This is a genomic window from Sulfurihydrogenibium sp. YO3AOP1 (assembly GCF_000020325.1).
Taxonomy (GTDB): domain Bacteria; phylum Aquificota; class Aquificia; order Aquificales; family Hydrogenothermaceae; genus Sulfurihydrogenibium.
This window is the reverse complement of the sequence record NC_010730.1, coordinates 57,672-115,342: the sequence shown is the minus strand read 5'-3', so window position 1 is coordinate 115,342 and position 57,671 is coordinate 57,672. Positions and strand designations below refer to the sequence as shown.

Sequence of the window (57,671 nt, the reverse complement as noted above, 5' to 3'; positions counted from 1 at the left end):
GGAAACATCCTGCGATACCTTTTTCTATCAAGTTGGGTTAAAGCTTGGGGTAGAGAATATTGTAAAATATTCAAAGCTATTTGGATTAGGAGAAAAATTGAACCCGGACTTAGAGGTTAAAGTTGCAACAATTCCAAGCAAAGAATGGAAGAGAAAAGTTTTAAAGCAAAACTGGTTTCACGGAGATACAGTAAACCTCAGCATCGGACAAGGATATATTACAATAACACCTTTTGATGCAACAAAGATAGTTGTGCCAATTGCAAATGGTGGATATGTATTAAAACCACATATATTGAAGGCTTACTTTGACAACAAATCTCAAAGATTAGTTCATACAAATCCAGAAGTAATAAGAAAAATAGACATAAAAAAACGGAATTTAGATGCGGTAAGATATGGCATGTATCTTGTTGTTTATGGACCAAGCGGAACAGCAAAAGCATTGAAAAGGGTTCCTGTACTAAATGCCGGAAAAACAGGAACAGCGCAAGTGTATTCTTATGATACAAGAAAAAAACGTCATCATGCGTGGGATTTTAGAGACCATGCTTGGTTTATAGATTATGCACCATATAATAAACCTAAAATAGCCGGCGTGGTATTTATTGAACACGGTGAAAGTGGTGGAAAAGTGGCTGCTCCGTTAATGGCATACATATTAAAAAGAATTTTTAAAGAAAAAATCATCGAGACTGAGTAATGTTTAATTTATTCAAAAAAATTAAGCAAACAGACCTAATTGTTTATTTACTTACAGCTTTTTTACTGATTTGGAGTGTAATTAACATTTATAGTGCATCTTATCATGAGTATTCAAATTTATACATAAAGCAAATTGTCTTCGTTTCTATTGCTTTCTTTATAATTACTTTTTTGCCTTTTTTGATAGAATACAGGAAGTTTGGATATATATCTTTTTATTTATACTTAGTAAGCGTTATTCTTCTTATCTTTGTCAAATTTTTTGGTGTTTCTATTCTTGGAGCTAAAAGATGGATAAATTTAGGCTTTTTCCAACTTCAACCGTCAGAAGTAGCAAAATTTTCAATGATCATCTTTTCAGCGTATTTTATATCTAACACAAAACTTCCTCTATCTTTTAAAGACTTTCTAAAAATAATGGGATTATCGGCTATCCCCTTCATACTAATTTATTCTCAACCAGACCTTGGAAGCGCAATTCTTGTTGTTTTGCCAGTTTTGGTTATGGTATTTTTAGCAAAGTTTAACATTAAATATATAATTGGATTTGTGTTGACAGGAATAATTTTAAGTCCTTTTATATGGACACACTTAAAAGATTATCAAAAAAATAGAATTATAGCTTTTTTAAATCCGGAAAGCGACCCAAAAGGAACAGCCTATCATATTATTCAGTCTAAAATTGCAATTGGTTCTGGAATGCTAACCGGAAAAGGATACCTTCAAGGCTCCCAGTCTAAATATTACTTCTTACCAGAACAGCATACAGACTTTATCTACGCAACTATTGGAGAAGAATGGGGCTTTGTAGTTTCATTTTTAATTTTAACAGTCTACTTTATTTTAAGTTTAAGAATTTTTTACATTGGAATGAAGACTAATGAATTATTTGGAAAGTTTTTGTGCTATGGAATTGCTTCAATCATCGGATTTCAAGCATTTATAAATATCGCGATGAATGTAGGAATGGCACCTGTTGTTGGCGTTCCATTGCCGTTTTTAAGCTACGGTGGAACCGCTTTAATAATGTTTAGCCTGATGATAATGATGGTTTTAAATATCGAATATATAAACAAAAAAGAAGGTTTTAGATTTCACAGTCAAGACGCTTTAAATTATTAAAAGAAAGTGAATGCTTTGGGTGAGAAATTAGTGGTTTTTATAGAATTTAAAAGGAGATCCTTCGGACTAAAGCCTCAGAATGTTCTATGTTAAATGTCAAGTGCAAAAATTTTCATCAAATGGTCTTTTATTCTTTAATACACCATATGCCTGCCTTAATAACTTATGTGCTACAGCCACTAATGCTAATTTTTTAGCCTTACCTTTACTTACTAATCTTTCGTATAATTCTCTGCAGTATTTGTTAAACCTTATTGCTGATAATGCTGCCATGTATAATATTTTCCTTGCATATGGATTTCCCATCTTTTTTATTGAACCACTTTTCTTTACACTCGTTCCACTTTCATGTATACCCGGACTGATTCCTATAAAACTCGATATATCTTTTACACTCTTAAATCTTTCAAAATTTCCATATACTGATATTATCATTCCTATAGTCCTATCACTTATACCAGGTATGCTTTTTAAAAGTTTGTATTCCTCTTGATAATTCTTCTTAGACAATTCTTTTATCTCTTTCTCAAGTTCTTTTATGTTTTTTTCTATTTTTCTGATTATCTCATCGTAATATTCTAAATTCTATTTCAATTTTTTCATTGGCACATGACTTAATGATTCTCTTTTGTTTCTTAGCATTGTAAGCTGCTGTTGTAAGTCTTCCAATATCTTTAGTTTTACTTCTATTTCTTTTTCTACATCTGATTTTGGTTTATAAAGCTCTCCATCGAAAAACGTTCTTCCATATTCTGCAATAAAGAATGAATCAGCTTTATCTGTTTTAACTCTTGTCATTTTAGCTTCCATAAATTTCTTTATTGAAAATGGATTTACTACTGCTACTTTATAACCATTTTCATACAGATAATTAGCAAGCTTTAAATGGTAAACTCCCGTATGTTCCATTATGATAAGCATATCTGACTTTTTAAACTTCTTAAGGTAAGGCTTTACTTTCATTTCAAACTCAACTGGGTCAGATTTAACTTCAAAAGTTTCTTTCTTGTTATCATACAAAACTGTAGCAGTGAATGAGTTTTTAGATACATCAACCCCTATAACAATTTTGTAGCCATTCATAAGAATACCTCCTTTCATAAAATACTTGACATGAAAGAAACTTCCTGATAACCTATCATCGTAGTTAAATACAGGCTTAAAAGCCTAATGTTCTGATTCAGGTTTTAGGAAGTAGAGGAAGGACAGTCTAAAACATTCTACAGCGGTCTTAAAAGACAAATGACAGTCACTTGATCTGTCCTTCCTTTTTTCTCTCATGTCTATAATTATTATAAAACTTATTCTCTTATAGTTTAAAAAATTTTTAGTATATTTAATATACAATGACATTCAAAGGTTAAATGATAAGTATTGGAAAAAGGGTAGTCTAATTTGTCATTCTGAAGCCGGCGAAGAATCTCCTACTTTTATTAAATTTATCATCACAACGTATTTTAATTATTAAAAGAAAATGGACAAGTTTAAGTACTTTATGGAGTTAAAAATGGAGATAGATTTAGAAAGCCTGAAAAAACAACAAATAGAGTTATCTAAAAAATTAAGTTTAAAAGATAGGATAAATACAGATGAAATAAGATATATTGCAGGGATAGATACAACGTTTTTGAATCCTTATCAAAATCCAACTTTAGCCATTTCTTCGATTGTGGTAATAGATATAAAATCATTTGAGATTGTAGAAAAAGTTTTGGCAGAGAAAGAGATAGATTTTCCTTACGTTCCTACTTTCTTAGCCTTTAGAGAACTGCCGATTATTTTAGAAGCTTATAAAAAACTTAAGACAAAGGCTAACGTTTTTATCCTTGATGGACAGGGGATATTACATCCAAGGAGAATGGGCATTGCATCACATTTTGGAGTTATTACTGATACAGTTTCTATTGGGTGCGGCAAAACACCTCTATATGGAAAGTATCAAGATCCACCAAATCAAGATTTAGCATATAATTTTATATATGACCCAAAAACTAATGAAAAAATAGGTTATGCTTTAAGAACTAAGAAAAACACTAAACCAATATTTATATCACCGGGAAATAACATTTCAATAGAAAATTCTCTTTATGTTATAATAAAGTCATTGAATGGATATAAACTTCCTGAGCCAGTCAGATTAGCACACAATTTTTTATCTGATTACAGAAAGAAGTTAATCGGAGGTTAAAATGGCAGAAGAAAAAAAGGCAATAGTAGAACTAACAGATAAAGGTTTCTTAGGAAAAATGGAAAATAAAGATTTTGTTTTAAATTTATCAAATACTACCTTCAACGCAACAGATTTAATGCTAATATCCATCGGCTACTGCTTTGGTATAACAGTTGATGCTTATGCAAAACACAAGGAACTTAATATATCAAAATTAAAAATAAACGTTCATGGTAAAAAGCACGAAACAGAGAATAGATATGAACATATAACGTTAGAAGTATCGTTTGATGGAGATTTAACACCAGAACAAAGAGAGAGGGTTATTGTTATTGGAAAAAGAGGTTGTACGGTTAGCAACTCAATGTTAAAAGCACCAGAGATAGAAGTTAAATTAGTATAGAGGTTTTTAAGATGGAGGCTGTATTTTTAGGAATAATTGCAATTTCAATGGTATTCATGGCAATTTTCGCCTTAATAAGAACTATAGCTTGGATACTTGTTTTGATGAAATTAATGACTTTGATTAATGATATAAGAAATGATTATAAAACCATTTCTCCAAAAATAATAGGATTTATTCAAGGCTTTCAGGGCATGGGTAGATTTTTGGGATTTATGAGAATATTTAGGAGAAGGAAATGAAAAACAAAAACCTTCTATTAGCGTTAATAGCGTTTATTTTAGGAGCTTTATTTGGATATGTTGTTGCTGATAGAAAAAAAGAAATTTTAGAAAAAATAGAAAATCTTGAAAAGAAAATAAAAGATAATGATTTAGCCAATGAAATCAAAGACAAGGCAAAAGATGTAATAGAATCAGTAAAGTCGTTTTTGGATAAATCTGAAAAGGTTGCAAAAGAGGAAGAAGAGGATATACTTAATATTGTAGAAGAAAAAATAAAAAAATTAGAAAAAATATTACAATCTTAGGAGGTAAGTAAAATGAAAAAATCAACACTATTAATCGCGGTAGGTTCTGTTCTTGGAGCAGTAGGAGCATATTTTGCATACAAAAGAAAGGATGAAATCTTAGCAAAATTATCAGAAATCCAAGAAAGCCTAAAAGAAGCCGAGCTTACAGAAAAAGCAAAAACAGCGGTTAATGATTTAATTGAAAGATTAACTTCTTTAATCAAAAAAGAAGAAACTTTAACAAAAGAAGAAAAAGAAAAAACTTTAGCTGAAATTGAAGAGAAAGTTAAAAAATTAGAAGAAGTTGTTAAAGCAGAAAGTTAATAACAAGGTAGGGGTTGTAAAAACCCCTTTTAAAATTCTGTATCTATCACTAAAAGACTATATAGCAAATAATTACGCTTACCATTCTTCAGCCTTGACATTCTATTTCTTAATGACAATTTTTCCTTTATTATTTTTCATAATATCTGTAATTTCTTTAATTGCAATTATCAATATTTCTGAAATTTATTTCATACTTTATAAAATCTTCCCTAATTCTGCAGAAAGTTTTTTGAATACTGTTTTAAAACTCTCACAATCTCAAGTTGCTCAAAAGTCTATCGTTATAACTATTCTTCTTTCTATATTTTTTTCAAAAGACCTGTTTGTAGCTATATCTCAAGCTTTTAGTTATATATACGAGGCAAAGGTTGCCGAAGGTAAAGTAATTTTAATTATATCCATGTTAGCCTTACCTTTTTTGGTTACATTAATTCTTATCTTCTATGTTTTTTTATTCATTGTAAAATTTTTATTTTCTAATATAGAAAAAATTTCTTCTGGTGTAAGTAAAGACATTCTTTTTATCGAAAGAATTAAAAATTTCCTTGAATTCATCAATAATAAATTAGGTTTGCTTCAGATAATTTTAAATCTTTCTGAAATATTGATTTTCGCTCTTATAATATGGCTTATTTACTACTTTTTTACGCCTGTCCAAGAAAAAAGCAAGAGTTTTGTTAAACATGTTTTAACAATTTCAATTTTTATAAGCATAATCATGTTTCTTTTAAAAATTGCATTTACTTTTTTAATTTTAAACTTTCTTTCAACCAATCCTCTTTATTTAACCATGGGTTCTATCTTTACATTTATTATATGGGTAAAGTTATGTTTCGATATTTTATTGATTGGAGAGAGAATGATTTATTACTTAGAGAAAGTTTAGATCTGTATAAATGATTAGTAGATTACTTTAAGTGAGAAATTAGGATTTTTATAAAATTTAGATAATGAGATCCTTCGGACTCACGTCCTCAGGATGACAAAACCGCCTAATGCTGTCATTCTGAGCGAAGCGAAGAATCTCCTAATTTTACTAAATTTATAATCCGACGTATTTATAAACTAAGCTATTATTTCTTACTCCTAACTCTTTCGTGGCTGCCTACAAAATTCAACATCGTCATTCCGCAGTTGTGCGAAAAATCTCTTTCCTTTTACCTCTCACTTACTCATTGTATGGGCAATTCTTACTTACCTACCTACTTTCTTTAAAAGAGTAGATCATTCGGACTCACGTCCTCAGGATGACAACAAAAGTGAAAGCAATTCATGAATTGCCCGTACACATCATACGTTAACGGTTGCTTTTTTGTCATTATGCAGCGACGATTAATCTTCTACTTTTACTAAATTTCCCGCCCGATGTATCCATCATTTTTAGCACATTCTATCATAAAAGAGGGCAGCAACTTAAGTCAATATAAAATAAAAAACCCCCCTCGCTACATTTTAACACAATAGCGAGAGGTTATCTTGAAATCTTAAAATTAATACAATCTAAAATGTCTATTTAAGAATTTTTGCCATGTAGAAGGAAGTTTATCCAATTCTTCTTGTGCAATTTTCATTACTTTTTCTTTTATTTTATTTAAATCGCCATTTACTCTTAATTTAACATCACAAACTTGTGGTTCAGTGATTGGTTTACCAATTTGGCTAACTAAATAACAGTAAGCCTCTTCAACTTCTTCAATCTCTGCAACGATTCTTTCTGCCATATCCATTGCTGCAGTATTGTATATTTTTCCTATATGAGATACCGGGTTCTTACCAGCAGCAGCTTCTAAGCTCATTGGTCTGTAAGGAGTGATTAAGCCATTAACTCTATTACCCCTTCCAACCTGACCATCATCACCAGCTTCTGCAGATGTTCCGGTAACAGTTATATAAACAGACTCATTATCTATATCATCCGCTGTATTTATAAATATATCAACATGTTTGGTTGTTAATCTTTGAGCTATTGAGTAAGCATAATTGGTAACAATTTCCTTTTTCTCAACATAATCTTTAACATCATTAACATACTTATCAACGAAAGCCATAGCTATTGTTATTCTGATGTTATCATGGTTTCTAACACCCATAATTTTAATATCTTCACCAACATATGGATGTTCTTTTTTAAACTCCTTGCTGTTTAAAGCTCTCTCAAGCTCATAAACGATTGTTTCTATATCAGAAAACGGAGCAAATCCAACGCCAAAAGATGTATCATTGGCAAGAGGAATTTCACCTTTTAATTGAAATCTTTCAAAGAGTTCAACTAAATCCTTACTACCAGGTTTTAATTTTGGATGAATAATAACATGATTAGTTATGTCTAAGTTAGGAATGTTTTCTTTTAACCATCTGTGAGCTGTCTCTATAGCCAACTCTTTTACCGGTAATTTTTTATTTCCTTTTTCATCAATCGCTCTTCCGGTTAAATATATTTCTATTGGCTCAATAATTTTTCCGCCTTTGAATTGTGGGTCTGCAATTCCACCAATCAGTAAGGCTTTATCAACGTTGTGGTGCATGATTGCTCCAAATTCTTCTCTGTATAGATTAGATAATGCTATTGACAATTCTTCTGCCAATGCATCACATATTGTGTCAGGATGTCCTGTCCCTTTTCTTTCTACAATTTCTACAGGTTGCTGACTTACTTTTTCAAACTCTAAAATTCCGACGTTAATATTTGCCAATCTTTTACCTCCTGAAAAATTTTAAGAATATTAAATTACCATATTTTAAATGTGCTTGCAAATTTTAATTAAACAGGTTAAAATATTTATCTACATTTTTTAAGACGGAGGATTAAATGGCTAAAGCTGTATTATCACCAAAGAAACAGAAGCACAAAAGAAGAGTAAAGAAAAATGTTAGAGTTGCTGAAAGAAGAAGACTTGAAAATAGATATCATATTTCAAGAATGAAAACTGCATTCAAAAAGCTTTATTCAGTTCTTAAAAAAGAAGGTCCGGAGGCAGCATCTAAGTACTTGCCATTATGTCAAAAACTTGCATACAGGGCTGCAGCTAAAGGAGCTATTCATAAAAATGAAGCTGCAAGAAGAGTTTCAAGAGCAGCTAAAAGAATAAAAGCAGCTTTAGAAAAAACACAACAGGTTGCATAATTTTAAATCTTAAATAAAATATTATATAAAAAAAACTGGCGGTATAGCTCAGTTGGTTAGAGCACACGGCTCATATCCGTGGTGTCCGGGGTTCGAATCCCTGTACCGCCATTATGACTATGCTTGAAAGCAAATTTCTAAAAGCTGTTAGAAAATTTAATCTTATTGAAAACCAAGATAAAATTCTTATAGCATTCTCAGGTGGTCCTGATTCATTAGTTTTGACCAATCTACTGCTAAAATTCCAAAAAACTTTGAATATAGCAAAAATTCAGCTTGCACATCTAAATCATACTCTAAGAAAAGAGTCAGACCAAGACCAAGAATTTTGCGAAAAGTTTGCCAGTAGCCTTGGTTTAAAAATTCATGTTAAGAAAGCCGATGTTAAAAAGGTTGCTAGAGAGCAAAAAATTTCTGTAGAAGAAGCAGGAAGGTTAGAGAGATATAAATTTTTCAATGAAATTCTTCAAAAAGAAAATCTAAATAAAATAGCAACAGGACATCATCTTTCAGATTTAACAGAGTCTATAGTTCTTTGGTTCATCCAAGGAAATAAACGAGGACTAAAGGGTTTTCGTCCAAAAGAAAACAATATAATAAGACCATTATATCTAATCACAAAAGAAGAGATTGAAGAATATTGCCAAAAAAACGGATTGGAATATTTAATAGACCAGTCAAACTTTTCAAGGAAGTATTTAAGAAATCAAGTTCGTTTAGATGTTATACCAATTTTGAAAAAAATCAATCCAGATTTAGAAAATTCAATGTTAAATTTATCTCAATTATCATATTTTGATGAATTCTATTTAGACAAGTTAACGGAGGAATATTATTCCCAACTTGATAATAAAAATTTATTAGACTTATCTTTTATTAATAAGCTTCCAAACGCTTTGAAATATAGACTTTTAATTAAATGGATATATGAAAACACTGATACTTACCCATCTTACAAGCAAATTTTAAACCTAATGGAAATTTTAGATAAACAAGGACAAAAAGAGATAAAAATTTCAAGAGATATTAAAGTTGTAAAAACATACGATAAACTTGAAATTTCAACATCTGAAAATATGGAAAATTTACAAATAGAATATAAATTAAAAGTTGGTCAGAAAATTTTCTTAAAAGAGTTTTGTATGGAATTAGAAAGCTATGTAATCGACGCTAAAGACTTTAAAAAAGATAATAATACAGAATGTTTTGATTTGCCAGAGGATAGTATTTTGGAAATTAGAACAAGAAAAGAAGGAGATAGATTTTTACCTTTTAATAGAAAGACGGAAAAAAAAATAAAAGATGTTTTTATTGATTTAAAAATTCCAAAATATGTGAGAGATAGCATACCCCTTTTGGTGTATAATAATAAAATACTATGGATAATTGGATACAAAAGGTCTGGATATTATCCAGTTTCAGAAAATTCAACGAAAGTTATTTGTTTTAGATATAAGGAGGTTCACAACAATTGCTATTTTCTGTAAAAAAGTATAAAAAGATGTATAACAAAAATACAAAAACAAAAAGTGTAAGTTGTAAATAATAAAAAAGAGAGAGATTGAGAAATGATAACTCTGCAATGCTTACTTGAATTCCAAAATATGCAAGATAAAGAGATTGTATTAGATTTAATGTGTAGATTTTCATCTGCCATGAGATATGCATACCAAAGATTATTAGAAGGCGAAAAAAGAAAAGATTTAAAAAAGCAATTATCAAGACTATTTAACATAAACACAAGATACTCAGATGATGCTATATTTTTAGCACAGTCAATAATTACGTCATGCAAAGAAAGAGAACAAAATCCAAAAAAGCTTATATTTGGTTCAAGGAAATCATTTGAACAACTAAAGAAAAACCATTTAACAGGAAAAAGAAGAAAGGAATTAAAAACAAAATGGAAAGAAAGCAGGCAAGGAAATTTATACTCAACAGGAGATAAGTCTAAACAAGGAAATCTGAATTTAAGATTTCAGTGGATTAATAATGAGTTATACTTGAGAATAAACACAGGAGATAGGCAATATATTTACGCAAAAGTAGTTAGAGACGTTAAAAGAGAAAAAGATAAATGGATAGAGTTTATGTTTATGCTTGAAAATGCATATAAATACGGAGAGTGGTTTCCATACCCAGTCAGACTAAAAGTAAAAAACGGTAATGTATACGCCTTTATATCCATCGATGAAAAACTACCACCTATCACGATTAAAAGAGATAATGGAATAATAGGCATAGATGTAAACGCATATCCATTTCATTTAGCATTAGCTTTTGCAAGTAAAGATGGAAATTTAGAGAAATATCAAAGTATTAGTTTAAACGAATTATTAGAAGTAAACTCAGAAAAAAGACAGTATTTAGAATGGCAAATAGCACATAAGATAATAGAGATAGCAAAGGAAGAGAATAAAGCTATTACTATTGAAAACTTAAAGAAACTACCAAAAGGCAAAAGAGGGGACGGATTTGCCAAATTAAGAGGAAGACTACAAAAATGGAGCTATAAAAGATTATTAGACAAAATAGAAATACTGGCAAAGAGAAACGGGATAGAAATAAGAAAAGTTAATCCTGCATATACATCAGTAATTGGAAAGCTAAAATATGCACCACAATACAACATAGACAAAGACATAGCAGGAGCTTATGTAATAGCAAGAAGAGGATTAGGATATAAAGAGAAATTACCTAAAAATTACAAAGAACTATTAAATGATGCTGACTTTCTATCATACACTATAGCAAAAATTGAAGACGATATTAAAAGACTAAAAGAAGATCTAAAAGAAGAGAAGAATGAGTATAAGAGAAATGGATTAAAAAGTAAATTAGCAAAACTCAGAAAGAGTTTAAAAACATTGCAGAAATATTTAGAAAGTGGAAAGAGTGAGTCATCTTCCCGACAACCTGTCAACCGACGGAAGGAACAGGTGAGGGGTCTGCCTACAAGCAGACATAAAAGCTGGCAAGTTCTCTCCATAGCCTTAGCCTTCTGCTGTCTTGAAAAGTCTTACAGAGATTTTTCTCCTTTGAAGCGTGTAATCGTTTCAAAGGATTGGACAGTAGTGGCTAATAGGTTAGCTCCTGTACTTGGGACAGGGACTATGACACTTCCAAAATACCGCCTGTTGGGGACGGAAGTGTCTGAAAAGGCGGAATACAAATACCCCAACCCAAGCTGTGCAAGATTTGCATAGTTTGGTTGACCAGGTACAAAGTTGCAACTAACAAGAAGTTTATTGATATGGTTTTTAATCGGTGCTATGATGATTTTGGCTTTCAATATGTTTGGTTCAAAACAGCTTGTTGATAACAAGGTTCCTTTTACTGAATTCATCAATATGGTAAATGAGAAAAATATTAAAGAAGCCACAATAAGAGGAGAAGAGCTTATAGCTGTTACAGAAGATGGGAAAAAGGTTGAAACTATAGTTCCATCCGGCTATTCAAGACTTTATGATATTTTATCTGAAAATGGTGTGCAGATAAAAGTATTACCAAGTGAAAGCAGCAATTGGTTTTTAACTTTATTAGTTTCTTGGTTGCCAATACTGCTTTTTATTGGTCTTTGGATTTTTATGATGAGACAGATGTCTGGTGGTCCAAATAGGGCATTTTCATTTGCAAAAAGTAAAGGAAAGCTATATTTAGAAGAAAAGCCTAATGTAAAACTAGATGATGTTGCTGGAATGGATGAAGTAAAAGAGGAAGTAAAAGAGTTAATAGAATATCTTAAAGACCCATCAAGATATCAAAAACTTGGTGGTAGAGCACCAAAAGGAATATTACTCTATGGAGACCCAGGCGTTGGTAAAACATTATTGGCTAAAGCTATAGCCGGGGAAGCTAACGTTCCTTTCATTTCTATATCAGGGTCAGATTTTGTTGAGATGTTTGTTGGTGTTGGTGCTGCAAGAGTTAGAGATTTATTTGAAACTGCAAAAAAACATGCTCCATGTTTAATATTTATAGATGAGATCGATGCAGTAGGTAGAGCAAGATCAGGTGTCGGTTTTGGTGGTGGTCATGATGAAAGAGAGCAAACATTAAACCAGTTACTTGTTGAATTAGATGGATTTGATACAAATGAAGGAATAATAGTAATTGCGGCGACAAACAGACCAGATATTCTTGACCCAGCATTACTTAGACCAGGAAGATTTGACAGACAGATTTCTGTTCCAAAGCCGGACGTAAAAGGAAGATATGAGATACTAAAAGTTCACGTAAATAAAAAGAACATACCACTTGACGAAGATGTGGATTTAATGACAATAGCAAAAGGAACACCCGGATTTTCGGGTGCAGACCTTGCAAACCTTATAAATGAAGCAGCACTTCTTGCAGCAAGAAGAAATAAAGAAAAAGTGGGCATGCAGGAATTAGAAGATGCATTAGATAGAATTATGATGGGATTAGAAAGAAAGGGAATGGCAATAACAGAAAAAGAAAAAGAAAAAATAGCATACCATGAAGTTGGTCATGCAGTAGTTGGAGTAATGTTGGAGGAAGCTGACCCATTGCATAAAGTTTCTATAATTCCAAGAGGTGCTGCTCTCGGTGTAACTGTCAATCTTCCGGAAGAAGACAAGCATCTCTACTCTAAAAAAGATCTGATGGCAAGAATCTTACAGCTTTTTGGAGGAAGAGCAGCAGAAGAGGTATTTTATGGAAAAGATGGAATTACAACAGGTGCTGAAAATGACCTAATGAGAGCAACAGAATTGGCTTATAGGATTGTTGCAGCTTGGGGAATGAGTGATGAAATAGGACCAATACACGTTTCTACAAACAGAAGTGGTGGATTTTTCTTTGGAAACCAAGGACCGGAAATTAGTGAAGAAACTGCAAGAAAAATAGATGAAGAGGTAAACAAAATATTAAGAGAATCTTATCAAAAAGCTAAAAACATAATAGAAAGCTATAAGGATGCCGTTGTGGCGGTGGTTCAGCTTTTACTTGATAAGGAAACGATAACTTGTGAAGAAATGTTTGCGATTTTAAAAGAGTACGGTGTTCCAGTATTAAATAGATGCAGAAAGTTTGAAAGCGTAGTTACAATAACAGATTCTTCAAGTTCGGAAACTCCACCTGCAGAACTTCCAGCGCCAGCATAATAAGATGATAGACACCCATTGTCACTTAGATATGCTTTCCTCAAAAGAGGATGTATTAGAGAGCGTGGGCAGGTTGGACTACCTGCTCACCATTGGCTGTGATAAACGGGAGATTTATGAAGCTATAGAATTTACAAAAAAATTTGACAATGTTTATGCATCGATAGGATACCATCCTTACGACATAGGTGATATATCCGAAAAAGATATAGAAAATTTAGCAAAACTATATAAAAACAACAGTAAAGTTATAGCCATTGGAGAATGTGGATTAGATTTTTATAGAGACAAAACTCCAAAAAATTTACAAGAAAAATTTTTTAGATTACAAATAGAACTTACAAAAGAGTTAAAACTTCCAATAATCATTCATAGCAGAGAAGCGGATGCTGACACTGAAAGAATACTATCTGAATATGCACCATTTGAAAGTGGCGGAATAATGCATTGCTTTGGCGGTAGCTTAAGACTAATGGAAGCAACTTTAGATATGGGCTTTTACATCTCTTTTGCAGGAAATATAACGTATCCAAAAGCTGATAATTTGAGAGAAATAGCTAAAAAAGTTCCTTTAGATAGATTGTTATTAGAAACAGATAGTCCTTTTTTAGCTCCGCAAAAAGTAAGAGGCAAGCCAAATAAACCATCAAATATATTTTACACTTTAGAGTTTGTATCAAATCTTCTTGGAATCTCATCACGTGAGTTAGAAAAAATTACCGATGAAAACGCAAAAAGATTGTTAAAATTTAATAATAAATCAGTTCAATAATTTTTGATATAGCAAATCTTTTTTGTTTTGGTTGAGAATTCGAAAGGTTTGCGATCTTCTTGAATTATATAAATAATATACTTCGGATGAGAAATTGGGTAAAAGGCGGAGATTCTTCGCTAACGCTCAGGATGTTCTATGTTAAATGTCAAGTGCAAAAATTTTCATCAAATGGTCTTCTGCTTTTTAATACACCATATGCTTGCCTTAATAACTTATGTGCTACAACCACTAATGCTAACTTTTTAGCCTTACCTTTACTTACTAATCTTTCGTATAATTCTCTGCAGTATTTGTTAAACCTTATTGCTGATAATGCTGCCATGTATAATATTTTCCTTGCATATGGATTTCCCATCTTTTTTATTGAACCACTTTTCTTTACACTCGTTCCACTTTCATGTATACCCGGACTGATTCCTATAAAACTCGATATATCTTTTGGGAGTTAAAATAATGTTGTGTCTAAATAAAATTATAAGGAGGAGTAGTAATGGATAAGAAAGAATACTTTGAAAAAATATTAGACAGATCTACCGAAGAATTAGTAAAAGAACTTTTCCCAAACGGTATAACAACTCAAGAAGAAAAGATAGGTATAAGAAAGCTTTTAGAATCTGTTGTGGAACTGATTATGAATCAGGAAAGAAATTTCTTCCTTGAAAATGATGAAGACAACAAAGCAAACGGATATTATGAAAGAAGCCTAAATACTGGTTCTTTCAAGCTTAACATAAATGTCCCAAGAGATAGAAAGGGTAAATTTAGACCACAAATATTACCTGACCCTTATAAAAGAGTTAATGAAGATTATATAGACCTTCTTATGAGTTTGGTATCCAATGGATACTCAGAAAGCAAGATAGATTCTACATTAAAAAGCTTGGGCTTAAACTACTCAAAACAACATATGGATGCAATCAAAAAACAGCTTATAGAAAGACTTAATGATTTTAAAACAAGAGAGCTTCCATCGGATGCATTTGTACTGTATATAGACGCATATCACTGTGATATAAAAGAGAAAAACAAAATCAGAAAGGCTTCTGTCTATGTAGTTCTTGGAATAGATTTACAAGGAAATAAAGATATATTTGGATTTTACACATTTTTCAGTAGTGAAAACAAAGCAGACTGGATAAAAGTATTCAATGATTTAATAGATAGAGGACTAAAAAGGGTAATGCTTATAGTAAGTGATGATTTTCCTGGGATAACAAAAGCCATAGAAACACTATTTCCTTATACAGACCATCAGCTATGTTTAGTCCATTTACAAAGAAACGTTAGAAATCAGATGGATAAAGAAGATTCACAAGTATTTAACAAAGAACTGAAAAACATAAAAGAAAACAGCTTAGATTATGAAGATGGATTAGAAAAATTAGATGATTTATGCGGTAGATTTAAGTCTAAATATCCAAGCTTTATAAAACATATTCAATCTAACAAAGAGAGATACTTATGTTTTTTAAAATATCCAGAAAATCTAAGAAAGCACATATACACAACAAATCCAGTTGAAAGTGTTAATAGCATGATAGAAAAGGTAAGAATAAATTTAGGTGGATATTTTCAATCTGTGGACATTCTTGAGATAAATCTGCTTATACAAAGAGACAATTTAAAGAATGGAAAATGGAAAAAGCCTATACCTGCTTTTAAAGGAGTCTCTTATGAAATTTTACAATTGTTTAATAAAAAGTTTTCAATCCAGACACAAAATTATTGACAAGTCTCGTCTAAAACATTCTACAGCGGTCTTAAAAGACCAATGACAAACACTTGATCTGTCCTTCTTTTTTTCTCCCATGTCTATAATTATTATAAAACTTATTCTCTTATAGTTTAAAAAATTTTGGTATATTTAATATACGATGACAGAAAACGCAAAAATAGTATTTCTTATCACAAATGCAAAATGATAGTATATCAAATCTTAAATTTTTTGCAACACCCTTAATGCATCAACTTGACTATTTAAAACCAAATCGTTAAATTATTTATCATGAATAAAAATTTTAATTGGGCGTTAGAGTTTATAAATAAAGCACCAGAAGAGCCAGGTGTTTATCTGTTTAAAGATAGTAAAAAGCAATACGTATACATCGGAAAAGCTGTAAATATAAAAAATCGCCTAAAAAATCATTATCAGCAGTTAAAAGTAGACCCAAAAGAAAGAAAAATTTTTAAAGAAAGCTCAAGTATAGAATGGATAATAACAAAATCAGATTACGAAGCATTCGTCCTTGAAAATGAACTTATCAAACAGTACAAGCCAAAATATAATGTAAGATTAAAATCAGGAAGTAGCTATCCTATGCTTGTTATCACAGATGAGGAGTATCCCACTGTTAAAATCAGCAGAAAGTTTGGAGAGATAAAAGGAGAGTATTTCGGACCTTTTCTTCCTGCAAGAACTGCAAGAGCTATGAAAGAGTTAATTCATAAACTGTTTAAATTAAGAACCTGCGACCCACTGCCAAAAAGAAGCTTAGTATGTTTTGATTACCATCTTGGGCTTTGTTCCGGTCCTTGTGCAGATAAAATATCTATGAAAGAGTACAAGGAAGATGCAAAGGTTGCTAAAGCTTTCTTATCCGGAAATGTTAAAAATGTTATTTATGAACTCTACGACAAAGTAAATGACTATACAAACAAGCTGATGTTTGAGAAAGCAGCAGTCATTAGAGACCAAATCAAAGCTATTGAGATGACAATAAAGAAACAAGAAGTTATAGGTGTTGGCGTTGAAGAGGCTGATATTTTTTACTTTTCAAGAAGTAGAGCTTATCTGATTATCGTAAGAGGAAATAGAATAGTTGGAAAGGATGAGTTGAAGGTTCAAAATGAAGAGTTTGAAGAAGGTAATGAAACAGCCATCATCACTGATTATTACAGTAAAGACACATACATACCAAAAACAATCATCACAAATAAAGATTTAGAAGACTTAGAAAATCTAAAACAATGGCTTTTAAAAGCAAAAAATAAAGAAGTTGAAATACTTACTTTTCTGCCAGAGCAGGTGGAAGGCTTTATAAAAAGAAACATAAACATAGAAAACATAGAAAATCTTAAATCAGAGTTTGAAAAAGTGTTTGGCTTTAGCCTTCCAAACAGGGTAGAATGTTTTGACATTTCCCATCTTGATGGAAAGTTTACCGTTGGTTCTTGCGTTGTTTGGGAAAATGGAAGCATGAATAAAAAAGAGTACAGAAGGTTTAGAGTTAGAACGGTTAATTATATAGATGATTTTGCATCATTAAGAGAAGTTTTAACACGTAGATTTAGAAGATATAAAGAGATGGATAATCCGCCGGAGCTTGTTTTAATAGATGGCGGAAAAGGTCAGCTAAGCCAAGGATTGGCTGTAAGACAAGAGCTTGGGCTTGAAAATCTCCGAGTCTTCTCGATAGCAAAAAAAGAGGAAATTATCTATACAGATGACGGAAAAGAAGTTAGATTGTTTGAAAATCAAGAGCTTTTAAAATTCTTTACAAAAATCAGAGATGAAGCTCATAGATTTGCCATTACTTACAACAGAAAATTAAGAGAAAAGGAAGGTTTAAAAAGCGTTCTTGATAACATTGAAGGTATAGGTGAAAAAAGAAAGGAAATTTTATACAGGACTTATAAAACATTGGACAATATTTTAAAGGCAAGCGACGAAGAGTTAAAAAAGCTTGGAATTCCTACATCTGTAAGTCAAAAGATAAAAGAGTATTTAAAGTTGTAGCTTAGAAAAAATGAGTAAAGACGATTCATTAATTGCCCGTGAGTCTGCCAAAAACCAACATCGTCATTCTGAGCGAAGCGAAGAATCTCATTTTCGTCCTTCTCTTTCTTTCAAATAACAATAAAAGAGGAGATCCTTCAGACAAAAGTCCTCAGGATGACAAGGAAAGAAAACTTATTTTACACATACATTTATACAACCTGCAGGAATTTTAGAACATCCTCTGTAGCGACTTTTTATCTTTCTTTAAAATATGCTATAATACCTTCCAAACTCAAAATCAAAGATTTTAAAGATTTCTCCGGAGCCTTTGTTTGGATACTAAAAAAATAGATTACAATCTCATATTGATAGGCTTATTTTCTTTTTTTCTATTTTCTTTAAACATCGGCGGAGTATCAATTTTCAGTCTTGATGAAGCAAAAAACGCATCCTGTGCAAGAGAGATGTTAGAATCTAAAAACTTCATTGTCCCAACATTCAACTACGAACTTAGAACAGACAAGCCTCCACTACATTATTACTTTATGATGCTTTCTTATCTTATCTTTGGAGTAAGTGAATTTTCAGCAAGATTTTTCTCATCAGTCTTTGGAAGTTTAACGGTAATGATTACATACTTCTTTGCAAAAAAAATATTTAGCACAAAAACAGCCATTTTATCAGCCATTGTTCTGATTTCATCACTGCATTTTGTTTTTCAATTTCATATGGCAGTTCCAGACCCGTATTTGATATTTTTCATAAACTTGGCATTTTTTAATTTTTATCTTTTTTATAAATTCAAAGAAGAAAAATATCTTTGGACTTTATACACAGCCCTTGGCTTTGGGATGTTAGCAAAAGGAATAGTTGCGATTGTTTTACCATTTTTTATAATTTTTGCGTTTTTATTTTCAGTAAAAAAAAGCATATCAGCCATTAAAAGCTTGAAACTTCATAAAGGTTTAATTTTAACAGCTTTAATATCTCTTCCTTGGTATATATTAGTTAGCATAGAAACAAACTTTCAATGGACGAAAGAATTTTTCTTAAAGCACAACATTAGTAGATTTACAGACTCAATGGAAGGACACGGGGGAATATTTCTAATTACAATCATTTTCGTTCTTATCGGAATGCTTCCATTTAGCATTTTTACTTACCAATCGGTCAAAGAGACTATCAAAAACAGACTAAATCCAGATTACCTTTACTTAGGTCTGATAGTATTAATATACACAGGATTTTTTAGCATTTCTAAAACAAAACTGCCAAACTACACAGTGCCCGTATATCCAGCTTTTGCAATACTTCTATCTCTTACGCTTTTAAAGATTAGAAACTATCTATTTTCTTTAATCTTTTATCTTATCTTTACAGCATCACTGCCTTTTGTTTTATACACAACATTAAAGAATGACAAAAATCTATATCTACTTGCAAATTACAGTTTTTACTTTCTTATTTTGGCAGCTGGTGGATTGTTTGCTTTAATCTACTTCAAGGATATTAAAAAGGTTGTTCTTTCTCTTTTTATTTCAAGCGTTGCAATGAGCATTACACTTTACACAGTTATTTTGCCAGAGATTGACAAATACTCATCAGTTAGAATTATACTAAATTACATGGAAAAAGACAGACCCGTAGGCTATTATAAACGATACAATCCAGCTTTTTCTTTTTACTTAAAGAAGAAGATAATTCCTTTAAACTCTAAGCAAGATGTTGAAAATTTTATTAAATCAGGCAGAGTTTATATCCTAACAAGGGATGAGTATTTAGAAGAGTTGAAAGACATTAAAGACTTAAAAGTTATCATTCAAAAAAAAGATTTGTTTGAAAATTCAGTATCGGTTTTGATTTCAAATTGAGGGTGGACCTATGGAAAGGATAAATCAAATTGGCGAATTTGGACTGATAGAGAGATTAAACCAGATACTGCCAATACATGATAAAGATGTGTTAGTTGGTTATGGCGATGATTGTGCATGTGTAAATATAAATGGTAAGTTGATTTTGTTTACTGTTGATATTCAAGTTGAAAACTCACATTTTTTAAAAGGTAAAATCAAACCAGAAGATTTAGGTTGGAAGCTTGCAACGTCAAACGTTAGTGATGTGGTTGCTTGTGGTGGTTTACCAAGATGGGCTTTATTATCCTTGGCACTACCAAAGGATTTAGAATACAGCTTTATTGAAAAAGTTTATCTTGGAATCAAAGAAGCACAGGATTATTACGGTTTTTATACAATCGGCGGCAATTGTTCATCTTCAAATCAAATCATGATAGATATGACAATGGCAGGAGAGACTGAAAAATTTATCTCAAGGTCTGCGGCTAAACCAAATCAAAAAATTTATCTATCCGGCAACCTTGGATGCAGTAAAGCAGGCTTAGAACTTATTCTAATGGATAAACAAGAGTATGAAGACTTTGAAATCGCTTTAATCAACAAACATTACAGACCAAAAGCAAGGATAGACTTGATAGAAAAAATCAAACAAGCTTCAGCATGTATAGACATTAGCGACGGCTTGACTTCAGATTTAAGTCATATCTCTAAAAAAAGCAATGTAAAAATCATTATTGAAAAAGAAAAATTAAAAATAGATGAAAACTTAAAAAAGTTTTGCTTAAAGTATGGAAAAGACCCATTAGATTATATCCTAACAAGTGGTGAGGAGTATGAAGTAGCTTTAATTTCTGAAAAAGATTTAGATTTAATAGAAATTGGTTATACAGAAGAAGGATTTGGAGTATTTCTAAAAGAAGGTGACAAGATAGTGGAATTGAATAAAAAAAGCTTTGACCATTTTAAAAAGTGAGAAGTAAGGGGGGATTGCTCGCAAAATTAGAATGATATTATTATTACTCTTCCTGTCATCCTCCTGAGGACTTTAGACCGAAGGATCTCCTTATCAAAATTTTTATAAAAATCACTAATTTCTCACCCTAAGAAATTACTCACTTTATAGATTTCTTAAATATCTCTATTTAAATTTTAAATTTGATTTTGCCTTACCATTTGTGTAGATTGTTAAGCAATGTTTATTAAGGAGGCTATACATGAACAGACGAGAATTATTGAAAAAAGGACTGCTTATGACAGCAACCGGTTTACTCCTTCCAAAGGAACTGTTTGCTCAAGTTGATAAATCTCTCTTAGGACCTGCGGCAGATTTACTTCTGGATGGAACGATTAAAGAGCAAATTTTAGAAGCTTTACCCGGAAAAAAACCTTTGATAAAAAAGGCCTTCAGAGCTCCAAACTACGAGACTCCATTTAAATACTTTGATGAAATCTTTACTCCAAATGATGTTTTCTTTGTTAGATACCATCTTGCAAATATACCACAAGATATTGATGAAAAAACTTGGAAGCTCAAAATCACTGGAGATGCTGTAGAAAAAACTTTAGAACTTACAATGGAAGACTTAAAAACAAAATTTGAACAAGTTGAGATTGTAGCCCTTAAAGCATGTTCTGGAAATATGAGAGGTTTATTTAATCCTCATGTACCCGGAGTACAATGGGGATACGGAGCTATGGGAAATGCTAAATGGAAAGGTGTAAGATTAAAAGATATCTTAAATAAAGCCGGATTAAAGGCTAACGCTCTTGAAGTTGCCTTTAATGGTGCTGAGTCTGGTCTTATGCCAACAACTCCTGATTTTGTAAAAAGTATTCCTGTTTGGAAAGCTACGCAAGAAGAGGTATTGGTTGCCTATGAGATGAACGATGAGCCGATTCCATATTTAAATGGATATCCTCTCGTGCTTGTAGTTCCTGGCTGGACAGCGACTTATTGGATTAAGCATTTAACCGATATAACGGTAATCTCTACTCCTTTAGATAATTTCTGGATGAAAAACGCTTACAGGGTTTCTGTCGACAAATTTCCAATAAGGGAAAGATTTTTATCTCAGATGAACTCGGAAGATATGCCTATAACAGAGGTAACAATAAACTCCATTATCACAAACATAGAAAAAGGGCAAGTATTCAAATTAGGTCAGCCAATAGAAGTAAAAGGTTTAACATGGGATGGTGGTTATGGAATTAAAATGGTAGAAGTTTCTGTAGATGGTGGAAAAACATGGGTAGAGGCACAATTAGATAAAGATTATGGCAAGTTTTCATGGAGACAGTTTAGTTATGTGTTTAAGCCTAATAAAAAAGGAAACTACACAATCATGGTAAAGGCTACAAACAGCATCGGACAAACACAGCCAATAAAAGCAATATGGGAGCCTCATGGATATGGTTATAACGCTATTCAAAAAATAAATATAAAAGTCATTTAATCAGGAGGTAGTTAAAAATGAAAAAATTTATTACAATTATATTAACAATATTTTCTATATCTTATGCCGGAGAAGAAAATTTGGTATTAAAAGAAGGAAAAAATAAAGAGTTGGCTCAAGCTTACTGCTCTGCGTGCCATAGTGTTGACTATATTATAATGAATTCAATGTTTTTAGACAAAAAAGGTTGGGAAGCAGAATTAGATAAAATGATTAAACTTGGTGCGCCAATAAGCAAAGAAGATTCAAAAAAGATAATTGACTATCTTGTCAAGAACTACGGAATAAACAAATAATTAGGGAGGTTTTTTAATGAACTATATTCCGGGAATACTGATTACTGCTATTTTATCAATAATCGCAATGTTTATATCTAACTTAGAAATTGTAAAATCTACCGTTAATTTTAGTCCATTGATTGTTGCGATTATTATTGGTTTAATTATAGGTAATGCAATTAAAATTCCCGAAGTTTTAAAACCGGGAATTAACTTTTCTTTAAAGAAAATTTTAAGAATTGCTATTATCTTCTTAGGATTTAGGCTAACGTTCCAAAACGTTATCGATGTCGGTCTTGAAGGAATTATAATCGATGCAATCATGCTTATAACAACGTTTTTACTTGGAGTTTATGTATCTAAAAAAGTTTTTGGTCTTGATGAACAAACAAGCTATATGCTTGCGTCCGGTTCTTCAATATGTGGTGCATCTGCAGTATTAGCAACCGCTCCAATAGTAAAGGGACAAATGCATCAAGCAGCTATGGCAGTAGCTACTGTTACAATCTTTGGTACGATTTCTATGTTTTTATATCCTGCTGTTTATAAAGCTGGTTTATTGTTAGGAATGGATGATGCTTTATATGGTATTTATGCTGGTGCAACAGTTCATGAAGTGGCTCAGGCTGTTGCTGCAGGCTTTGCTGTATCTGATGTTGCAGCAAACACAGCGACAATTTCAAAACTAACAAGAGTAATAATGCTTGCTCCACTACTTATAGTTTTAAGCTTTTTCTTTGCAAAAAAACATGCTACGCATGGAGTAAATTTAAGAGAAATCCCAATTCCTTGGTTTGTATTTGGTTTTATTGCAATGATTGGAGTAAATTCAATGTCAGTATTAGACAAAACTTATGTTAATATAATTAACCAAATAGATACGTTTTTATTAACTATGTCTATGGCAGCACTTGGAATTGAGACTAATATTGAAAAAATGAAAAAAGCCGGCATGAAGCCAATCTATGCAGCATCAGTTCTATTTTTATACCTATTTTTCGGCGGATACATAGTTACAAAAGTTATTCATGCAGTATTTAACGGAGGGTAATTTTATGTTTAAAAAAATTGTAGTTGCTTATGATGGGTCTGAAAATTCTTTGAAGGCATTAGATAAAGCCATAGAGTTAGCTAAATGCAATAATGCTGAGTTGCACGTAGTAGGCGTTGTAAGAATGTTCGAATTTGCTACTATAGATTATGTTTCTCCTGAAGAGATTGAAGAGTATGAAAAACGAGAGATTTCTAAGGAAGAGAAATATTTGAAAGAGGCTATCCAAAAAGTAAGCCAAGCAGGACTAAATGGAACTTACAAAGTTATGGAAGGCGATCCGGCGGAAGAGATAATGACTTATGCTGATGAAGTAGGAAGTGATTTAATAGTAGTTGGAAGAAGAGGTGTTGGCGGGTTTAAAAGATTGCTGATAGGAAGTACGTCTTCAAACATAGTTAAGTATGCTAATCAATCAGTTTTAGTTGTTAAGTGAATAGGTGAGTGTGTTCTAAAATTCCTGTAAGTTGTATAAATGTATGTGTAAAATGAACTTATTTTTGTCCGTCATCCTCCTGAGGACTTATTTCGAAGGATCTTCTCTTTTATTGTTATTTGAAAGGAAGAAGGGTAAAAAGAGAGATTCTTCGCTTCGATTAGAATGACGATGTTGATTTTTGCAAGCAGCCTCCAAATGCTCTTGAAATTATTTTAAATTTAAATATATTATTATCAATTGAATATGGGGGCGATACGGGTTCGACGGCAAGCGGCGAGCAAAGGGAAGCATGCCGTAGAAGGTCACTACGTAAAAAACCAAAACAAAACAATTCCCGAACGCGAAATCGCTCTCGCTGCTTAATTAACGCAGCGACGTCCTACCTGGCTTGCCCGTAGGCTGGGATAGGGCGTAAGACATACGGGATAGGGCCTTTCCAACCTCCCCTGAGGGAAGGCTCGAAACCTAACGGGGATAGCTTTAAGCTCCTCTGCCTGTGGAGGAGCTTAGGGCGAAACCTTAATCACAGGCTAAGCATGTAGAAGCCCTTTGGGCTTGGCCTTTGCCGGACGGGGGTTCGATTCCCCCCGCCTCCACTTAACTTATTACTGTTTTTACTAATCTCTTTCCTCTAAATTTTATATATCTAATTTAAAAGGGTTGATCTGAGTAAAGATTTAACTGTTTAAAATATTCTCGATTAGATCTTAGATTATTCAAACATTTTTTTTAATTATGCTTTGAGCGAGAAATTTGGGATTTTTATAAATTTAGATAAGGAGATCCTTCGGACTAAAGCCCTCAGGACGACAAAATCATCTAATGCTGCCATTCTGCAACCGGCGAAGAATCTCTTACTTTTTTGAATTTCTCATCCCGACGTATTTAAATAATATATTATTTTTTTATTTATTTTTTCATAGAATTTCCATTGAAAAATGAGAATTTAGGTTAGATATATTTTGAGATTTCTTCCAATAACTCTAAAAGCACTCTTTTAACATTTTCTTTGTCTGTTGCAATTAGTGGTATTACTTTTATTTCTTCTCCTAAATCCAAAGCTGTTCTAATATCTTCAGGATTCCATGCTTCTTTTAAATCTTGCTTATTTGCACCAACAACAAATGGAGCTGGATACCTTGCTTCAAAAAAATTTATAATTCTTCTTGCCTCATGAAATGTGGCAGGATCCGTACTGTCTACTAATACAACCAATCCAACCATACCTTTACCAAGAATATCCCACATAAAATCAAATCTTGCTTGACCAGGTGTTCCAAATAAATAAAGTGTATGTTCATCATCTATTTTTATCCTTCCAAAATCCATAGCAACTGTAGTGTGATCTTTCTTTTCTTTCTCTCCAACTTTTGTAGTTCTTGCCTCTGTTTTTACAGTTTCTATTTCACTAATTGTATTTATGAATTGTGTTTTTCCTGCAGCGTAAGGTCCTGCAACTACTATTTTTATTTTCTTTTCTGCCATTTTACAACCCTTTAATCTTTGAAATTATTTTGTTGAGTAAATTTTTTGTTAAGTCAAAACCTATTTTTCTCTCTTTTTTCTTTTCCCTTTGTATAATTCCACACGCTAAGAAACCATATAATGTTCTTTTAACTGTAAGGTCGTTAATTTTTGTGTTATAAATTATATCTACAACTTTATTTTTTCCATCTATTAAATGAAGAATTTTCTTTTCATAATCAGTCAAAAAAGCCTTTCTTGCAATATTTTCATAATTAGGAGATTTTTCAAACACTAAGTTTAAATCTGAAATCTTTCTTTCAACTTCCTCTTCAGTTAATTGCCTTGCAAGATACATTATTAATTTTTCAATAGGAATTAAAGATTTTAAATCTGTTGGGTATTTTATAAATCCCGATGTAAAAGAAAATTTACCTTCCTTAATAGACAATAGTTTAGGGAGTCTTGCCACTAAAACATTATATAGTTCTGATTTAGGGATATCTTCTTTTTTCAATACAGTCTCAAAATCCACATCAAGATATATATAGAATACTTTTTTAACCTCTCTTATATATACAATATCACCTTCCTTGAAATAAACGGCGATATTGTTATGATCTTGTTCTATTACAAGAATTCCATCTTTTTTATCTTTTAACAAAATTTGAAATATATCTACAAAATTAAATATCTTTAAATCTCCAGCTATCGCCATTACAAATCTCCAATTTTAACTTTTTAATTATCCCAATTCTTGCTCAAGTTTTTTTATAGTTCTCTGAATTTCCATTAATAAAAGACCTAATTTTGCATTGACCGGAGCGAGAACTCCAAGAACGGCAACATCCTTAATTCCTGTAAATATAACATATCCAGTAGAACCTTTAATGTATAACTGTTCAAGATTTCCTTTATTTAATTCTGATGTCACTCTTTCACCAAGGGATAATATAGCAGCACCCATAGCTGCAACTCTATCTTCATCTGCTGAGCTTGGAAGTACAGATGCAATAGCTAATCCATCAACGCTTACTAATACGGCACCCTCTGCCCCAGAGTCTCTAATAAATTCTTCAAGTATTTCTGTATATTTAACAGCCATATTAATCCTCCATTAAAGATTTAATAAGAAATTTTTTGTATTTTCAATAAATAAATCTCTTTTTTTAATTTCTGGTATTTCTTCAGCCAGAGAATGAATAAATTTTAAAACTGAAAATTTGGTTATGTTGTCTTTTTTAAAAAATTCCTCTTTTCTCTTTTTGAATATATATTTCCCAAACGGTCCTATGATTTTTATAAATTCTTTTTCAATCTCATTTAAAATGTTATCAATATCTGATAAATTATTTTCTTCAGATAGATTTGGTTCCAAGATTTCGTTAATAGATGGTGCAACAGATTCTCTTCCAGCATGAGATTCCATAGATAAAATTTCTTCTAATGATGGAAGTTTATTTTCTATTATATTATTCTCCTTAGGTTCATATGCTTGCGATGTATCTTCTGTAGGCTTTAAAATATCTTCCGGGATGTCTACCTTTTTTTGTATGTTCTCTTCCACTTGGCCTGTTAAGACTTTTTCTAACTCATCTAAATCAGTTTGATAATTTTCTTTTTCTTCTGAGTTAAGCTGTTCTTCTGTTGGCTTTAAATATTCTTCATAATATAGCAATAGATCTTTTTCATATTTTTTTAATTCTCTTGCAAGGTCTTGTGCTGTAATTTTTAGAAGTGAAAAGTTTGGTTTTCCAATATGGATTATACCTATGGCAATTTCAGTTGTTATATAATAAATCATGATTGAGAAATCTTTTCCTTCTGAAAATAAAAACTCTGCATTGAAATTCTTAATAGCAGTGTTTATTTCTAAGGAACGTTCTACCATTCTTGAAAAATAATCTTCCAACTTTTCAGATTTTTTAATATATTTTGAAACTATAACTTTCCCTTTAACAAAAATACTTATATAATAAGGTTTTATATCGTCAAAAGGCTTATTTAAAAGATTTTCTAAGGTTTTTATTTCCATGCGGTTTAAAGCTCACCTTTTTCTAATTTTTCCATAATTGTTTTTAAGCTAATCCTCATTCTTTCAAAGGATTCAGCTAACTCTTCTAATTCGTCTCCGGTTTTTTCTACCTTTATCTCATAATCAAGATTTCCCATACTAACTTCTTGCATAGCTTGAGATACTACACTTAGTTTTTTAATTATTGTATCATCAATAATTTTTCTAATTCCAAAAACCGGGATTAAAAATAAAATTTGCGATCCTATCAGTGCTATTAAAGACTTAGAAAATTCTGATGTTAAAAAGAAAACGAGAACTGCTACAAAAATAGCACCTATAAATGAACCTCCCAAAACTATAAGAAATATTTTGTCTAACACCGACTTTTTCATTTTACTTCCTCCCTTTTTTAGTATTATAGACTATAGCTTTTTCGGAAATTTTTTAAAAACTTTAAAATATAAATTAGCATAAAAATTTCTATAATAATATTAATTAAATTCAAAACACTTGATATCCCATGGAAAGTTTTAAATCTACTAAAGATAATATTAGCTTCGTTTTGTTTTCCTTCATTTAAAAGATCGTAATACTCCGATTTTAAACCTTCAGCTATCGGCAAAATTGCCCTGTCTAAAGCCATTGAGATTAAAATTAAAACTGTAGTGGCTATGACAAACCATTTTAGCTTTTTAATAATTTCTTTCTCTTTTACTGATAAGACACCTACTAATGTGTATATAATGATTCCTATTATCCAACCAGATTTAAAATAAAAGGGGAATATCTTGCCTACTATTTCTCCTGCTTCTTTTGTACTGTAGTGAGAAAAAAGGTAAGGAGTATATATGAAAGTTATAAATATACTCCCACCTAAAAGGCAGAATAATAAAAATATTATTAAGCCAAAAACATATTTATCCCACAAGCTCTAACCCGCTGAAGAAAAAAGGTATTTCATATGCAGCTGATTCTGGAGAATCTGAACCATGAACTGCATTTTCTCCTACATTAGTCCCGTAAAGCTTTCTTAAAGTTCCTTCTGCTGCTTTTGATGGGTCAGTTGCTCCCATTATTTCTCTAACTCTTGCAATTACATTCTCTCCTTCCCATACCATAGGAACTGTTGGTCCGGAGGACATAAAATCACAAAGCTCGCCATAAAAAGGTCTATCTTTATGTACAATATAAAATTGCCCTGCCTGTTCCTTTGTTAATTTTACTTTTTTTAGTGCAACAAGTTTAAACCCCTCATCCTCTAACCTTGAAATAATTTTACCTACAACATTTTTTCTTACTGCATCTGGTTTAGCGATTACTAAAGTTCTTTCCATCTAAAATCCTCCTCACAATTTTTTATAGAATTATGATATCACATGTTATGTATAACTCAAAAGGTGTTATAGAAAAAATATAAGAGATTTTACTGAAATTTTACTAAGATTTTACTTCTTTAGTAATAACTATATAAAAGCATTTAGTATTTGACTGTTAAATCTTTTTATCATTCTCAATTATTGAAGGTAAAAAAATGCTTTGGGTGAGAAATTAGAAATTTTTTATAGAGAGTGTTTTAAAATTTTGACTAGGTCTTAAAAATTAATTAACCTTTTGACCGTCATTCTGAAACCGGCAAAGAATCTCCTGATTTTTCTTTTCAAAAAATCAAAAGAGGAGAACCTTGAGACTAAAGCCATCAGGATAGGTGTCTATTATTTTAGGCTTGGTAATCTTATTAAATTGTAGATAAGTAATATGATTGAATCAAATCCTTTTGGTAGTTTAGTAGTCAAAGGTTTTTTATCTTAACTTAAATGACTGTAAAACTTTGGTATTTTAAAAATTTCGAATTTTGCTATAAATTGTACAACAGCAAGGCATTAGGCAATTTATGAAGTTTTTTCATTAAATTTGAGACTGTTTTAAAAATCCACATTGCCATTCTACAGTCGGCGAAGAATCTTCGTCTTTTTATCTCTCACTTATTCATTGTAATGGCAATTCATGAATTGCCTCTACTCTTTTTCTCACTTTTTAAAATAGGAGGTCCTTTAGAATAAGGTCCTTATGATGACAAAAGAATAAACTTACAAGAATTTTGAAACATTCTTATTAAATCTTTACTTTATAACTTTCATCAGACCGTCAATTCTACAATGGATTAAAACGAGTTTCTCATAACACCTCCTATAGAATATTTAAAGTTTTCTTCTATAGGAGGTGCCTAATTTATAATTTATCTTAGATAGCAACTCTTGGACTATCTTGTTATAAATATCTCTTATACTCTAATAATCTTCTATTAATAACTAAATTAACTGTTCATTCCAGAAATAGCTAATTTAATCTCATGTAAAAGTTGAGCCGGTGTTTTTATAGGATAGTGTACTTTATCTAAAACTTCTTCTGCGGAGTAGTTTTTAATTTTTACTCCTTTTAGTCTTTCTTTTAATGCTGTAGCATCTTGAATTGGATATTTAATACCTTTAATATGTTTTAACACTGTATAAGCCCACGGAACTTCAAGAGCTTGAGCAACTTCTGTAGCTGTAATACTGCAGTAGTGAATTAATGTTTCTGCATCGCTACCTTCTTTGACCATTTTGAATGCAAGTTTAGCAATACCGCCAGCTGTATGAACTCTTAATTCTTTGGCTTCTTCTTTTGCTAATTCTTCCATCTTCTTTATTTTTTCCATTGCTAAGGTTGGGTCAGCTCTTAAAATATTTCTTACAGTGTTTTTTGTTAATCCGACCTTTTCAGCTATTTCTTCTTCTATTTTTAGATACTCTTCTCTTAAAACTATGACATAAGCAGACCTTGCTAAGCTTGGAAGCCATGTTAATGTTCTAAACTCTGTTAGTTTGTTTAAGCCACCGAGTAAATCGATAGATTTGAAGAATACTCTACTGACAAGATGTTCTAAATCTTTCTCATTAATTTCTGTTGGTGGCAATCCTGTGATTTCAATAACCATTTTTCTAACCTCCTATTGGTTCTTTTATTTTAACTAATCCTGTTTCTGTGATTTCAAGGAAATGTGTTCTTGTATCATGTCCAGACATTCTACAACCATCAATTCTAAACAATCTAACAATATCTCCTATTTCTTTTTTATACATTTTAGCTTTATATGGAGAATCTATTAACTCTTTAGCTAAAACCATAGTTCCGTCCACTATATGACCTACTGCATAACCACCGGCAGCTTCAGCTGTTAACTCCTCATGACCGCTTCTCTTTTGAGATACAAAGATAGCGGTTTGATACCATTTTTTCATAAAATTAAATAATCTTCTAACTATTGCCCTTGCTAACATTTCTTTGTTTTCAAAAAGACCGGTTACTGAATCAATAACTGTAAATTTTACTTTGTAAGTTTTAATAACATAAGCTAAAGTAGCAAGTAGATCCGGCACATTTTCTCTTATTCTTGTCGAAGAGGCTGCATCGATTAAAATTATGTTGTCTTGAAAATCATCAAAATTTAATCCCATAGCCGCTGCCCTTAGCTTTAAAGAAGCAACAACAAAGTTAGCCGGAGATTCAACAGTAATAAATGCTACCTTATCACCCTGACTTGCACGGAAAACGGTAAACTGTTCTGCCATCAGAGATTTTCCTGTATCTGATACACCGGTTAAATTCATTACAGAATACGATGGGATTCCCTTTAATGACACTTTTTCTAATTTCTTTTTGACTGGTTTTACAATAAAAAATAAATCGTCTAAGCCTTCAATTCCTGTTGGAACTCCATAGATTTCCGGAGCTTTTTCTAAGGCTTGGGAACCGGTAAAAACCGCTGTTAGGTCTGGCTCTGGTTTTCGCTGTTCTTCTTGAGATTCTTCACGATATTCGTCAGCCATCATATCCCCCTACAATTTAATGGTTTTCATACATATTAATTTAATACTCAATTTTATCATTTGCAAACATTTATTACTTAAAACTTTAATTTAAAACTATTTTTTCTTAACCAATCATGATACTCTTTATATTCAGGCATACATTTTTTAACCTTATTCCAAAAATTTTTACTATGGTTAAGTTCTTTTAAATGAGAAAGTTCATGAACAATTACATAATCAATCACTTCTAAAGGTGCTAGTATTAAACGCCAAGAAAAATTCAAATTACCTTTTGCTGAACATGAACCCCATTGCCTGTTAGCATTGGTTATTCCTATTTTTTTAATATTGTATCCACATTTTCCAGCCCAATGGATTACTCTGTTAGGAATAATAATTTTGGCTTGATTTTTATACCAATCAGTAAATATTTCTCTTCCTTGATTTTGATAATCCCTTGATAAATAAAATCCATCTTGAAATTTTAACGGAGTTTCAAGATTTTCTACGATGTAGAGTTTATAAGCTTTACCAATATAAAGAAATTCTTCACCAGCAACAAACTGTTTAAAATTAATTTCCTTGATTTTTTCCAATTCTTTTAATTTTTCAAGAATTCTATCCTTATGTTGTTCAATGACATCAATGATTAATTTATTCGTTGCTTTTTTAGGAGCTTTCACAATTATAGCTCCATTTTCTGTGGGCTTTATTGCTATAGTTTTCCTGTTTGACCTGATTATCTTTTCAATTCTAATATCATTCATAACATCCTATATTTTATCAAATTAGAAAAGTGTAATAATGTTTGGTCAAATAAAGTAAGAATAAGAGAGCTTTTAGCTTTTGTTTTGGAGCTGGTTATGAAACAAGAGAGAAATTCTTATCTTGAAAAGAATGATTTTAGCAAAGTAAACGTATAAGTCCCAAGATGTATAAAGGCTAAATTTAGACCACAAATTTTATTAAAATCCTACAAAAAATTGTTATCCAATGGATATTCGGAAAGTAAAAATAGATTCTATATTTTATGAAAAGAGTTAACGATTTCAAAACAAGAAAGCTTCCACCAAATGTGTACACCCTTGATAAAAAAACAAAATAAGAAAAACTATCGTTTGAAATGGAAAAAGTCCGAAACTGCTTTTAAAAGAGCTTCTTACGAAATTTTACGAATGATTAATAAAAAGTTTTCTATCCGGACACGTAATTATTGACAAGTTTCTTGCTTTGGATTTTTTGATGTTTTTATCAATTATTATCTCTCTATGTTTTTACAAGTTTTTTGATGTATTCATTACAGCTTTATTTCATAAAGGACATCAATTTTTAAGTTTTTGAGTTATAATTTTATACTATTCTTGCTACAAATTAATATCTTAAAAAAATCTATATGGAGGTAATACATTGGTAAAAGTTGCATGGAGCACCACACATCAGGAATTTATAATATCGGACCATTATTATTTTTCAAAATTGCAAAGATACGCAAAAGAAAATGACATTCATGTTGATGAAGTTGATGAGTTTGAGAAATTTGCAGATTATGATGTAATAATTTTCAACTATCCAGAAATTCCTTTTAAGAAAGAAGAAGTTGATTTTATACAGGAGCTTGTAAAGAAGGGCAAAAAAGTTGAAATCTTTGCTTACTACAAAAACGAGGATAGAATAGCAGACACATGTAATACAATGTCTGAAAGATTTGGAATCAAGTTTAACGGTGATATCATCACAGATGATGTAAATAATTATGATAATGACAATTTATTGATTACTACAACAAAAACATTTGAAAAGATGAAAGAAAGAGGGATTGAAAAGGTTGTTTTAGCTTGTACAGATTCTTTAACCATAACAGGGAATAACGTTCAAGCTTTAATTTACGCTGAAGATACTGCCAAATCTTTACTTGGAAAAGAGAAAATATTGTTTGCAAGATATATGGACCCATCAGGTGGTTGTTTTGTGGCAGGTGGCACATGTGTATTTTGGGACAACTACTCAATAGATTTATACAACAACAAACAACTGTCTATCGCATTACTCAGTCATAAGAAATGATAAAAGAAGGTGATACGGTTCATTTAAGGGGCAGAAAAAGCTCTTTTTTCATAATTTTAGAAAGGGGAAAGGAGCTTTCTACCCACCTTGGAAGCATTAAACATGATGATATAATCGGTAAAAATTTTGGAGAAACAGTTTTTACACATAAAGGCGAGCCTTTTATCTTAATTCGTCCTACTCTTTATGAGCTTATAATGTTTGGGATTAAGAGATATACTCAAATCATCTATCCAAAAGATTCTGCTTACATAACATTAAAACTTGGTCTTACAGATGGAATGAAAGTTCTTGAGTCTGGGATTGGTAGTGGTGCTTTAACTATCGTAATGGCAAATGCAGTTAAGCCAAAGGGTAAAATTTATGTTTATGAAAAAGAAGAAAAATTTTTAAAAAATGCATTAAACAACCTAAAACTTGCAAAGCTTGATTATGTAGTACAGCCACATTTAAAAGATTTATCAGAAGAGATAGAAGAAAAAGATTTTGACGCTGCTTTTATAGATGTAAGAGAACCTTGGCTTTATTTAGAAAATGTAAAAAACGTTTTAAAGCCTGGTTCGATGATAGGTTTTTTGGTTCCAACAACAAACCAAGTTTCAGAAGTATTAAAAGAACTAAAAAGATTAGATTTTATAGATTTGGAAGTAGAAGAGATTTTACTTCGTCAGTACAAACCTGTTCCGGATAGACTTAGACCGGAAGATAGGATGGTAGCCCATACCGGATATTTAATTTTCGCAAGGAAAGGAAATTAGATGGAAAGAAGGCAGTATATAGAAAAAGCTAAAAGAATTGTAATTAAAATAGGTTCTCAACTTCTTGAAAAAGATGATGACATAGACACTGAGTTTATCTCGGACCTTGCAAGACAGATATCTCTACTAAAAGATAAAGAGATTATTATCGTTTCATCTGGTGCAGTTTTAGCAGGAGTAAAAAAATTAAAACTTCCATCAAGACCAAAAAACATTACAGAAAAACAAGCAGTCGCAAGTGTCGGACAGGCATATTTAATGCAAATTTACGATAAATTTTTCTCAGAGTATAACCTCATTATAGGACAGGTACTACTTACAATTGAAGGGCTTCGGGAGAGAAAAAGATATCTTTATGCAAAGGAAACTTTAAATAAGCTTTTAGAGTTTAATGTTGTTCCAATAATAAATGAAAATGATGCTATTGCAGTTGAAGAAATTGTATTTGGAGACAATGATTTTTTGGCAGCACATGTATCGCTACTGACAGATGCAAATCTATTAATAATTCTTTCTACCGCCGGTGGTCTTTATACAGATGACCCCTCTAATCCGGATGCTAAGCTGATAGAAGAGATTAAAGTAGATGTAGACCAAGCTTTAAACTTTGCCAAAAGCTCAAAATCTAAATTTGGCAGCGGTGGAATGAGAAGTAAGCTTGAAGCTGCAAAAATTGCCACTCAACACTCAATTCCGGTAATCATTGCGCCAAAGAAAAAAGATATAATAGTTGATATTTTATCCGGAAATAAAATAGGAACTTTTATCCATCCCCACAAAGCAAAAAAGGTAAGCAGTAAAAAAAGTTGGCTTGAGCTTTTATCCTATCCAAAAGGAAAGCTGATCGTAGATGCTGGAGCAGAAAAAGCTTTAAAAGCAGGAAAGAGTTTACTTCCAAGTGGTATCAAAGAAGTTGAAGGAATATTCAATCAAAAAGATGTAGTGGCAATAGCAAACGAAGAAGGAAACATTATCGGCAAAGGTATTGTAAATTTAGGCTACAAAGAAATTAAAAAGATAAAAGGTCTTAAAACAGAAAAAGCGAAAGAAATTTTAGGAAAAGATGTTGAAGAAGTTATACATGCAGATAACATTGTCATCTTTTAGAGGGTAGAAAAATGAAGAAGAAAATCTTGATCGGAATAATAGCGTTGATAGTAATTTTTTATATTATCTCCGCTTTGCGTTATGAATCTCAGCCCAAGGTTGGACTTATAAGAATAGAAGGAACTATTGTAGACTATTTAGACACTGTGTCTATAATCTCGGAAGCTACAAAAGATGAGAGCATCAAAGCTGTTGTGATTGATGTTGATAGTCCTGGTGGTGCTGTTGGAGCATCTCAGGAAATTTACAGAGCTATTGAAAAATTAAGAGAAAAAAAGCCTGTGGTTGTATCAATGGGAAACGTTGCTGCATCTGGAGGATACTATATCTCAACCCCTGCCAATGTAATCTATTCAAATCCTGGAACAATAACAGGAAGCATTGGTGTAATAATTCAGCATGTTGATGTAAGTGAAATTTTAAACAAATTTGGTGTAAAAGTAAATACAATTAAAAGTGGAGCTAATAAAGATATTCTATATCCAACAAAACCTTTACTTCCTGAACAAAAAGCATTACTTGAAAAAACTGTGATGGATGTTTATGATCAGTTTTTAGATGCAATTGCAAGATACAGACCTATCAAAAAAGACGTTCTAAAAAGCTATGCTGATGGAAGAGTATTTAGCGGAAATGAGGCAAAAGCTCTTGGATTGGTTGATAAAATAGGAAACATTCAAGATGCTATCTCGGAGGCTAAAAAGCTTGGAAAGTTAGAGGAAGATGCACCTGTGATAGAACTTAAACCTAAAAAGCCACTATTGGATGAACTTATGAACTCAAAGTTTGGAATGGAAAAGGTTAGATCTGGAATTTATTATATGATGTCCTTCTGATATGTATCATAACAATAAAAGATTTTATGTAATATTTTAAATAGTGGAAAATTCATTTAGGAGGAATTAAATATGTCAGTACAAACAGTAAACTTTATCGTAACAGAATCGGCTGCTAAGGAAATAAAAAGAATAGCAGACGAAAATCAAATTGAAAACCCAATTTTAAGGGTTAGAGTAGTTCCTGGTGGATGTTCTGGATTCCAATATGCAATGGGATTTGATGATGAAATTGCAGAAAATGATAGAGTAGTTGAAGCTGAAAATGGCGTAAAAATCGCTATTGATGAATTCTCAGCTCCTTATATCAATGGAGCAGTTTTAGATTACGTTATGGACTTTATGGGTGGCGGATTTACAATTAAAAATCCAAATGCAGCAAGCTCTTGTGGTTGCGGAAACTCATTCTGTGGTTGATCTTTAACTAATATATATGGCACCGCTTTAGGCGGTGCTTTATTTTATAACCAATTATAATATTATAATAACTCAAGTTTTAATGAGAGTATTCCAAAATTTTTGTAAGCTGTAAAATGTGTATGTAAGTACATGTAAATATAACTTTACCTTTGTCCATCCTGAGGACTTTAGTCCGAAGGATCTCCTCTTTTGATTTTTTGAAAAAAAACAGGAGATTCTTCGCTGTAGCTTCAGAATGACGATCAAAAGGTTAATTAATTTTTAGACTTAATTAAAATTTGCAGCGCTTTCGAGTTCAATTGTAAAGCATAAGCTAAAACTTAGAGTATAAAGTATTCTTTACTAAAGTACGAAGAATATTCTATGCAGACTGGAAAATCACATCACTCATCATACATGTAAATCACATTTGATTTGCTATTTAGAACCTATTCACTTACTCACTTACTCACTTACTCACTTACTCACTTGTTCACTTATTTTTAGGTCTAAATGATTTAATTTTATCAGGGTCTGTATCTATGTATGCTCCTTCTATAAGGTCGATACAATAAGGAATTGCTGGCATTACAGCATCCAAGCATAATTTTATAGATTGAGGCTTTCCAGGTAGATTTACAATTAAACAATTTTTTCTTATTCCAGCTGTTTGTCTTGATAATATTGCCGTTGGAACTTGAGATAATGATACATGTCTCATTAATTCACCAAAACCGGGCATCATTTTTTCACAAACAGCTTCAGTAGCTTCCGGTGTTACATCTCTTTTTGCAGGACCAGTTCCACCTGTCGTTAGGATTAAACTACATCCTTTATTGTCTATCATGTCTATAAGTGTTTCTTTAATAAGCTCTAACTCGTCCGGAATTACCCTATAATCAACTTCAAATGGTGTTATCAAAACGTCATTAAGATAATCTATGATAGCTTTTCCGCTAATATCTTCATAAATCCCTTTGCTTGCTCTATCTGATATTGTTAAAACTCCAATCTTTGCCTTCTCCATGATTAGCCTTCCAAAAGTTTTTTTAAATTTTACAATATTATCATATCTTTTTTAAATAAGATGAATCATATATATGACATATGACGGATTTGAAGAGATTATGAGATTCTTTAACTTGATTTAAATGTCAAAATGAAAAAGTGAAAATCTTGATAGATGTCGGAGCAATTCATATAACCTGCCCGTGCGAAAGGATTGAATATTGAAATATAAGACATATATAAAAAATTAGTTTTTCATAACCATATTTAAATTGGACATTTTTAGTGAAATTTTAAGTCTATAGTTTAACAACAATTTTTAAGATATTTTGAATATTTAGATTTTTTACGTTTAATAATTTTTCTATGAAATCAAGTCCTCAAGTTTTTTAATTTTTGCTATTTTTCTTAATTTTTTTAAAATTCTATTTTCTATTTGTCTTACTCTTTCCCTTGATAAACCAACCATTTCTCCAACTTCGTTCAATGTCTTTGGTTCTTCGCCATTTAGCCCAAACCTATGAATAAGGATAGTTCTTTCTCTTGGTGATAAAGTATCTAACAATGCTTCTATGGCTCTTTTTAAATCTTCTTCATTGATATCTTTTTCAATATCAAGTGTATTATAAACAGATATCGTATCTTCTAAGACCAGGTCATTATCTGTTCCTTCAATAGGTGTATCCAAGGATAAGAAAACGCTTTTAAATAAGAAGTAATTTTCAACCATTTCTTTTTCAACTTTTATACCTTGAGTTTTTAAAAAAGATATAATCTCGTCTATAGATGGCTCTCTGTTTAAAGTATCTTTTAAGTAAGAATAGGCATTATTGATTTTAGAAGCATAAGCGTACATTCTATTTGGCTTTTTTATAATTTCACTTTCATGCTGAATGGTATTTATGATTGATTGTCTTATCCACCAAACTGCATAAGATATAAATCTAACGCCTCTTGATGTATCAAATTTTTTTGCAGCTTCTATTAAACCAATATTTCCTGCTGAGATTAAGTCAGAAAATGGGATTCCATAGCCTGCATATCTTTTGGCTATATTGATTACAAATCTTAAATTAGATATAATAAGCTTTTGAAGTGCTTCTTTATCTCCTTCTTTTACTTTTTTTAGTAAAGACTCCTCTTCTTCTTTGGATAATAGTGGAATTTTATAGATAGACTTAAGATAAAAGTCAACATTTTCTTCGTGGGTGAACTTTTTCATGAGTCACCTTTTTTTGTTTAATAATATCAGAAATCATTACAAGTTGTCAAATACTAACTAAAAGAGATATAGCTATTTATCACTCACCATTAAGATTCATCAAATCAAAGATTTTTAAATTATAGTTATAAAGCGTGTTTAGATAGGTTAACTGTGCTGATTGGTAGTTATTTTCTGATTCTAATACTTCTAATGTGTTTGCTATGTTTGTTTTAAATCTTTCTGTTGATAGTCTAAGTGCTTCTTTTGCTACTTTTAGGTTTTCTTCATTTGCTATCAGCTGATGTTCCAATGCTTTTATATCTGCCAATGTTTTGTTTAATGTTGTTTTTAATTCCATGATTTTATCTTGATAGGTTATCTCATTTTTTGTTTTGTCTATCTTTGCTTGCAGTATTCTACTGTCTTTTGCAAAACCGTCAAACAGCGTCCAATTTAGTGATAATCCAAGGTTGTAGCCTTTTTTCCATACTTCTGATGTAGATGGATATTTTACTTGGTTGTTTGTTTGGTAGTTTAAAAATGCTGAAAGTGATGGATAGTTTGCTGATTTTTGGTATTCTACTTGCTGTTGTGCTACTTTTATTTGCTGGTTTATTACTTTTACTGCTGTGTTGTTTTCTATGTTTATTTCTTTGTTATATGTTAGTTTTTCTAAATTTCCTTCTGGTGGTGTTATGTTTTCTGTCATTAGAAATCTTTTTAGGTCTTCTATGGATTTTTCGTAGTTTGCTTTTGCGTTTTCATAGTCTGCGATTGCTGATTGTAGCTGTGATGATGCTCTCATAAAGTCGTATTTTGCAAGTAGTCCTACGTTGTACTTTGCTTCTACGTATTTATAGTTTTCCTGCCAATATTTTAGATTTTCTTCTTTTATTTTCATTATTTCTTTGTATGTTAAGGATGTAAGAAATAGTCTTCTTGCTGTGTCTTTTACTTGCTGTTTTATATCTTCTTTTATTACTTTTTGTAGTTCTGAATTACTTTCTGCTACTTTTATGAGATTAAAGACTTGGTAGTCAAATATTTTTTGAGTTAGTCCTGCTTTTGCTGAGTATTGGTTTTTTGGTGTAAATCCTGTTATATAGTTTGGATCCCATCTTGTATATGAGCCTGTAATGGATGCTTGTGGCATTATATTACTTTTTGCTTCTTTTATCTGTGCTTCTACTTTTTCTATATCTTTATCTGATAGTCTTATTTTTGTAGCATTTTTTTCTGCAATATTAAGCGTTTCTTCTAAGGTTATGCTGTATGCGTTTATTAATGGTACTGCTATTAGACTAAGTATTAGCTGTTTTTTCATTTTGCTCACCTTTAGTTTATAGCTTTAACCGGCATTCCATCTTTTAGCATCATTAAGTTTGTAATTGCTATTTTATCACCTTCTTGAAGGTTTCCCACTATATCTACATAGCCAAAAGATTGATTGATTACATCTACTTTTACTTTAAAAGCTTTTCCGTCCTGGATTTTATACACAAAACTTTCATTTCCTGCTAAAAGTAAAGCTTGCTCAGGAATTCTAAATCCTTTTTTTACATCAATAACTATATTGGCTTTGCCGTACATATTTTCTTTTAATTTGTTATCAGGATTTTCTACTAATGCTTTTACCACAATCAGGTTATTTTGGTCAAGGGATGAAGATATATAATCTATTTTTCCTTTAACCTTTCCTACTCCATCTATATCAATATCTATCAAATCTCCAATTTTTATATTTTTTATATACTGCTGCGGTAGGCTAAAAACTGCCCATAACGGATTAGGCTTTAAGATATAAAACATTTGTGTTTGACTATCTACATAATCTCCAATGCTTATAAATCTTTTGTCAACAATTCCATCAAATGGGGCTTTTATAACTGTTTCATTTTTTTGTCTTTCATACTCTTTTAATGTTGCCTCGGCTGAACGGAGTTGATTTAAAGCAATTTCCATATCTGTTTTAGCATTGTCAACTTCTTCTTTGGCTATAAGTTCCTTTTCAAACAGCTGTTTTCTTCTTTCATATATAGCTTTTTTATTCAAATAGTTTGCCCTAAGTTGCTCTATAACTGAAATTTGTGATTCTACTTGGTATTGTTCTTTTTCTGGTTGGATTATTGCAAGTGGCTGTCCTGCTTTGACATACTGTCCTTCTTCTACAAATAATTTTATTACTCTGCCATTAACTTGTGGTTTTAAGGTTGCCGATGTTTTTGCTTGTAATGTTGAATTTGCTGTATAAATCATTGGAATTTCTTGAGATTTTAGCTCTAAAACTTTTACAACCGGTGTAGGTTTTTGTTTTGGTTGTTCTTGTTTTTTAGGATTTATAGACTTGACTATAAATAAGCCAACGGCTAAGATTGCTATGGCTATTAGTATTGGAATGATTTTATTTTTCATTTAAATCCTCTTTGACTGATTTATCAGTCATAATTATACGACAATGAAATAAATAGTGTCAAGGAGAAGAAAATTACTCGAATAAAGAGGTCTACTATTTAATCAGATAAGTATACGTCGGGTGAGAAACTCAATAAAAGTAGGAGATTCTTTGCTTCGCTCAGAATGTTCTATGTTAAATGTCAAGTACAAAAATTTTCATCAAATGGTCTTTTGTTCTTTAATACACCGTATGCCTGCCTTAATAACTTATGTGCTACAGCTACTAATGCTAACTTTTTAGCCTTACCTTTACTTACTAATCTTTCGTATAATTCTCTGCAGTATTTGTTAAACCTTATTGCTGATAATGCTGCCATGTATAATATTTTCCTTGCATATGGATTTCCCATCTTCTTTATCCAGCCACTTTTCTTTACACATGCTGCACTTTCATATGGGCTTGGACTGATTCCTATAAAACTCGATATATCTTTTACACTCTTAAATCTTTCAAAATTTCCATATACTGATATTATCATTCCTATAGTCCTATCACTTATACCAGGTATGCTTTTTAAAAGTTTGTATTCCTCTTGATAATTCTTCTTAGACAATTCTTTTATCTCTTTCTCAAGTTCTTTTATGTTTTTTTCTATTTTTCTAATTAGCTCATCGTAATATTCTAAATTCTCTTTCAATGGGAGTTAAAATAATGTTGTGTCTAAATAAAATTATAAGGAGGAGTAGTAATGGATAAGAAAGAATACTTTGAAAAAATATTAGACAGATCTACCGAAGAATTAGTAAAAGAACTTTTCCCAAACGGTATAACAACTCAAGAAGAAAAGATAGGTATAAGAAAGCTTTTAGAATCTGTTGTGGAACTAATTATGAATCAGGAAAGAAATTTCTTCCTTGAAAATGATGAAGACAACAAAGCAAACGGATATTATGAAAGAAGCCTAAATACTGGTTCTTTCAAGCTTAACATAAATGTCCCAAGAGATAGAAAGGGTAGATTTAGACCACAAATATTACCTGACCCTTACAAAAGAGTTAATGAAGATTACATAAACCTTCTTATGAGTTTAGTATCCAATGGATACTCAGAAAGCAAGATAGATTCTACATTAAAAAGCTTGGGCTTAAACTACTCAAAACAACATATGGATAAAATCAAAAAAGAGCTTATAGAAAGACTTAATGATTTTAAAACAAGAGAGCTTCCATCGGATGCATTTGTACTGTATATAGACGCATATCACTGTGATATAAAAGAGAAAAACAAAATCAGAAAGGCTTCTGTCTATGTAGTTCTTGGAATAGATTTACAAGGAAATAAAGATATATTTGGATTTTACACATTTTTCAGTAGTGAAAACAAAGCAGACTGGATAAAAGTATTCAATGATTTAATAGATAGAGGACTAAAAAGGGTAATGCTTATAGTAAGTGATGATTTTCCTGGGATAACAAAAGCCATAGAAACACTATTTCCTTATACAGACCATCAGCTATGTTTAGTCCATTTACAAAGAAACGTTAGAAATCAGATGGATAAAGAAGATTCACAAGTATTTAACAAAGAACTGAAAAACATAAAAGAAAACAGCTTAGATTATGAAGATGGATTAGAAAAATTAGATGATTTATGCGGTAGATTTAAGTCTAAATATCCAAGCTTTATAAAACATATTCAATCTAACAAAGAGAGATACTTATGTTTTTTAAAATATCCAGAAAATCTAAGAAAGCACATATACACAACAAATCCAGTTGAAAGTGTTAATAGCATGATAGAAAAGGTAAGAATAAATTTAGGTGGATATTTTCAATCTGTGGACATTCTTGAGATAAATCTGCTTATACAAAGAGACAATTTAAAGAATGGAAAATGGAAAAAGCCTATACCTGCTTTTAAAGGAGTCTCTTATGAAATTTTACAATTGTTTAATAAAAAGTTTTCAATCCAGACACAAAATTATTGACAAGTCTCCTTTCAATTTTTTCATTGGTACATGACTTAACGATTCTCTTTTGTTTCTTAGCATTGTAAGCTGCTGTTGTAAGTCTTCCAATATCTTTAGTTTTACTTCTATTTCTTTTTCTACATCTGATTTTGGTTTATAAAGCTCTCCATCGAAAAACGTTCTTCCATACTCTGCTATAAAGAATGAATCAGCTTTATCTGTTTTAACTCTTGTCATTTTAGCTTCCATAAATTTCTTTATTGAAAATGGATTTACTACTGCTACTTTATAACCATTTTCATACAGATAATTAGCAAGCTTTAAATGGTAAACTCCTGTATGCTCCATTATGATAAGCATATCTGACTTTTTAAACTTCTTAAGGTAAGGCTTTACTTTCATTTCAAACTCAACTGGGTCAGATTTAACTTCAAAATTTTCTTTCTTGTTATCATACAAAACTGTAGCAGTGAATGAGTTTTTAGATACATCAACTCCTATAACAATTTTGTAGCTGTTCATAATAGTACCTCCTTTCATAAAATACTTGACATGAAAGAAACTTCCTGATAACCTATCATCGTAGTTAAATACAGGCTTAAAAGCCTAATGTTCTGATTCAGGTTTTAGGAAGTAGAGGAAGGGCAGTCTAAAACATCCTGATCGGTCTTAAAAGACCAATGACAGAAACTTGATCTGTCCTTCTTTTTTTCTCCCATGTCTATAATTATTATAAAACTTATTCTCTTATAGTTTAAAAAATTTTTAGTATATTTAATATACGATGACATCCAAGGTTATCCTTCCTTTAATGCTTATTGATCAACCTTTTCCTTATCATCCTGAGGACTTTAATCCGAAGGATATTCTTTTTTAAAAAGCGAGAAGGTCAAGAAGTAAGAAGTAAAAGGTAAGAAAGGAAGGAGATTCTTCCCACGGCTTCAGAATGACGACCAAAAGGTTAATTAATCTCTAGGTTTAGTTAAAATTTTAAAGCACCCTCCAGGAGATGCTTAGGTCTATTTTACATCCAGTAAGCTTTTATATTTCCTTTCAGCCAATCCCATAAAATCTTTTTAGCAACTCTATCATAATCAATCTCACCACCTGAAATTTTGTAATTTAACTTTCTGCCTATTCCTTCAAAAGCTGCCATAGGTTCATCAGGTAATTTTAATTTATATGCTTCTTCAAGTGCATCTTTTTTGTTAGTCAATATTTTTTCTATCAATTTTAAAGCAACATCTGCCGGCTGTTCTAATTTATCCGGAATCCAAGAACCTTTTAATGCTAAATCTTCAGGAAACTCTAAGGTTATTATACCGGGAGTGTCTATCAAAAATATATTCTCGTCAAGTTTTACAAGCTTTTCTCCAACGGTCATCCCTGGTTTTGGTGAAGTTGTTGCTACCTTTTTTCTTTTTAATGTATTAATTACAGAAGATTTTCCAACATTTGGATAACCCAAAACACCAATTTTTATAATTTTTTTCTCGTTGGAAAACTCTTTAATTTTATCAAATAGCTCTTTAACACCAATATTTTTATGTGCGGAAAAAATTACCGCCGGAAATTCTTTTTCAATTTTTTCTTTGACTTCTTTAATAAACTCCCTTGGAACAAGGTCTGATTTGTTTAAGACTACAATTAAACTTTTATTCCTTTCTTTTGCTAAACTTTCAATTACGCTATTTCTTGTTTCAAAAGGAATTCTTGCATCAACCACTTCTAAAATCAAATTAGATTCTGTAAGAACCTTTTTAGCTATGCTTTTTTCTCTAAGCCATTCTCTTGGTTTGTTTGTCATCTTTTACCTCTTGTATAATATAGTAATATTTTACAATTTTCTGAGGTTATTGTTGGAAAGAGTTCTAATTATTGCTATATTACTTTTAATAACATTATCCTTTGGTCAAGAAAAAGTTATCATAGAATCCGATAAACTTGAAAGAGAAAAAGATAATATTGTAATAGCTGAAGGAAATGTTGTTATTACTTCTGGCGATAAAGTACTAAAATCTGAAAAGGTAATCTATGACTCTGAGAAAAAGATCGCAACTGTCCCGGTAAAATTTTACATAAAAACAAACACTTTTGAAGGAACCGGGTCTCATGGTTGGTATGATTTTGAAAACGATTCAGGAGAAGTTTTTGATTATCAGGGAAGAGTTGAAAATCAATATTATGTAAAAGGTTATTATCTAAAAAAAGAAAAGGATATTTACTATTTTAAAGATGGTGAATTTTCTGGCTGTCCTTTTGACCAATACGATTGGAGTATTAAAGCCAAATCCGGAAGTTTGAAAGAAAATGACCAACTTAAAGCATACAATATGTCTTTTAGATTTTGTAGACTTCCTATTTTTTACACTCCATATTTTTCATACGCAACAACAGACAGAAAAACTGGATTTTTGCAGCCTATGATTGGACAGGATACTTATAACCCATTTGTTTACAGACAACCTTTCTTTTATGTTATAAATGACTCTTCAGACATTACTTTTACAACAGATTATAGAAATAAACAAGGACTTGGAACAAGCTTAGAATATAGAAGAGTTTTTGAAAGAGGTATTAATTTTAGAACAAATATAGATTTGTTTAAAGAGTCTGGAAAAAAAGATTGGTGGCAAAACAGACCTGAAAGCCCAAAAACTTTTAGATACAGATTTTCTCTCGACACTAATTATTCTCCGTTTTATAATTGGCAGTTTTTCACAAAAGCAGATATTCCAAGTGATAGATACTTTTTTGAAGATTTTTATAACTATTCAAGATTAAAGTATACAGCTTTCACAAGGTCTTATATTTTTGGAAGGACTAATACAGATAAGTATCTATTAGAGTTAAATTTCAACTATCTTTACGATTTAACGACGCCAAATAACAAAACTACTTTGCAAAGACTTCCTCAGTTAAGATTTTACTGGAAAGAATCTAAGCTTTTTGACCTTCCATTTTATTTTGATTATCTATCAGATAATAATTACTTTTTTAGAGAAGAGGGAACTACCGGACTTAGAAGTGATAACATTTTTAGAGTTGTTAATTATAACTACTTTGGAAAAATTCTCAACACCCTTGAAATGACTCCAAGATTAACTTTATACTTAAACACGAAAGGAAACAATACTTTTGACTCAAGATTTCTTTTACCGTTTAAAAATACTACTCAAACAACATTTTTCAGACCTTACAAAGATTTTAATCATTTAATCATTCCAAAAATCTCATTTGAATATATATCAAAAATAAATCAGTCTTCTTTGCCATACTATGATAGGTCTGATAGAATCAATGAAAAAGAGGATATTGATTTCTCTTTATTTAACATACTTAATTTTAAGAATAATAACTTCCTAAGATGGGAGATATCTCAAGGATATACTTTTTTAAATCATTATTATATTGGTGAAAATATGTATAACTCTCATATTAAACCACTTAAAAACAGTATTTATTTAAACATTGGCAAATACTCTGCTGATAGTATTCTTTACTATGATATGGAAAAGAAAAATCTTATAAGAACTATTTCAAGCTTTTCTGTCCCGATTAGAGACAACATAATCTATTCAGTTGCATACACTTATGATAGAGGAACAAGCACAGAAGATTCACAAAAGCAGATTTCTAATAGTATTTTTGTTAATTATAAAAATTATTCTTTTAGAGCAAGTATTTTAAATAACTTAAAGTATGGATATGTACAAAATAAAAACTTAACTTTAGATTGGAACAGGGGATGCTGGAGTTTATCTTTTAGCTATTGGGAAGACTACAATATCACAACCCAAAAAAGATATAAAAACATATTTATCATTATAAACATTCTGGATATGAGATATAGAGTTCCATTTGTGAGAAATTAGGCTTTACATTGAGTTAATCCAAGTTAACACTTGTAAGCGAAGTCTAATCACTGAATAACAAACTTGTAATGGTATACTTATGCATCTTCCGCTTGCACTTCTCACTTATTCACTTATTCTTAAGTCTTAAAAAATAGCAGTTTGAGTGCAAAAGTTAACATTCTTATTCTTCAGTCGTGGGAAGAATCTCTTACTTTTATTGAATTTATTCACTTGACGTATACTTTATACCTCTAAAGTGTCATTCTGAGCGTAAGCGAAGAATCTCCACCTTTATGTCTTCTTCACTGTTAAAAAGACCTTGAAAAAAGAGATCCTTCGGACTAAAGTCCTCAGGATGACGGACAAAAATAAACTCATTTTACACATATATTATAAAACTTGCAGGAATTTTAGAACACCCTCGGTTTGAAATTCATAAATCCTATATTTTTATTATTCATTTTCGTTCTCTTTCAAATCTTTTTATGTTAATCTCAGCTTTTGAGCCTAAGAATACATAAATACCTAAGGATATTATCAAAACTCCAACGCTTATGAACAAGCCTAAGGAGTATAAAAGCTTGTTTGGCTCTGTCATTGCGAATTTAAACACAAGCATTAATGCTTCAATAGAGACAGCTATTATGATAGATGCTAAAAATCTTGTCATCGTTTTTCTTGTTTCAGAGTGCTTTCTTGGGTCTTTATAAATCAATACTTCTTCTTCAAAAATAGTTCTTGCAAGGTCAAATATTGCAATGGAAAGAGTTATTAAAATTACACCTTCAAAAATATGCTTAATATCAAGACTTAACTCTGTTAAAGAACTAACAGCCCATATGATTAATTTTAAGCTTAGCAGAGCCAAGATAATGCTAAATATTGAATAGAATATTTTCACAAAAAAATCAAACCTTTCTTTATTAACATCAACATCTTGGTTAAACATAAAGCCTTTTAAATCTATATCAAAACAGTAAATATAGATTATTTCATCGTTTTCATTCAAAATAGGAATTGATATAGTTGCAGTTAAGTCTGAAGTTACGATAGATGTATATGGCTGTGTAATTGTGCAATCTTTTTTTGCTATTACTTCTTTATAGTATGGTCTGTTAGACCTGTCATATCCTTTAACTTTTTTTGGGATTTTTGAAGAAAAGATAGGATTAACAACATTGTCGGAAATTTGAACTCCATCTTTATCTAAAACGTATACAAGCTCAATGTATGGAAACTCTATAAAAAATTCTTCAGAAAATACTTTATAAAATAACTCTTCGTCAAAATTATCAACAGGAATTTTATCAATGTAAGTTTTTAAAGCTGTACACAGCCTATATTTGTTTGATTCTAATAAATACTTAGTTTTGCTAACCATTGTTTTCTCCTTTATAAGGAAAAGTTTCTATTAAATATTTAGCATTACTTGTGCCATTTTGTTAAGTATCTGATAATTGTTAATTTTAGCAAGAATTAATTTTTCTCTTGCATAAAAAATATGCAATCAAGAACTCTGCTCTGTATATTTTTTGTTCAAAAATTCTCAGTTTAAATATTTGAAAATTTTCAAGTAATTGATATATAAATATTTTTTCAAATTGGCATAGTATTTGCTTTAAATAACATTAACAACATTTAAAAGGAGGAAATGGTTATGTTAAACAGAAGACAAGTAATCAAAGGAGCAATTGGTGCAGCAATTGTTTCAAGCTTTAGTCCTTACATTTCAAGAGCTGCAGGGAAAATAAGAATAGGCTTTATACCTCTTACAGACTGTGCAACCGTCGTCATGGCACAAGAACTTGGATTATTCAAAAAATACGGCGTTGATGTAGAAGTAGTAAAAGAGACAAGTTGGCCAAATATTAGAGATAAGCTGTTAAACGGTGAGTTAACAGCTGCTCATTGTCTGTTTAGCCTTCCTCTGTCTGTATATACCGGAATAGGTGGTCCTAAGGGTAAAGTTATTCCTATTGCTATGACTATTAATTTTAATGGACAGGGCATAACTCTTTCGAATGAATTTAAAGGAAAAGTAGGTTTTAGAGAAATAAATAAAGTAAAACAAGTAGTCAATGAATTAAAATCAAAAAAAGGTGAATGTACTTTTGCAATGACATTCCCGGGTGGAACTCATGATATATGGTTAAGATATTGGCTTGGAGCATGCGGTATTAATCCAAATAGGGATGTAAGAGTAATTCCAAACCCACCACCGCAAATGGTTTCAAATATGAAAGTGGGAAGAATGGATGGTTTTTGTGTGGGAGAGCCTTGGAATGCGGTTGCTGTTAAGGAAGGTATAGGCTTTACTCATATTACATTCCAGGATATATGGAAACACCATCCAGAAAAGGCTTTGGCTTTCAATAACGAATTTTTTGAAAAAAATCAAGGAGAAGTAAAAGCTATAATGAAAGCAGTACTTGAAGCTGCTAAATGGTGTGATGACCCTAAGAATAGGAAAAAGCTTGCTAAAATTTTGAGCCAACAAAAATATGTAAATGCTCCTGCAGATGCGTTAGAAAGCAGATTGTTAGGTATTTATGACCTTGGAATAGGGAAATATACATATAAAGACGATTATATGCTCTTTTATAAAAACGGAGAAGTTCCATTTCCAAAGAAATCTTATGGAATCTTTTTCTTAGCTCAATTTAGAAGATGGAAAATGGTTAAAGAACCAATCAACTACAAGGCTGTTGTAGATACTATTATAAAACAGGACATGTATATCAGTGTTGCTAATGAGATGAAAATACCGATACCAAAAGATGATATGAAACCTATTTCTGGCTTTATAGACAACGTGATCTTTAATCCTAATGATCCTGAAGGTTCAATAAAAAAATATAGCATCAAGGAGATTTAGTAATGAAGGTTTCAAAGCTCATTCAAAATTTAGTTTTTGCAGTAGTTGGATTTACAATTTTTCTTTTTTTATGGTGGACAATTACTTATTTCTTTGTAAAGGACCTTCCGCAACCTCAAGAAGTCTTAAAAACTTTATTTGATTTACTTAAAAATCCTTTTTATGATAACGGACCAAATGACAAAGGGATAGGATGGCAACTCTACTATTCTTTAAAAAGGGTCATTTTGGGATTTCTTATAGGTAGTTTAATTGGGATTCCTGTTGGTTTTATTTTAGGTGTGTTTGGTAGATTAAATGCCATGTTTAATTCGTTAATTCAAATTTTAAGACCAGTATCTCCTTTGGCTTGGTTCCCGATAGGTCTTGCATTATTCCAAAACTCTGAAAAAGCATCAATTTTTACTATAGCCATAACTTCAATATGGCCAACTCTAATAAATACAGCATACGGAGCATCTACTATACCACAAGATTTTAAAAATGTATCAAAAGTTTTCGGATTTTCCATACTAAACTATTTTAGGTATGTAGTTGTTCCTTATACATTTTCTTTTACACTTACTGGTTTAAAGATAAGTATAGGTATTGCATGGATGGTAATTGTAGCTTCTGAGATGCTAGCTGGGGGAACAGGAATTGGCTTTTACATATGGGACTCTTGGAATGCTTTAAACCTTCGTAATGTAATGTCTGCAATTATTTTGATAGGAGTTATAGGTTATATTCTTGATTACAGTTTCAGCTACCTGCAAAGGAGGTTCCAAAGATGAAAGCATACTTAGAAATTATTAATGTAAGTAAATCATTCGGAAATTTTATAGCTCTTAAAGATGTCAATTTACTTGTAAATAAAGGTGAGTTTGTATGCTTAATAGGACACTCTGGATGCGGTAAATCAACATTACTTTCAATGGTAGCTGGACTGTTAGAACCTACAACAGGAAGCATTGTCTTAGATAATAAGGAAATATCTTCCCCAGGACCCGATAGAGCAGTTGTTTTCCAAAACTATAGTCTCTTACCATGGTTGAGTATATGGGATAACGTAATGGTAGCTGTGAAATCTGTTTTGAAAGGTTTAAGCAAAAAAGAAATTGAGGAGAGGGTAAAACATTATCTTAGTTTAGTCGGGGTTTATGAACACAGACATAAAAAACCAGACCAGATCTCCGGTGGTATGAAGCAGAGAGTTGCTATAGCAAGAGCATTAGCTGTAGAACCTAAGGTTTTGCTTTTAGATGAACCGTTTGGTGCATTGGATGCACTGACAAAAACAGTTTTACAGGATGAACTTTTACGTATATGGGAAGAAAATAAGCTTACATGCCTAATGGTAACTCACGATATAGAGGAAGCTGTGTATCTGTCTGATAAAGTTGTTGTTCTTAGTAATGGACCGGCTGCTACTATCTATGATATTGTTGAAGTTAAAATTCCAAGACTAAGATTAAGGTCAGAGATTGTAAAGCTCCGAGAGTATATAGAAACAAAAGAAAAGCTAATTTACTACCTAACTTCTGTTTTAAGGAAGACAGCATGAATGCAAAATTCCAGTGTCCTTATTGTGGTGTAGGATGTGGACTTATTTTTATGGAAGGGAAGATTAAGGGGAATAAACAACACCCGGCTAACCTTGGTGATATATGTAAAAAACCACTTTATTATCCAAAGGTTATGAATAAAGAAAGACTTGAAAAGCCCATGTATAGGGAAAGCAAAAAAGAATCATTTATAGAAATAGATTGGGGTACTGCCTACGATATCTTAAAGCAAAAGATAAAAAATCTATCACATGAGGAGCTTTATTTCTACATCTCCGGACAATTAATGACAGAGGATATTTATGTAATTAACAAATTTGTTAAAGGATTTTTAAGAACAAATAATATAGATAGTAATTCAAGATTATGTATGGCAACCGCAGTAGTTGCATACAAATTAGCCTTTGGTTCCGATGGACCACCTTGTAATTATGAAGATATAGACGATGCAGACACATTTATATTTGCTGGCTCAAATGCCGCATGGACTCATCCGGTGCTTTTTAAACGTGTATTGAAAAGAAAAAATGAAGGTGCAAAGATAGTTGTTATTGATCCCGTAAAAACAGAAACAGCTAAAAGATCAGATATTCATATACAAATTAGAGCTGGAACTGATATAGTGCTATTTAATTCAGTTCTTTATGTTCTATACAAAGAAGGATGGATTGATAAAAAGTTCATAGAGAATTATGTAGAAGGTTTTGAAGAAGCTATAGCAGAATGTATGAATTTTCCACCCGATGTAGCATCAAAAATATGTGAAATTGAGGCAAAGGATATTTATAGGCTTGCAGAATTTTACGCTTTTGGCAAAAAAGTTATTTCTCTCTGGTGTCAAGGTTTAAATCAATCTTCCCAGGGAACTAACAAAAACCTTGCATTAATAAATTTACATCTCGCCACCGGAAGATTGAATAACAAAGGTTGTCCGTTTTCTTTAACAGGACAACCAAACGCAATGGGCGGGAGGGAGATGGGATACCTTTCTAATGGATTACCAGGATACAGGGATGTAAGAAAAGACGAAGATAGGGCTTTTGTGGAAAATTTCTGGGGTTTAGAAAAAGGCAGTATTAAATCTCAGCCCGGTCCAACTATAACTGAAGCTGTTGATTATATCTTGGATGGAAAGATTAAATTCTTATGGGTTGTATGTACAAATCCAGCAATCACGCTGCCAAATCTTAATAAAGTGCGCAAAGCATTAGAAAATGTTTTTCTTGTAGTTCAGGATGCTTATTGGAATGAATCTTGTTCTTATGCTAATTTGATTCTCCCAGCTGCTCAGATGGGTGAAAAAGAAGGGATAATGACTGGTTCAGACAGGACGATCACATTTTGCCAAAAATTCTCTGAACCTCCGGGAGAATCAAAGCCTGACTGGCAGATATTTAAAGAATTTGCTCACCGTCTTGGTTTTGAAAAATATTTCTCTTATGAGAACTCTAAGGATGTTTTTGAAGAGCTTAAGGAAATAACAAAAGGAAGATTATGTGATATATCAAGTTTATCATACGAAAACATGCCGATGAGATGGGGTAAAAGATGGCTCTATGAAAACCTTAGCTTTCCTATAGATAGCGGAAAAGCAAAGATGCACCCAGCTTCTTATAAACATAAAGAATCAAAGTTTATACTTACGACAGGTAGAACAAAAAACCAATGGCATACTATGACAAGAACCGGAAAAAGCCCAGAACTTCTAAAAAATGAAGAAGAGCCTTTTCTACTTATGAACCAAGAGGATGCCTTGGAGCTTGGAATTTTAGAAAATGAAACAGTTGAAGTTATATCTGAAAATGGAAAAATTCAGCTAAAAGTAAGATTTGGAGATATAAAGAGAAAACATCTGTTTGCACCTTTTGGATACGGAAAGGTAAACGAGTTATTAGGCGATGATAAAGACCCGCTTTCCAAAGAACCGGAGTTAAAGTTCATGGAGGTAGAATTAAAAAGCCATGGAAAATAAAAAAGTAGCTATATATGCTACAAGAAAGGCAGATGAGATAGCTAATAAGGTTTTCGAACTTGGTTTTGAGCCTTTTATAGAAGATGTAATTAAAATCCAAAAATTACCAGAAGATATCATCGTTGAAAATATAAAAATGGCTTTAGATAAAAAACCAGAAGTTTTTTATTTTACAACAGGGGAGGGGGTTAATATAACCTTTCAGAAAGCAAAGGAATCCAATTTATATGAAAAACTGAAAGACTTTATGGAATCAGGAAAAGTATTTGTTAGAGGTTATAAGGCAAGAATGGTGCTTTTGAAAGAAGGTTTTAAAGATTTTATTAATCTTGAAAGCACTGATGAGTTCATAGAAAAGCTTAAAAATGCTGACCTGACAAACCTAAATTTCTTCGTTCAAATGTATGGTGAAAAATTGCCTGATTTGAATGCTTTTTTATTAAGTAAAGGTGCCTCTATGATTGAAGTTTCGGTTTATAAATACCAAATAGATACAAATAAAATGGATGCTTTTATTGAAAAGCTAATAGAAGGTTTTTATGGAGCTGTTCTCTTTACTTCTGCGTATCAAGTTGACTATCTATTTAAAAGAGCAGAAGAAATTTTTAAAAAAGCAAAACTTGTTGAAGCTTTGAATCAAATTGTAGTAATTACTGTGGGACATATAACAGCTAAAAAATTAACCAAATACGGTGTTTATAAAGTTTTTTATCCTGAGAGAGAAAGATTAACTTTTGCACTAAAAATTTTAGAAAAGGTTTTTAATGATGGGTAAGGTTTATTTAGTAGGAGCAGGACCTGGCGATTTAGAGCTGCTAACTTTAAAGGCTCTTAAACTCATAAAGTCTGCTGATGTAATAATTTACGATAGACTTATAAATCCAGAAATTCTTACATTTGCAAAATTAGAATGCGAATTTGTATATGTTGGAAAAAAGGAAGGTTATCATACCTTAGAGCAGGAAAAAATAAACGAGCTTTTACATGAGTATGCTTACAAAAATGATGTAGTTGTGAGACTAAAAGGTGGAGATCCGTTCGTATTTGGAAGGGGCGGAGAGGAAATGCTCTTTTTGATTGAGCATGGTATTGAGGTTGAAGTTGTTCCGGGTGTTAGCTCGGCAATAGGAGTGCCAACTTCTGTAGGGGTTCCTCTAACATTTAGGGGAGCTTCATCTTCTTTTGCAGTTATAACAGGACATGAAGATCCAAATAAAAAAGAATCAAGCATAAACTGGGACTGTTTAAAAGGTATAGATACGTTAGTTTTTTTAATGGGAGTATCAAGAAGACGGGAGATTGCACAAAAACTATTAGAGATTGGAAGAAATCCGGATGAACCTATCGCCTTTATTGAAAGAGGAACAACCTCAGAAGAAAAAGTTTTATTTTCTACTTTAAAAGAACTATCAGAAAATCCGATTGATGTTAAGCCACCTGCATTAATGCTTGTTGGAAATGTGTTAAAAATAGCTAAAAAAATTAAAGAATTAAACAATTATTAACAAATTCTTTATGGAGGAGTAGTCATGAAATCAAAACTCAAAAAAACAGTCTTATCAACTGCAATTTTAGCAGTCTCAGTGCCATTTTTAACAGACCAAAAGGCAAATGCTCTTGAAATCCAATCGCCGACATTTATCGGAGAAGTAAAGCCAACTTTATTATTTAGACCAAGATATGAGTATGTAGACGAACATAATAACAAAAAGAATGCCAATGCACTAACAACAAGAGTAGCTATAGGTGCTCAAATTGACAAAATCTTCCAAGTTCCAAATTTATCTGCATATTTAGAAGCAACTTATGTGGGTGCTTTAATAGATGATTATTACCCACAAAAAGGAAAAATTGCTAATATAAGTGAAAATTATGCTACCGTTGCCGACCCAGATATTACAAGAATAACTGAAGCATACATCAAGTATAAATTTAACAAAACATCATTTATATTTGGAAGAACAAGATTAAATCTTGATGATCAAAGATTTATAGGTTCTGTAGACTGGAGACAAATGCCACAAACCTTTGGAATTATAGGCATTCAAGACAACACCATAAATAATCTAAACATCTTACTTGCTGGTATATATGAAAGACTTGCCGTCACTGATAGTGGTAATATAGACTGGAAATTAGATAAAATGCCAATAATCTTTAACATTTCATATAAATTTATTCCACAGTTAAAACTAACCGGTTATGCATACTTATTATCTGCTGGAATACAACAAGATAGCAATAAATTCAACGGAGGAAATACATACGGTATAAATGCAACAGGAGATATCCAGCTTTCAAAAGATGTTAAATTCTCATATCTTGGAGAGTATGCAATTCAAAAAGACCCATACGCAAAAGATGGATTAGCCACAAAACCTAAAATAGATGCAGATTTCTATAGAGTGGAAGGAAAGCTTTCAGGATATGGATTTTTTGCTACACTTGGTTATGAAAGATTCCAAGGAGCTGACAAAGGAGAAAATGCTGGATTTACAACCCCATTTGCAACACTTCATGCGTACGAAGGCTGGGCAGATAGATTTTTAACATATGTAGCAACCGATATGAAATATGGATTAAAAGACGCATACGCTACCATAGGATATACACATAAAGATTATGGAACATTATCTTTAACATATCACAAATTTGATGCAGATAAAAATCAAGGATATGATTATGATAAAGGTCAGTTGCTTACATTACCAAGTAAAAACTTTGGCGATGAAATGGATGTTCTCTACACTGTAAATTTAACAAAAAGACTAAACTTCCTTGCAAAAGGTGCATGGTATAACGGTAAAGATAGTATGCCAGCATCTATTAAAAACGATTTAACAAAATACTGGATACAGCTTACATATAAATATTAATCTCCATAGGAGGGAAGAATAGCCCTCCTCATTTTTTAAAAACAATTTCAAAATATTTCTCTACAAACTCTTTTGCAAGTTTATCCATCAATTCTTGTCTTTCTTTGCCTTTTGGAAGTTGATTTCTTAATGTTTCCATCTCTTCAAGAAATTTCTCTATTTCATCTGGAATTATTCCCTCAAAAAATTTTCTTAAATATTTTGCTAAAGCAGGTGATGCTCCGGATGTTGAGAATGACAATAAAAAATTCCCTTTTTTTATGATGGATGGAAAAATGAAATCAGAATATTCAGCCATATCAACAGAATTACAAAATTTGCCTTTAGATTTAGCTTCATGATAAATGGATTTTTGTAATTCTAAGTTATCGGCAGTTACAATAACAATATCAAAATTATCAAGCATCCCATAAACATATTCTGATTTTATGTATTCAAGATTGTATTTTTGAATTAAGTCATAAAGTTCATTTTTTATATCCGGTGAGACTATCGTTATGTTATGTGTAAACTTGATAAGTCTATTTATTTTTTCAAATGCAATATTACCTCCCCACACCACAAGAAACTTTCTGTCTTTTATATTTAGGACTATTGGCAAGTAATCCATGATTATTTTTTATAATCTCTTATCTAAGATTAGTTTTTCAACAAAACCTTCCAGTTCATCCAAAGGAACGGTTCCAATCTTTTCTTCTTTTAAGAAAACATCCACAGCCAATTTTACAACTCCATTTATTTTGACTTTCGTTCCTACAAACCCTAAATCTCCAGCCCCATGTTGACCACAGCCTTTAACACATCCTGACCAGTGCATCTTTAAAGGCTTATTAATTGGTAAATTCTTTGATAAAAAGGTTGCAAGTTTTATAGTATCAGGCTTATTTTCTATAACTCCAAAAGAACATGTTTTACTTCCCTGACAAGCCATAAGATTGTTTAAGTAATGAGAATCTGATACTTTATATTTCTTGAAAATTTCATCAGATAGGAGTTTATCAAGCTTTTCCTCCGGAACGTTTACAATATATATGTTTTGATATACAGAGAATCTAATCTCTCCATTTCCATAAGTTTCAGCTAAGTAAGCAACTCTCTCTAAATCATCACCGTAAAATATTCCAGCAGGTACTATGATGCTAACAGCATAAAGACCATTTTTCTGCCTTATTATTCCTGTTTGCTCTTCAAAACTTTCAACTAATTCATCTCCGGCTTCTGGAAGGTCCTTATTCAACCTTTTTACTATTTCATTCCTAAATCCATTTATACCAAGCTCATTTATTAAAAAATAAAGACGATTCTTATTCCTATCTTCTCTATTTCCTAATTCGGAATAAATCTGCAAAATGGTTTTGCTTATATCAACTACTTCGTGAGGCTGAACAAACATATTTAGATTTGATGCCAAGGCTGGTCC

At 31.5% G+C, this 57,671-nt stretch carries 54 protein-coding genes, 1 tRNA gene, 1 other RNA gene and 4 pseudogenes (2 of these 60 cut by a window edge); 37 read left to right on the top strand and 23 right to left on the bottom strand.

Annotation, left to right across the window (positions count from 1 at the left end; genetic code table 11):
* A protein-coding gene (gene mrdA, locus SYO3AOP1_RS00540; RefSeq protein WP_012458842.1) for a penicillin-binding protein 2 crosses the window boundary here: on the top strand, positions 1–703 show its end. 1,097 nt of this gene lie to the left of the window's left edge; only the last 703 of its 1,800 coding nucleotides appear in the window; its start codon lies off the left edge, out of view; it ends in the stop codon at positions 701–703.
* Positions 703–1,827 carry a rod shape-determining protein RodA gene (gene rodA, locus SYO3AOP1_RS00535; RefSeq protein ID WP_012458841.1) on the top strand — a complete coding sequence of 375 codons (1,125 nt, stop codon included), beginning with the start codon at positions 703–705 and terminating at the stop codon, positions 1,825–1,827. The genes mrdA and rodA overlap by 1 nt, the downstream gene beginning before the upstream one ends.
* 96 nt (positions 1,828–1,923) lie before the next feature.
* Here the strand turns inward: rodA and SYO3AOP1_RS09820 are convergent.
* Positions 1,924–2,910, bottom strand: a pseudogene (locus SYO3AOP1_RS09820) (IS110 family transposase).
* A gap of 391 nt (positions 2,911–3,301) precedes the next feature.
* Between SYO3AOP1_RS09820 and SYO3AOP1_RS00525 the strand changes: the two are divergent.
* Genes SYO3AOP1_RS00525 through SYO3AOP1_RS00500 form a run of 6 tightly spaced genes read left to right on the top strand, consistent with a single transcriptional unit; the run spans position 3,302 to position 6,124 of the window.
* Positions 3,302–4,015: an endonuclease V gene (locus SYO3AOP1_RS00525; protein WP_281340757.1), complete on the top strand. Its 714-nt coding sequence runs from the start codon at positions 3,302–3,304 to the stop codon at positions 4,013–4,015.
* Between the two features lies 1 nt (position 4,016).
* A complete protein-coding gene (locus tag SYO3AOP1_RS00520) occupies positions 4,017–4,400 on the top strand; it encodes an OsmC family protein (RefSeq protein ID WP_012458839.1) in 384 nt (127 codons plus the stop codon).
* Between the two features lie 11 nt (positions 4,401–4,411).
* Entirely contained in the window at positions 4,412–4,642 is a 231-nt protein-coding gene (locus SYO3AOP1_RS00515) for a hypothetical protein (protein WP_012458838.1), read from the top strand.
* Positions 4,639–4,929, top strand: coding sequence for a hypothetical protein (locus SYO3AOP1_RS00510; protein WP_012458837.1), 291 nt, complete (start codon positions 4,639–4,641; stop codon positions 4,927–4,929). Before SYO3AOP1_RS00515 ends, SYO3AOP1_RS00510 begins: the two co-directional genes overlap by 4 nt.
* Positions 4,930–4,941: 12 nt before the next feature.
* Complete coding sequence (locus SYO3AOP1_RS00505; protein ID WP_012458836.1) at positions 4,942–5,235, top strand: hypothetical protein; 294 nt, start codon at positions 4,942–4,944, stop codon at positions 5,233–5,235.
* Positions 5,216–6,124: a YhjD/YihY/BrkB family envelope integrity protein gene (locus SYO3AOP1_RS00500; protein WP_012458835.1), complete on the top strand. Its 909-nt coding sequence runs from the start codon at positions 5,216–5,218 to the stop codon at positions 6,122–6,124. Before SYO3AOP1_RS00505 ends, SYO3AOP1_RS00500 begins: the two co-directional genes overlap by 20 nt.
* A 604-nt stretch (positions 6,125–6,728) precedes the next feature.
* On the opposite strand, the gene SYO3AOP1_RS00495 is transcribed toward SYO3AOP1_RS00500, so the two are convergent.
* Positions 6,729–7,931: a methionine adenosyltransferase gene (locus SYO3AOP1_RS00495; protein WP_012458834.1), complete on the bottom strand. Its 1,203-nt coding sequence runs from the start codon at positions 7,929–7,931 to the stop codon at positions 6,729–6,731.
* A gap of 116 nt (positions 7,932–8,047) precedes the next feature.
* Between SYO3AOP1_RS00495 and rpsT the strand changes: the two genes are divergently transcribed.
* From rpsT to SYO3AOP1_RS00465, 6 genes are all read left to right on the top strand, one after another.
* Positions 8,048–8,362: a 30S ribosomal protein S20 gene (gene rpsT, locus SYO3AOP1_RS00490; protein ID WP_012458833.1), complete on the top strand. Its 315-nt coding sequence runs from the start codon at positions 8,048–8,050 to the stop codon at positions 8,360–8,362.
* Between the two features lie 37 nt (positions 8,363–8,399).
* Positions 8,400–8,473 (top strand) — tRNA-Met (locus SYO3AOP1_RS00485).
* Positions 8,474–8,481: 8 nt separating this feature from the next.
* Positions 8,482–9,849, top strand: a complete 1,368-nt coding sequence (gene tilS / locus SYO3AOP1_RS00480) for a tRNA lysidine(34) synthetase TilS (protein WP_041674636.1) — start codon at positions 8,482–8,484, stop codon at positions 9,847–9,849.
* An 81-nt stretch (positions 9,850–9,930) separates the two neighbouring features.
* Positions 9,931–11,568, top strand: coding sequence for an IS200/IS605 family accessory protein TnpB-related protein (locus tag SYO3AOP1_RS00475; protein ID WP_012458831.1), 1,638 nt, complete (start codon positions 9,931–9,933; stop codon positions 11,566–11,568).
* 21 nt (positions 11,569–11,589) lie between these two features.
* Positions 11,590–13,488 (top strand): ATP-dependent zinc metalloprotease FtsH, encoded by a 1,899-nt coding sequence (gene ftsH, locus SYO3AOP1_RS00470; RefSeq protein WP_041674485.1) that lies wholly within the window; start codon positions 11,590–11,592, stop codon positions 13,486–13,488.
* Positions 13,489–13,492: 4 nt separating this feature from the next.
* Positions 13,493–14,260, top strand: a complete 768-nt coding sequence (locus tag SYO3AOP1_RS00465; RefSeq protein ID WP_012458829.1) for a TatD family hydrolase — start codon at positions 13,493–13,495, stop codon at positions 14,258–14,260.
* Positions 14,261–14,408: 148 nt separating this feature from the next.
* Here the strand turns inward: SYO3AOP1_RS00465 and SYO3AOP1_RS00460 are convergent.
* Positions 14,409–14,702 (bottom strand): annotated as a pseudogene (locus SYO3AOP1_RS00460) (transposase); the annotation flags it as partial.
* A gap of 51 nt (positions 14,703–14,753) precedes the next feature.
* On the opposite strand from SYO3AOP1_RS00460, the gene SYO3AOP1_RS00455 reads away from it, so the two are divergent.
* The 9 genes from SYO3AOP1_RS00455 to ssrA all read left to right on the top strand — a co-directional run bounded on the left by SYO3AOP1_RS00455 (position 14,754) and on the right by ssrA (position 24,654).
* A complete protein-coding gene (locus SYO3AOP1_RS00455; protein ID WP_012458828.1) occupies positions 14,754–15,992 on the top strand; it encodes an IS256 family transposase in 1,239 nt (412 codons plus the stop codon).
* Positions 15,993–16,268: 276 nt separating this feature from the next.
* Positions 16,269–17,999 carry an excinuclease ABC subunit UvrC gene (gene uvrC, locus SYO3AOP1_RS00450; protein WP_012458827.1) on the top strand — a complete coding sequence of 577 codons (1,731 nt, stop codon included), beginning with the start codon at positions 16,269–16,271 and terminating at the stop codon, positions 17,997–17,999.
* Positions 18,000–18,313: 314 nt separating this feature from the next.
* Positions 18,314–19,852 (top strand): glycosyltransferase family 39 protein, encoded by a 1,539-nt coding sequence (locus SYO3AOP1_RS00445; RefSeq protein WP_012458826.1) that lies wholly within the window; start codon positions 18,314–18,316, stop codon positions 19,850–19,852.
* A 10-nt stretch (positions 19,853–19,862) separates the two neighbouring features.
* Entirely contained in the window at positions 19,863–20,807 is a 945-nt protein-coding gene (gene thiL, locus SYO3AOP1_RS00440) for a thiamine-phosphate kinase (RefSeq protein ID WP_012458825.1), read from the top strand.
* Positions 20,808–21,048: 241 nt separating this feature from the next.
* A complete protein-coding gene (locus SYO3AOP1_RS00435; protein ID WP_012458824.1) occupies positions 21,049–22,287 on the top strand; it encodes a molybdopterin-dependent oxidoreductase in 1,239 nt (412 codons plus the stop codon).
* Between the two features lie 17 nt (positions 22,288–22,304).
* Positions 22,305–22,583 (top strand): sulfite dehydrogenase cytochrome subunit sorb, encoded by a 279-nt coding sequence (locus tag SYO3AOP1_RS00430; protein ID WP_012458823.1) that lies wholly within the window; start codon positions 22,305–22,307, stop codon positions 22,581–22,583.
* A gap of 16 nt (positions 22,584–22,599) precedes the next feature.
* Positions 22,600–23,616, top strand: a complete 1,017-nt coding sequence (locus SYO3AOP1_RS00425; protein WP_012458822.1) for a YeiH family protein — start codon at positions 22,600–22,602, stop codon at positions 23,614–23,616.
* 4 nt (positions 23,617–23,620) lie between these two features.
* Positions 23,621–24,052: a universal stress protein gene (locus SYO3AOP1_RS00420; protein WP_012458821.1), complete on the top strand. Its 432-nt coding sequence runs from the start codon at positions 23,621–23,623 to the stop codon at positions 24,050–24,052.
* 248 nt (positions 24,053–24,300) lie between these two features.
* Positions 24,301–24,654, top strand: a transfer-messenger RNA (tmRNA) gene (gene ssrA / locus SYO3AOP1_RS09195).
* Between the two features lie 352 nt (positions 24,655–25,006).
* Here ssrA and SYO3AOP1_RS00415 read toward each other — a convergent pair.
* The 10 genes from SYO3AOP1_RS00415 to SYO3AOP1_RS00370 form a co-directional block, all read right to left on the bottom strand.
* Positions 25,007–25,540, bottom strand: coding sequence for an ATP/GTP-binding protein (locus SYO3AOP1_RS00415; protein WP_012458820.1), 534 nt, complete (start codon positions 25,538–25,540; stop codon positions 25,007–25,009).
* Between the two features lies 1 nt (position 25,541).
* Complete coding sequence (locus tag SYO3AOP1_RS00410) at positions 25,542–26,237, bottom strand: DUF4388 domain-containing protein (RefSeq protein ID WP_012458819.1); 696 nt, start codon at positions 26,235–26,237, stop codon at positions 25,542–25,544.
* 27 nt (positions 26,238–26,264) lie between these two features.
* On the bottom strand, positions 26,265–26,624 hold the full coding sequence (locus SYO3AOP1_RS00405) for a roadblock/LC7 domain-containing protein (protein WP_012458818.1): 360 nt from the start codon (positions 26,622–26,624) through the stop codon (positions 26,265–26,267).
* Between the two features lie 12 nt (positions 26,625–26,636).
* Positions 26,637–27,554 (bottom strand): hypothetical protein, encoded by a 918-nt coding sequence (locus SYO3AOP1_RS00400; protein WP_012458817.1) that lies wholly within the window; start codon positions 27,552–27,554, stop codon positions 26,637–26,639.
* Between the two features lie 5 nt (positions 27,555–27,559).
* Positions 27,560–27,928, bottom strand: coding sequence for a HAMP domain-containing protein (locus tag SYO3AOP1_RS00395; protein ID WP_012458816.1), 369 nt, complete (start codon positions 27,926–27,928; stop codon positions 27,560–27,562).
* A gap of 23 nt (positions 27,929–27,951) precedes the next feature.
* The gene (locus SYO3AOP1_RS00390; protein WP_012458815.1) at positions 27,952–28,464 is read right to left on the bottom strand and encodes a DUF4149 domain-containing protein; all 513 of its coding nucleotides are present in this window, start codon (positions 28,462–28,464) and stop codon (positions 27,952–27,954) included.
* A complete protein-coding gene (gene ndk / locus SYO3AOP1_RS00385) occupies positions 28,454–28,870 on the bottom strand; it encodes a nucleoside-diphosphate kinase (RefSeq protein WP_012458814.1) in 417 nt (138 codons plus the stop codon). Before ndk ends, SYO3AOP1_RS00390 begins: the two co-directional genes overlap by 11 nt.
* Before the next feature lie 980 nt (positions 28,871–29,850).
* Positions 29,851–30,513: a hypothetical protein gene (locus tag SYO3AOP1_RS00380; RefSeq protein WP_012458813.1), complete on the bottom strand. Its 663-nt coding sequence runs from the start codon at positions 30,511–30,513 to the stop codon at positions 29,851–29,853.
* 4 nt (positions 30,514–30,517) lie between these two features.
* Positions 30,518–31,405 carry a KaiC domain-containing protein gene (locus SYO3AOP1_RS00375; protein ID WP_012458812.1) on the bottom strand — a complete coding sequence of 296 codons (888 nt, stop codon included), beginning with the start codon at positions 31,403–31,405 and terminating at the stop codon, positions 30,518–30,520.
* A gap of 77 nt (positions 31,406–31,482) precedes the next feature.
* Positions 31,483–32,154, bottom strand: a complete 672-nt coding sequence (locus tag SYO3AOP1_RS00370; protein WP_012458811.1) for a SprT family zinc-dependent metalloprotease — start codon at positions 32,152–32,154, stop codon at positions 31,483–31,485.
* 640 nt (positions 32,155–32,794) lie between these two features.
* Here SYO3AOP1_RS00370 and SYO3AOP1_RS00365 point away from each other — a divergent pair.
* The 5 genes from SYO3AOP1_RS00365 to SYO3AOP1_RS00345 all read left to right on the top strand — a co-directional run bounded on the left by SYO3AOP1_RS00365 (position 32,795) and on the right by SYO3AOP1_RS00345 (position 36,569).
* A complete protein-coding gene (locus SYO3AOP1_RS00365) occupies positions 32,795–33,451 on the top strand; it encodes a hypothetical protein (protein ID WP_012458810.1) in 657 nt (218 codons plus the stop codon).
* On the top strand, positions 33,448–34,209 hold the full coding sequence (locus SYO3AOP1_RS00360) for a tRNA (adenine-N1)-methyltransferase (RefSeq protein WP_012458809.1): 762 nt from the start codon (positions 33,448–33,450) through the stop codon (positions 34,207–34,209). Before SYO3AOP1_RS00365 ends, SYO3AOP1_RS00360 begins: the two co-directional genes overlap by 4 nt.
* The gene (gene proB / locus SYO3AOP1_RS00355; protein ID WP_012458808.1) at positions 34,210–35,316 is read left to right on the top strand and encodes a glutamate 5-kinase; all 1,107 of its coding nucleotides are present in this window, start codon (positions 34,210–34,212) and stop codon (positions 35,314–35,316) included. It begins immediately after the preceding gene.
* Between the two features lie 11 nt (positions 35,317–35,327).
* The gene (gene sppA / locus SYO3AOP1_RS00350; protein ID WP_012458807.1) at positions 35,328–36,152 is read left to right on the top strand and encodes a signal peptide peptidase SppA; all 825 of its coding nucleotides are present in this window, start codon (positions 35,328–35,330) and stop codon (positions 36,150–36,152) included.
* Between the two features lie 72 nt (positions 36,153–36,224).
* Positions 36,225–36,569: an iron-sulfur cluster assembly accessory protein gene (locus SYO3AOP1_RS00345; protein WP_012458806.1), complete on the top strand. Its 345-nt coding sequence runs from the start codon at positions 36,225–36,227 to the stop codon at positions 36,567–36,569.
* Positions 36,570–37,044: 475 nt separating this feature from the next.
* On the opposite strand, the gene mog is transcribed toward SYO3AOP1_RS00345, so the two are convergent.
* The 5 genes and pseudogenes from mog to SYO3AOP1_RS00320 form a co-directional block, all read right to left on the bottom strand.
* Positions 37,045–37,578, bottom strand: a complete 534-nt coding sequence (gene mog / locus SYO3AOP1_RS00340; RefSeq protein ID WP_012458805.1) for a molybdopterin adenylyltransferase — start codon at positions 37,576–37,578, stop codon at positions 37,045–37,047.
* A gap of 345 nt (positions 37,579–37,923) precedes the next feature.
* Complete coding sequence (locus tag SYO3AOP1_RS00335; protein WP_012458804.1) at positions 37,924–38,781, bottom strand: RNA polymerase sigma factor RpoD/SigA; 858 nt, start codon at positions 38,779–38,781, stop codon at positions 37,924–37,926.
* A gap of 79 nt (positions 38,782–38,860) precedes the next feature.
* A complete protein-coding gene (locus SYO3AOP1_RS00330) occupies positions 38,861–40,087 on the bottom strand; it encodes a TolC family protein (protein ID WP_012458803.1) in 1,227 nt (408 codons plus the stop codon).
* An 11-nt stretch (positions 40,088–40,098) separates the two neighbouring features.
* Positions 40,099–41,175 (bottom strand): efflux RND transporter periplasmic adaptor subunit, encoded by a 1,077-nt coding sequence (locus SYO3AOP1_RS00325; protein WP_012458802.1) that lies wholly within the window; start codon positions 41,173–41,175, stop codon positions 40,099–40,101.
* A gap of 182 nt (positions 41,176–41,357) precedes the next feature.
* A pseudogene (locus SYO3AOP1_RS00320) lies at positions 41,358–41,855 on the bottom strand (transposase); the annotation flags it as partial.
* A gap of 51 nt (positions 41,856–41,906) precedes the next feature.
* Between SYO3AOP1_RS00320 and SYO3AOP1_RS00315 the strand changes: the two are divergent.
* Positions 41,907–43,145, top strand: coding sequence for an IS256 family transposase (locus SYO3AOP1_RS00315; RefSeq protein WP_012458801.1), 1,239 nt, complete (start codon positions 41,907–41,909; stop codon positions 43,143–43,145).
* On the opposite strand, the pseudogene SYO3AOP1_RS00310 reads toward SYO3AOP1_RS00315, so the two are convergent.
* Positions 43,146–43,649 (bottom strand): annotated as a pseudogene (locus SYO3AOP1_RS00310) (transposase); the annotation flags it as partial.
* Between the two features lie 502 nt (positions 43,650–44,151).
* Complete coding sequence (locus SYO3AOP1_RS00305) at positions 44,152–44,934, bottom strand: GTPase (protein ID WP_012458800.1); 783 nt, start codon at positions 44,932–44,934, stop codon at positions 44,152–44,154.
* Positions 44,935–44,986: 52 nt separating this feature from the next.
* Here SYO3AOP1_RS00305 and lptD point away from each other — a divergent pair, with 52 nt between their 5' ends.
* The gene (gene lptD, locus SYO3AOP1_RS00300) at positions 44,987–47,002 is read left to right on the top strand and encodes an LPS assembly protein LptD (RefSeq protein ID WP_012458799.1); all 2,016 of its coding nucleotides are present in this window, start codon (positions 44,987–44,989) and stop codon (positions 47,000–47,002) included.
* 439 nt (positions 47,003–47,441) lie between these two features.
* On the opposite strand, the gene SYO3AOP1_RS00295 is transcribed toward lptD, so the two are convergent.
* Positions 47,442–48,365, bottom strand: a complete 924-nt coding sequence (locus SYO3AOP1_RS00295) for a PDC sensor domain-containing protein (RefSeq protein WP_012458798.1) — start codon at positions 48,363–48,365, stop codon at positions 47,442–47,444.
* Positions 48,366–48,641: 276 nt separating this feature from the next.
* Between SYO3AOP1_RS00295 and SYO3AOP1_RS00290 the strand changes: the two genes are divergently transcribed.
* The 7 genes from SYO3AOP1_RS00290 to SYO3AOP1_RS00260 are packed head-to-tail and all read left to right on the top strand — an operon-like array spanning position 48,642 to position 56,251.
* A complete protein-coding gene (locus tag SYO3AOP1_RS00290; RefSeq protein WP_012458797.1) occupies positions 48,642–49,859 on the top strand; it encodes a CmpA/NrtA family ABC transporter substrate-binding protein in 1,218 nt (405 codons plus the stop codon).
* Between the two features lie 2 nt (positions 49,860–49,861).
* Positions 49,862–50,632, top strand: a complete 771-nt coding sequence (gene ntrB / locus SYO3AOP1_RS00285) for a nitrate ABC transporter permease (protein WP_012458796.1) — start codon at positions 49,862–49,864, stop codon at positions 50,630–50,632.
* Entirely contained in the window at positions 50,629–51,402 is a 774-nt protein-coding gene (locus SYO3AOP1_RS00280) for an ABC transporter ATP-binding protein (RefSeq protein WP_012458795.1), read from the top strand. Before ntrB ends, SYO3AOP1_RS00280 begins: the two co-directional genes overlap by 4 nt.
* Positions 51,399–53,375 (top strand): nitrate reductase, encoded by a 1,977-nt coding sequence (locus SYO3AOP1_RS00275; protein ID WP_012458794.1) that lies wholly within the window; start codon positions 51,399–51,401, stop codon positions 53,373–53,375. The genes SYO3AOP1_RS00280 and SYO3AOP1_RS00275 overlap by 4 nt, the downstream gene beginning before the upstream one ends.
* A complete protein-coding gene (locus SYO3AOP1_RS00270) occupies positions 53,365–54,150 on the top strand; it encodes a uroporphyrinogen-III synthase (RefSeq protein ID WP_012458793.1) in 786 nt (261 codons plus the stop codon). Before SYO3AOP1_RS00275 ends, SYO3AOP1_RS00270 begins: the two co-directional genes overlap by 11 nt.
* Positions 54,143–54,880, top strand: a complete 738-nt coding sequence (cobA, locus tag SYO3AOP1_RS00265; protein WP_012458792.1) for a uroporphyrinogen-III C-methyltransferase — start codon at positions 54,143–54,145, stop codon at positions 54,878–54,880. The genes SYO3AOP1_RS00270 and cobA overlap by 8 nt, the downstream gene beginning before the upstream one ends.
* 24 nt (positions 54,881–54,904) lie before the next feature.
* Positions 54,905–56,251 carry a hypothetical protein gene (locus SYO3AOP1_RS00260; protein WP_012458791.1) on the top strand — a complete coding sequence of 449 codons (1,347 nt, stop codon included), beginning with the start codon at positions 54,905–54,907 and terminating at the stop codon, positions 56,249–56,251.
* Positions 56,252–56,279: 28 nt separating this feature from the next.
* Here the strand turns inward: SYO3AOP1_RS00260 and SYO3AOP1_RS00255 are convergent, their stop codons facing one another.
* Positions 56,280–56,861 carry a bifunctional precorrin-2 dehydrogenase/sirohydrochlorin ferrochelatase gene (locus tag SYO3AOP1_RS00255; RefSeq protein WP_012458790.1) on the bottom strand — a complete coding sequence of 194 codons (582 nt, stop codon included), beginning with the start codon at positions 56,859–56,861 and terminating at the stop codon, positions 56,280–56,282.
* Positions 56,862–56,870: 9 nt separating this feature from the next.
* A protein-coding gene (locus tag SYO3AOP1_RS00250; RefSeq protein ID WP_049751879.1) for a hypothetical protein crosses the window boundary here: on the bottom strand, positions 56,871–57,671 show its 3' portion. The gene runs 471 nt beyond the window's last position; the window shows 801 of its 1,272 coding nt (coding positions 472–1,272); its start codon lies beyond the right edge, outside the window; it ends in the stop codon at positions 56,871–56,873.

What these genes read in the sequence shown, in the direction of transcription:
- rodA (WP_012458841.1), top strand. Translation starts at nt 703, where the DNA reads ATGTTTAATTTATTCAAAAAAATTAAGCAAACAGACCTAATTGTTTAT.
- SYO3AOP1_RS00525 (WP_281340757.1), top strand. Translation starts at nt 3,302, where the DNA reads ATGGACAAGTTTAAGTACTTTATGGAGTTAAAAATGGAGATAGATTTA.
- SYO3AOP1_RS00520 (WP_012458839.1), top strand. Translation starts at nt 4,017, where the DNA reads ATGGCAGAAGAAAAAAAGGCAATAGTAGAACTAACAGATAAAGGTTTC.
- SYO3AOP1_RS00515 (WP_012458838.1), top strand. Translation starts at nt 4,412, where the DNA reads ATGGAGGCTGTATTTTTAGGAATAATTGCAATTTCAATGGTATTCATG.
- SYO3AOP1_RS00510 (WP_012458837.1), top strand. Translation starts at nt 4,639, where the DNA reads ATGAAAAACAAAAACCTTCTATTAGCGTTAATAGCGTTTATTTTAGGA.
- SYO3AOP1_RS00505 (WP_012458836.1), top strand. Translation starts at nt 4,942, where the DNA reads ATGAAAAAATCAACACTATTAATCGCGGTAGGTTCTGTTCTTGGAGCA.
- rpsT (WP_012458833.1), top strand. Translation starts at nt 8,048, where the DNA reads ATGGCTAAAGCTGTATTATCACCAAAGAAACAGAAGCACAAAAGAAGA.
- tilS (WP_041674636.1), top strand. Translation starts at nt 8,482, where the DNA reads ATGCTTGAAAGCAAATTTCTAAAAGCTGTTAGAAAATTTAATCTTATT.
- SYO3AOP1_RS00475 (WP_012458831.1), top strand. Translation starts at nt 9,931, where the DNA reads ATGATAACTCTGCAATGCTTACTTGAATTCCAAAATATGCAAGATAAA.
- SYO3AOP1_RS00465 (WP_012458829.1), top strand. Translation starts at nt 13,493, where the DNA reads ATGATAGACACCCATTGTCACTTAGATATGCTTTCCTCAAAAGAGGAT.
- SYO3AOP1_RS00455 (WP_012458828.1), top strand. Translation starts at nt 14,754, where the DNA reads ATGGATAAGAAAGAATACTTTGAAAAAATATTAGACAGATCTACCGAA.
- uvrC (WP_012458827.1), top strand. Translation starts at nt 16,269, where the DNA reads ATGAATAAAAATTTTAATTGGGCGTTAGAGTTTATAAATAAAGCACCA.
- thiL (WP_012458825.1), top strand. Translation starts at nt 19,863, where the DNA reads ATGGAAAGGATAAATCAAATTGGCGAATTTGGACTGATAGAGAGATTA.
- SYO3AOP1_RS00435 (WP_012458824.1), top strand. Translation starts at nt 21,049, where the DNA reads ATGAACAGACGAGAATTATTGAAAAAAGGACTGCTTATGACAGCAACC.
- SYO3AOP1_RS00430 (WP_012458823.1), top strand. Translation starts at nt 22,305, where the DNA reads ATGAAAAAATTTATTACAATTATATTAACAATATTTTCTATATCTTAT.
- SYO3AOP1_RS00425 (WP_012458822.1), top strand. Translation starts at nt 22,600, where the DNA reads ATGAACTATATTCCGGGAATACTGATTACTGCTATTTTATCAATAATC.
- SYO3AOP1_RS00420 (WP_012458821.1), top strand. Translation starts at nt 23,621, where the DNA reads ATGTTTAAAAAAATTGTAGTTGCTTATGATGGGTCTGAAAATTCTTTG.
- SYO3AOP1_RS00415 (WP_012458820.1), bottom strand. Translation starts at nt 25,540, where the DNA reads ATGGCAGAAAAGAAAATAAAAATAGTAGTTGCAGGACCTTACGCTGCA.
- SYO3AOP1_RS00410 (WP_012458819.1), bottom strand. Translation starts at nt 26,237, where the DNA reads ATGGCGATAGCTGGAGATTTAAAGATATTTAATTTTGTAGATATATTT.
- SYO3AOP1_RS00405 (WP_012458818.1), bottom strand. Translation starts at nt 26,624, where the DNA reads ATGGCTGTTAAATATACAGAAATACTTGAAGAATTTATTAGAGACTCT.
- SYO3AOP1_RS00400 (WP_012458817.1), bottom strand. Translation starts at nt 27,554, where the DNA reads ATGGAAATAAAAACCTTAGAAAATCTTTTAAATAAGCCTTTTGACGAT.
- SYO3AOP1_RS00395 (WP_012458816.1), bottom strand. Translation starts at nt 27,928, where the DNA reads ATGAAAAAGTCGGTGTTAGACAAAATATTTCTTATAGTTTTGGGAGGT.
- ndk (WP_012458814.1), bottom strand. Translation starts at nt 28,870, where the DNA reads ATGGAAAGAACTTTAGTAATCGCTAAACCAGATGCAGTAAGAAAAAAT.
- SYO3AOP1_RS00380 (WP_012458813.1), bottom strand. Translation starts at nt 30,513, where the DNA reads ATGGTTATTGAAATCACAGGATTGCCACCAACAGAAATTAATGAGAAA.
- SYO3AOP1_RS00375 (WP_012458812.1), bottom strand. Translation starts at nt 31,405, where the DNA reads ATGGCTGACGAATATCGTGAAGAATCTCAAGAAGAACAGCGAAAACCA.
- SYO3AOP1_RS00370 (WP_012458811.1), bottom strand. Translation starts at nt 32,154, where the DNA reads ATGAATGATATTAGAATTGAAAAGATAATCAGGTCAAACAGGAAAACT.
- SYO3AOP1_RS00360 (WP_012458809.1), top strand. Translation starts at nt 33,448, where the DNA reads ATGATAAAAGAAGGTGATACGGTTCATTTAAGGGGCAGAAAAAGCTCT.
- proB (WP_012458808.1), top strand. Translation starts at nt 34,210, where the DNA reads ATGGAAAGAAGGCAGTATATAGAAAAAGCTAAAAGAATTGTAATTAAA.
- sppA (WP_012458807.1), top strand. Translation starts at nt 35,328, where the DNA reads ATGAAGAAGAAAATCTTGATCGGAATAATAGCGTTGATAGTAATTTTT.
- SYO3AOP1_RS00345 (WP_012458806.1), top strand. Translation starts at nt 36,225, where the DNA reads ATGTCAGTACAAACAGTAAACTTTATCGTAACAGAATCGGCTGCTAAG.
- mog (WP_012458805.1), bottom strand. Translation starts at nt 37,578, where the DNA reads ATGGAGAAGGCAAAGATTGGAGTTTTAACAATATCAGATAGAGCAAGC.
- SYO3AOP1_RS00335 (WP_012458804.1), bottom strand. Translation starts at nt 38,781, where the DNA reads ATGAAAAAGTTCACCCACGAAGAAAATGTTGACTTTTATCTTAAGTCT.
- SYO3AOP1_RS00330 (WP_012458803.1), bottom strand. Translation starts at nt 40,087, where the DNA reads ATGAAAAAACAGCTAATACTTAGTCTAATAGCAGTACCATTAATAAAC.
- SYO3AOP1_RS00325 (WP_012458802.1), bottom strand. Translation starts at nt 41,175, where the DNA reads ATGAAAAATAAAATCATTCCAATACTAATAGCCATAGCAATCTTAGCC.
- SYO3AOP1_RS00315 (WP_012458801.1), top strand. Translation starts at nt 41,907, where the DNA reads ATGGATAAGAAAGAATACTTTGAAAAAATATTAGACAGATCTACCGAA.
- SYO3AOP1_RS00305 (WP_012458800.1), bottom strand. Translation starts at nt 44,934, where the DNA reads ATGACAAACAAACCAAGAGAATGGCTTAGAGAAAAAAGCATAGCTAAA.
- SYO3AOP1_RS00295 (WP_012458798.1), bottom strand. Translation starts at nt 48,365, where the DNA reads ATGGTTAGCAAAACTAAGTATTTATTAGAATCAAACAAATATAGGCTG.
- SYO3AOP1_RS00290 (WP_012458797.1), top strand. Translation starts at nt 48,642, where the DNA reads ATGTTAAACAGAAGACAAGTAATCAAAGGAGCAATTGGTGCAGCAATT.
- ntrB (WP_012458796.1), top strand. Translation starts at nt 49,862, where the DNA reads ATGAAGGTTTCAAAGCTCATTCAAAATTTAGTTTTTGCAGTAGTTGGA.
- SYO3AOP1_RS00280 (WP_012458795.1), top strand. Translation starts at nt 50,629, where the DNA reads ATGAAAGCATACTTAGAAATTATTAATGTAAGTAAATCATTCGGAAAT.
- SYO3AOP1_RS00275 (WP_012458794.1), top strand. Translation starts at nt 51,399, where the DNA reads ATGAATGCAAAATTCCAGTGTCCTTATTGTGGTGTAGGATGTGGACTT.
- SYO3AOP1_RS00270 (WP_012458793.1), top strand. Translation starts at nt 53,365, where the DNA reads ATGGAAAATAAAAAAGTAGCTATATATGCTACAAGAAAGGCAGATGAG.
- cobA (WP_012458792.1), top strand. Translation starts at nt 54,143, where the DNA reads ATGGGTAAGGTTTATTTAGTAGGAGCAGGACCTGGCGATTTAGAGCTG.
- SYO3AOP1_RS00260 (WP_012458791.1), top strand. Translation starts at nt 54,905, where the DNA reads ATGAAATCAAAACTCAAAAAAACAGTCTTATCAACTGCAATTTTAGCA.
- SYO3AOP1_RS00255 (WP_012458790.1), bottom strand. Translation starts at nt 56,861, where the DNA reads ATGGATTACTTGCCAATAGTCCTAAATATAAAAGACAGAAAGTTTCTT.